This is a genomic window from Alteromonas sp. KUL17 (assembly GCF_006538305.1).
Lineage (GTDB): Bacteria > Pseudomonadota > Gammaproteobacteria > Enterobacterales > Alteromonadaceae > Alteromonas > Alteromonas macleodii.
The window spans coordinates 57,672-115,342 of sequence record NZ_BJKJ01000001.1; the positions used below are offsets into that span (position 1 = coordinate 57,672).

44 protein-coding genes are annotated in these 57,671 nt (G+C 44.4%); 17 read left to right on the forward strand and 27 right to left on the reverse strand.

Annotated features, from left to right (window positions below; genetic code table 11):
• Positions 1–96: 96 nt before the first annotated feature.
• The 3 genes from KUL49_RS00235 to wecA form a co-directional block, all read right to left on the reverse strand.
• Positions 97–993, reverse strand: coding sequence for a glycosyltransferase family 2 protein (locus KUL49_RS00235; protein WP_131135915.1), 897 nt, complete (start codon positions 991–993; stop codon positions 97–99).
• Positions 990–1,877, reverse strand: coding sequence for a glycosyltransferase (locus tag KUL49_RS00240; protein ID WP_061486941.1), 888 nt, complete (start codon positions 1,875–1,877; stop codon positions 990–992). The genes KUL49_RS00235 and KUL49_RS00240 overlap by 4 nt, the downstream gene beginning before the upstream one ends.
• Before the next feature lie 113 nt (positions 1,878–1,990).
• Entirely contained in the window at positions 1,991–3,052 is a 1,062-nt protein-coding gene (gene wecA, locus KUL49_RS00245; protein WP_014948529.1) for a UDP-N-acetylglucosamine--undecaprenyl-phosphate N-acetylglucosaminephosphotransferase, read from the reverse strand.
• A gap of 562 nt (positions 3,053–3,614) precedes the next feature.
• Between wecA and KUL49_RS00250 the strand changes: the two genes are divergently transcribed.
• The 8 genes from KUL49_RS00250 (at position 3,615) to galE (ending at position 11,593) form a co-directional block, all read left to right on the forward strand.
• On the forward strand, positions 3,615–4,013 hold the full coding sequence (locus KUL49_RS00250; RefSeq protein WP_014948528.1) for a hypothetical protein: 399 nt from the start codon (positions 3,615–3,617) through the stop codon (positions 4,011–4,013).
• Positions 4,014–4,017: 4 nt separating this feature from the next.
• On the forward strand, positions 4,018–5,850 hold the full coding sequence (locus KUL49_RS00255; protein WP_131135916.1) for a polysaccharide biosynthesis/export family protein: 1,833 nt from the start codon (positions 4,018–4,020) through the stop codon (positions 5,848–5,850).
• Positions 5,851–5,852: 2 nt separating this feature from the next.
• Entirely contained in the window at positions 5,853–6,632 is a 780-nt protein-coding gene (locus KUL49_RS00260; protein ID WP_131135917.1) for an ABC transporter permease, read from the forward strand.
• Positions 6,629–7,303 (forward strand): ABC transporter ATP-binding protein, encoded by a 675-nt coding sequence (locus KUL49_RS00265; protein ID WP_131135918.1) that lies wholly within the window; start codon positions 6,629–6,631, stop codon positions 7,301–7,303. Before KUL49_RS00260 ends, KUL49_RS00265 begins: the two co-directional genes overlap by 4 nt.
• A 12-nt stretch (positions 7,304–7,315) precedes the next feature.
• Positions 7,316–8,434, forward strand: coding sequence for a capsule biosynthesis protein (locus KUL49_RS00270; protein ID WP_131135919.1), 1,119 nt, complete (start codon positions 7,316–7,318; stop codon positions 8,432–8,434).
• A 216-nt stretch (positions 8,435–8,650) separates the two neighbouring features.
• Positions 8,651–10,171, forward strand: coding sequence for a peptide MFS transporter (locus KUL49_RS00275; protein ID WP_131135920.1), 1,521 nt, complete (start codon positions 8,651–8,653; stop codon positions 10,169–10,171).
• A gap of 100 nt (positions 10,172–10,271) precedes the next feature.
• Positions 10,272–10,574, forward strand: coding sequence for a DUF6170 family protein (locus tag KUL49_RS00280; protein ID WP_131135921.1), 303 nt, complete (start codon positions 10,272–10,274; stop codon positions 10,572–10,574).
• Positions 10,571–11,593 carry a UDP-glucose 4-epimerase GalE gene (gene galE / locus KUL49_RS00285; protein WP_131135922.1) on the forward strand — a complete coding sequence of 341 codons (1,023 nt, stop codon included), beginning with the start codon at positions 10,571–10,573 and terminating at the stop codon, positions 11,591–11,593. Before KUL49_RS00280 ends, galE begins: the two co-directional genes overlap by 4 nt.
• A 185-nt stretch (positions 11,594–11,778) precedes the next feature.
• Here the strand turns inward: galE and KUL49_RS00290 are convergent, their stop codons facing one another.
• The 10 genes from KUL49_RS00290 to ccmA all read right to left on the reverse strand — a co-directional run bounded on the left by KUL49_RS00290 (position 11,779) and on the right by ccmA (position 20,167).
• Positions 11,779–12,723, reverse strand: coding sequence for a VacJ family lipoprotein (locus KUL49_RS00290; RefSeq protein WP_131135923.1), 945 nt, complete (start codon positions 12,721–12,723; stop codon positions 11,779–11,781).
• A 2-nt stretch (positions 12,724–12,725) separates the two neighbouring features.
• Entirely contained in the window at positions 12,726–14,057 is a 1,332-nt protein-coding gene (gene ccmI / locus KUL49_RS00295; protein ID WP_131135924.1) for a c-type cytochrome biogenesis protein CcmI, read from the reverse strand.
• Positions 14,054–14,551, reverse strand: coding sequence for a cytochrome c-type biogenesis protein (locus KUL49_RS00300; RefSeq protein ID WP_131135925.1), 498 nt, complete (start codon positions 14,549–14,551; stop codon positions 14,054–14,056). Before KUL49_RS00300 ends, ccmI begins: the two co-directional genes overlap by 4 nt.
• Positions 14,548–15,249, reverse strand: a complete 702-nt coding sequence (locus tag KUL49_RS00305; protein WP_131135926.1) for a redoxin family protein — start codon at positions 15,247–15,249, stop codon at positions 14,548–14,550. The genes KUL49_RS00300 and KUL49_RS00305 overlap by 4 nt, the downstream gene beginning before the upstream one ends.
• Positions 15,249–17,306: a heme lyase CcmF/NrfE family subunit gene (locus KUL49_RS00310; RefSeq protein ID WP_131135927.1), complete on the reverse strand. Its 2,058-nt coding sequence runs from the start codon at positions 17,304–17,306 to the stop codon at positions 15,249–15,251. Before KUL49_RS00310 ends, KUL49_RS00305 begins: the two co-directional genes overlap by 1 nt.
• 3 nt (positions 17,307–17,309) lie before the next feature.
• Complete coding sequence (gene ccmE / locus KUL49_RS00315) at positions 17,310–17,804, reverse strand: cytochrome c maturation protein CcmE (RefSeq protein WP_039223316.1); 495 nt, start codon at positions 17,802–17,804, stop codon at positions 17,310–17,312.
• 75 nt (positions 17,805–17,879) lie between these two features.
• A complete protein-coding gene (ccmD, locus tag KUL49_RS00320) occupies positions 17,880–18,089 on the reverse strand; it encodes a heme exporter protein CcmD (RefSeq protein ID WP_014975830.1) in 210 nt (69 codons plus the stop codon).
• A 1-nt stretch (position 18,090) separates the two neighbouring features.
• Positions 18,091–18,879 carry a heme ABC transporter permease gene (locus tag KUL49_RS00325; RefSeq protein WP_131135928.1) on the reverse strand — a complete coding sequence of 263 codons (789 nt, stop codon included), beginning with the start codon at positions 18,877–18,879 and terminating at the stop codon, positions 18,091–18,093.
• Positions 18,879–19,544 carry a heme exporter protein CcmB gene (gene ccmB, locus KUL49_RS00330; RefSeq protein ID WP_014948512.1) on the reverse strand — a complete coding sequence of 222 codons (666 nt, stop codon included), beginning with the start codon at positions 19,542–19,544 and terminating at the stop codon, positions 18,879–18,881. Before ccmB ends, KUL49_RS00325 begins: the two co-directional genes overlap by 1 nt.
• Complete coding sequence (gene ccmA, locus KUL49_RS00335; protein ID WP_131135929.1) at positions 19,544–20,167, reverse strand: cytochrome c biogenesis heme-transporting ATPase CcmA; 624 nt, start codon at positions 20,165–20,167, stop codon at positions 19,544–19,546. The genes ccmB and ccmA overlap by 1 nt, the downstream gene beginning before the upstream one ends.
• A gap of 280 nt (positions 20,168–20,447) precedes the next feature.
• On the opposite strand from ccmA, the gene KUL49_RS00340 reads away from it, so the two are divergent.
• Together KUL49_RS00340 and KUL49_RS00345 are read left to right on the forward strand one after the other, a co-directional pair.
• Positions 20,448–23,045: a flagellar hook-length control protein FliK gene (locus KUL49_RS00340; RefSeq protein ID WP_181412758.1), complete on the forward strand. Its 2,598-nt coding sequence runs from the start codon at positions 20,448–20,450 to the stop codon at positions 23,043–23,045.
• An 11-nt stretch (positions 23,046–23,056) separates the two neighbouring features.
• Positions 23,057–23,374: an EscU/YscU/HrcU family type III secretion system export apparatus switch protein gene (locus tag KUL49_RS00345; protein ID WP_014948509.1), complete on the forward strand. Its 318-nt coding sequence runs from the start codon at positions 23,057–23,059 to the stop codon at positions 23,372–23,374.
• A 136-nt stretch (positions 23,375–23,510) separates the two neighbouring features.
• Here KUL49_RS00345 and KUL49_RS00350 read toward each other — a convergent pair whose 3' ends face one another.
• From KUL49_RS00350 to KUL49_RS00365, 4 genes are all read right to left on the reverse strand, one after another.
• A complete protein-coding gene (locus tag KUL49_RS00350; protein ID WP_131135930.1) occupies positions 23,511–24,707 on the reverse strand; it encodes an ABC transporter permease in 1,197 nt (398 codons plus the stop codon).
• Positions 24,691–25,512, reverse strand: a complete 822-nt coding sequence (locus KUL49_RS00355; protein WP_014978519.1) for an ABC transporter ATP-binding protein — start codon at positions 25,510–25,512, stop codon at positions 24,691–24,693. The genes KUL49_RS00350 and KUL49_RS00355 overlap by 17 nt, the downstream gene beginning before the upstream one ends.
• A 316-nt stretch (positions 25,513–25,828) precedes the next feature.
• Positions 25,829–26,875 (reverse strand): recombinase RecA, encoded by a 1,047-nt coding sequence (gene recA, locus KUL49_RS00360; RefSeq protein ID WP_131135931.1) that lies wholly within the window; start codon positions 26,873–26,875, stop codon positions 25,829–25,831.
• A 120-nt stretch (positions 26,876–26,995) separates the two neighbouring features.
• Positions 26,996–27,535: a CinA family protein gene (locus tag KUL49_RS00365; protein ID WP_131135932.1), complete on the reverse strand. Its 540-nt coding sequence runs from the start codon at positions 27,533–27,535 to the stop codon at positions 26,996–26,998.
• A 143-nt stretch (positions 27,536–27,678) separates the two neighbouring features.
• Between KUL49_RS00365 and mutS the strand changes: the two genes are divergently transcribed.
• The 4 genes from mutS to KUL49_RS00385 all read left to right on the forward strand — a co-directional run bounded on the left by mutS (position 27,679) and on the right by KUL49_RS00385 (position 34,824).
• Positions 27,679–30,300, forward strand: coding sequence for a DNA mismatch repair protein MutS (mutS, locus tag KUL49_RS00370; protein WP_131136106.1), 2,622 nt, complete (start codon positions 27,679–27,681; stop codon positions 30,298–30,300).
• A gap of 156 nt (positions 30,301–30,456) precedes the next feature.
• The gene (locus KUL49_RS00375; RefSeq protein WP_131135933.1) at positions 30,457–32,088 is read left to right on the forward strand and encodes a CTP synthase; all 1,632 of its coding nucleotides are present in this window, start codon (positions 30,457–30,459) and stop codon (positions 32,086–32,088) included.
• A 59-nt stretch (positions 32,089–32,147) separates the two neighbouring features.
• Positions 32,148–33,440: a phosphopyruvate hydratase gene (gene eno, locus KUL49_RS00380; RefSeq protein ID WP_131135934.1), complete on the forward strand. Its 1,293-nt coding sequence runs from the start codon at positions 32,148–32,150 to the stop codon at positions 33,438–33,440.
• 292 nt (positions 33,441–33,732) lie between these two features.
• Complete coding sequence (locus KUL49_RS00385) at positions 33,733–34,824, forward strand: polysaccharide lyase family 7 protein (RefSeq protein ID WP_039224727.1); 1,092 nt, start codon at positions 33,733–33,735, stop codon at positions 34,822–34,824.
• Positions 34,825–34,999: 175 nt separating this feature from the next.
• On the opposite strand, the gene KUL49_RS00390 is transcribed toward KUL49_RS00385, so the two are convergent.
• Positions 35,000–37,519, reverse strand: coding sequence for a poly(beta-D-mannuronate) lyase (locus KUL49_RS00390; RefSeq protein ID WP_131135935.1), 2,520 nt, complete (start codon positions 37,517–37,519; stop codon positions 35,000–35,002).
• 476 nt (positions 37,520–37,995) lie between these two features.
• Here KUL49_RS00390 and KUL49_RS00395 point away from each other — a divergent pair, with 476 nt between their 5' ends.
• Positions 37,996–41,100 carry a TonB-dependent receptor gene (locus KUL49_RS00395; RefSeq protein WP_014948499.1) on the forward strand — a complete coding sequence of 1,035 codons (3,105 nt, stop codon included), beginning with the start codon at positions 37,996–37,998 and terminating at the stop codon, positions 41,098–41,100.
• Positions 41,101–41,173: 73 nt separating this feature from the next.
• Complete coding sequence (locus KUL49_RS00400) at positions 41,174–42,607, forward strand: polysaccharide lyase family 7 protein (RefSeq protein ID WP_131135936.1); 1,434 nt, start codon at positions 41,174–41,176, stop codon at positions 42,605–42,607.
• Positions 42,608–42,753: 146 nt separating this feature from the next.
• Here KUL49_RS00400 and KUL49_RS00405 read toward each other — a convergent pair whose 3' ends face one another.
• From KUL49_RS00405 to KUL49_RS00445, 9 genes are all read right to left on the reverse strand, one after another.
• A complete protein-coding gene (locus KUL49_RS00405) occupies positions 42,754–43,494 on the reverse strand; it encodes a FadR/GntR family transcriptional regulator (RefSeq protein ID WP_131135937.1) in 741 nt (246 codons plus the stop codon).
• 362 nt (positions 43,495–43,856) lie between these two features.
• On the reverse strand, positions 43,857–44,474 hold the full coding sequence (eda, locus tag KUL49_RS00410; protein WP_131135938.1) for a bifunctional 4-hydroxy-2-oxoglutarate aldolase/2-dehydro-3-deoxy-phosphogluconate aldolase: 618 nt from the start codon (positions 44,472–44,474) through the stop codon (positions 43,857–43,859).
• Between the two features lie 125 nt (positions 44,475–44,599).
• Positions 44,600–45,535 (reverse strand): sugar kinase, encoded by a 936-nt coding sequence (locus tag KUL49_RS00415; protein ID WP_131135939.1) that lies wholly within the window; start codon positions 45,533–45,535, stop codon positions 44,600–44,602.
• 67 nt (positions 45,536–45,602) lie between these two features.
• Positions 45,603–46,898, reverse strand: a complete 1,296-nt coding sequence (locus KUL49_RS00420) for an MFS transporter (protein ID WP_131135940.1) — start codon at positions 46,896–46,898, stop codon at positions 45,603–45,605.
• Between the two features lie 2 nt (positions 46,899–46,900).
• On the reverse strand, positions 46,901–47,245 hold the full coding sequence (locus KUL49_RS00425; RefSeq protein WP_014948493.1) for a cupin domain-containing protein: 345 nt from the start codon (positions 47,243–47,245) through the stop codon (positions 46,901–46,903).
• Between the two features lie 18 nt (positions 47,246–47,263).
• Entirely contained in the window at positions 47,264–49,468 is a 2,205-nt protein-coding gene (locus KUL49_RS00430; RefSeq protein ID WP_131135941.1) for a heparinase II/III family protein, read from the reverse strand.
• A 6-nt stretch (positions 49,469–49,474) separates the two neighbouring features.
• Positions 49,475–51,763 (reverse strand): polysaccharide lyase 6 family protein, encoded by a 2,289-nt coding sequence (locus tag KUL49_RS00435; RefSeq protein WP_131135942.1) that lies wholly within the window; start codon positions 51,761–51,763, stop codon positions 49,475–49,477.
• 52 nt (positions 51,764–51,815) lie between these two features.
• Positions 51,816–52,694, reverse strand: coding sequence for an NAD(P)-dependent oxidoreductase (locus KUL49_RS00440; protein ID WP_039224712.1), 879 nt, complete (start codon positions 52,692–52,694; stop codon positions 51,816–51,818).
• A 390-nt stretch (positions 52,695–53,084) separates the two neighbouring features.
• Positions 53,085–56,039 (reverse strand): TonB-dependent receptor, encoded by a 2,955-nt coding sequence (locus KUL49_RS00445; protein WP_131135943.1) that lies wholly within the window; start codon positions 56,037–56,039, stop codon positions 53,085–53,087.
• A gap of 491 nt (positions 56,040–56,530) precedes the next feature.
• On the opposite strand from KUL49_RS00445, the gene KUL49_RS00450 reads away from it, so the two are divergent.
• Entirely contained in the window at positions 56,531–57,253 is a 723-nt protein-coding gene (locus tag KUL49_RS00450; protein ID WP_131135944.1) for a hypothetical protein, read from the forward strand.
• Positions 57,254–57,671: the final 418 nt, after the last annotated feature.

The following is a 57,671-nucleotide window of genomic DNA, read 5'->3' on the forward strand; positions in this document are numbered from 1 at the left end:
CAAAACCATCGATAAAAGCACAAAATTAGGGATAAATAATATCTAATGCACCATAATAGTGAAAGCGTTTATGGTTTGTCTTTCCTTTCCTACACATCAAGTGTCGCTTTTTTTCACACTACTTTTTGGAATTAGTGCATGCTCTATGGGGCCGGTTTTGCGTTTTAATCCGTCTTTGAGTCCTGTCCACATGAAAGCGCCTCGTGTTTTGCCTTGCTCAAAGCAATATCTGTTTACAAGATACCTCAGAGGTATTGCACAAACATGACGAAGTTTCCAATAAAGAGGTACGTAATGGCGGCGCGCTAAAATAAGTACGTTACGAAACTGATAGTAGAGCCTTATCGGTGCGCCCTGCTTGAATGTCACACCGCAAACTTTCACTCTATCATCGCCTTGTCGATGAGGCATACATGCACTGAGCGACTGATAGATAACCATGCCCTTGGCTCGTGCACGCCAGCACCATTCGTGATCAACGCCATCGATAAAGAGCTCATTTTCTTTTTCACCCACGCGTTCAAAAGCACGTTTGGAAATTAACATGCCTGAGGCAATGATTTGCTTTACTGTTTTTAACTTTTCGGAAACCTGCTTTCCTTTTTGCAGAACACCCTGATCAACACACTCTGAAAATTGGCAATAGATAGAAGGGCCTATGGCTGCAATTGGGGAACGTTGCTCAAGGTCTTGGAATTGCCTCACTAACTCAACAGCAATATCGGGAGAGAACAAGCTATCTTGATCAAGCAAAAAGGCGTAGTCGCTTCCTTCATTAAAGAGCACTTTCAAGCCGACATTCTGAGCGTGGGCGATACCAATATTTGAGGGGTAATGAAGATAAGTAACATCTGTTGTTAAAAGAGCCTGCTGAGGACTTGGAGAATTATCAACTAAGATGACGTTCCAGTCAGGGGCACAAAACGCATCGATGAGACTACGCACGTGCTCAACATCAGGATTAAATAGTATAACAACAACGCCGACGCTCAATGTTTACCAAACCTTTCCAGTAAATGTCTATCAAGTTTATAGGCAAGTTTAACCACTTTTCCAGGCATTAACCTCAATGCTAAAACACCGCAAGCGTAAAAAAAGTTATAGGGTGAAAGTTGCTTTAATTTACGTATGGCATATAAACGTGCTCTGAACTCGTTGAGCGACTTACTTAAGCCTCGACGTTTATAAAAGTTATTAACTCGTCTGAACTTCAAAAGTCGATCTTTTAAGTTCCTAAAGATATACCCTTTAGACGCTAAGGTTATCCAGAAAAAATAGTCTTGTGTGTTTAACAAGTCACTGTCGTAACGATGCCCATCATTAAATACATTGTAACGAATAACTACTGTTGGATGGTTTAGCGAGCATCGTCTCGGCAAGATACGAACGATCTGCCTGTGCGAAGCGGGCATTACTCGCGCGCCAACTTTAACACCACTTTCGTTAACTTCTGTTAGTGCTGATCCTAGTACAGAAATATTGCTGTGCTTTTTAAGGTAGGTGATTTGACGTAGAAGGCGGTTTTCTTCAGAAATATCATCCGCATCCATTCTTATGAAAAACGATGGGTTAAACTGCATACCGAACTCAGCAACTGAATTCATGCTACTTGCTAGCCCCACATTGTGACTATTCGACGCTATTATCACCCTGTCGTCTTTACTTGCTACATCCTCTAGTACGCGAGTTATTTTTTGAGGTACAGGTCCGTCGGCGACAATAACGAAAAGAAAATCTGTGTAAGACTGCTCAGTCATGCTTTCAATGGCTTCGCGAAGCCACTTCGCATTGTCAGCTTGGTAAACCGCCATAGCAATTATCGATTCGACATGCTGTTTTTTATTGTTATTTTGAAGAATAGAGAATTGATTTATCAAGAAATTTTACCAACGTAAAAAAGTAACAAAGAAAATAAAAGCGCCTTAACTGTGCGCTTTTATTTGTTGGCATGTTACAGAGATTTTACTAAGCCTGCCACGATTTTACACAACTATGCGGTTAATCGCTTCACAAAGCGCAGCACACTCCAAATATGTTGGATAACAAGACTGTACACGACGAGTAGCCCAATAAAGCCCCAGAACATGACGGCTTCAGCTACCTGATAGACTTCTCCTAATATACCGATTAAGCAATAACATGCTCCGAGCAAAAGGATAGCAACAAGTGACTTTCTACTGCTAAGCCCTGCACGCATAAAGATATTGTGAAGGTGCTGACGGTCAGGTTTGAGCATTGATTGCCCCTTCCGCGCACGGCGATACATGATCGCGGCCATGTCCATTAATGGAAGGCCGACTAACCACACCGCAGTAATGGGCCTAAATGCGGCAGCTTCACCTTGAGTGTGATCAACAAGCAACCATACGATAGTGAGCCCAACGAACATACTGCCCGCATCACCCATAAATATCTTATTGCCTTTAAACCCTTTCCAACTCAAATTAAAAGCAAGAAACGGAACAATAGCTGCAACGATGATAAGCGGCTCCATGATGGAGGCTCCGTTACCAGTAAAGATCAAAAAGCCCGCAACTGTTAATAGAATAACAAGGCTCATACCGCCGGCTAATCCATCAATACCGTCTATCATGTTAAACGCATTGATGACACCGACCACACAAATGATCGTAAAGAAATACCCACCTAGGTCGAGAAATACCTCTCCGGTGCCAAAAATGTTGCCCAGAGATGTAATATAGTTTTGCGCGCTCCATGCCATGATCGCTGCAACACCAAATTGGCACATAAGGCGGCCTTTGGCACTCAGGTCAAAACGGTCATCCAACATACCAAGCAAGACTACAAATGCTGATGCGGTGAAAAACAGAGGATTGTTTTTCATCCACACATCTGTCGCGACGCTGGCAACAAGCACGGCCATAAAAATAGCCACACCACCTGTTAGAGGTACAATTCCGGCGTGACGTTTTCGCGCTGATGGTTGGTCAACTAAGCCAAATTGATGCGCTAAAGGCGTCATGACCACCAAAAGGATAAGGGCGACGAAAAATGCAGTAAAAAGCGGGACAAACTGCAAATAAGCTAGCATAAAACACACAACCTCGCGTTACCGACAAAAACACAGCTATTTGTAGTAGTTTCTGTCAATACACATGCAAATTTTGATAAAAAACTAAATGTTGCTTCCATTTATTTACAACTTCCATTTCTTCCAGCGCGATGAGGGCATCTTGTTATGAGTATGCGGATAGAAAACTTCGATATAATATAAAACATTTGTCTAAGTAACCACCCTTCATGCATAAATAACGTATCAAAACGTGTCAAAAACTCATTTGTTGCGAGAATAACCTTAATCACCGCTAAAAAGAGAACCTGTTGTGCGTCTTCTCGCCGCCTCTCTCGAACTATCTCAGCTTCTGTTGTAACGAGTGAATAACTTCTTTATTCCTTTAACCTGTTAACTCACTCGTCTATTTCCAGTCTTTGCAATGCCAAAAACATATCGAGTTACACTATTGATATGAACTTGTCTTCTATATTGCTGTCTTGGTGAAGACTCAGACAATTCAGCAACTGCGATAGCGAACATGCTTTTTTTAAAACTTATGTTATCCTAGCGCGAAATTGCTATATGGATATGAAAGCTAATGTTCAAACAATTATCTCGTCTAATTTTACCTATCGTAGTTACGGTAGGCGTAGCTGGGTGTTCTAACACTCCTACCGCCACTAAGGCTGACATTCCTTTGGTGCATTCTTCTCTTGCTTATTCCCTTGCACCGGACAAAGAGCTTGCAATAAATATTCCAAAAGCCAACATTTATCATGATACGCAGGAATCATTTTCAATACGCTTCAATGGCCACCAATACGAGTCCTTGAAGCACTATATATCCGCCACAGGCAATAAATGTATCCGATTTTCTTTACAAGACGGTGAAACAGCGTCTTCTGATATTCAGCGTAAAATGACGACATGTCAGCGAAACGGTCAATGGCGAGTTATTACTCCCTTAGTAGCTTCGGCAACAGTGCAAGGTGAATAGATAAATGCAGTCAACCAGCATCAAAAAAACTTTAAAGCGCCTGACGCTAGCGGCTTGTGCAGCGTCACTTCTTTTCGCTTATGTGGGCACTGCAAGCGCGCAAAGCGTGGAACAATTGCAGCAATTAAGAGAAAGAGCTCAGCAGAGCCAGAGTAGCGGCATTGCTAATCAGTCCGTATCGCCATTGAGTATTTCAACCCAGCGAACGCTTCCAGGCGCTAGCAGTTCTGCGAATACCATGGGACAGTTTTCAACCCAGCCTCGTAATGGCGTAAACTTACCTGGCGAGCCAACTATTGATACTGTTTTTCCTGCGCAAGCGCCTATGGAAAACCCACCTTTTGCAGCCAACTTATTTATTGGTGGATTTGAGTCGGAACGCAGCACAGGTCTAAATGATAACTATCTCGTTGCGCCAGGCGATAAAATTTCAATATGGCTGTGGGGGGCGGTTAACTTTTCTGACGTAGTAACCGTTGATAATCAAGGCAATATTTTTATTCCTAACATTGGTCCTATCCATGTTGCAAATACACCTGCTGGCAGTGTAAATCAAACCGTTACTGCAAAAATCAGACAGGTTTATACAAACGATGTAAATGTTTACGTTAACCTTCTTACATCAACGCCCGTGTCAATTTTTGTTTCTGGCCCTGTGCTACGACCAGGTCAATATGCAGGCCTCGCCTCAGATAGCGTGCTGTATTACCTAAAACGCGCCGGTGGTATTGATTTTCAGCGCGGAAGTTTTAGACAGATAGACGTAGTGCGCAATGGCAAAGTCGTTGCTACTGCCGATTTATATGCATTTTTCAGAAATGGTAAGTTGCCTCAGATGTCGTTTAAAGATGGCGATACCATATTAGTGCACCCAATTGGCAACACTATTGTCGTTGAAACAGGCGCTCGAAATAGCTTCACCTTTGAGTTTCTTAACGAAGAATTGAACGGCGGCGTGGTGAATTACTTTGCGCGACCAGGTGAGTTTTCCTCCCATGCTTCGGTATCTGGTATTCGAAATAACAAACAGTTTGCTCGCTACTTGAGTTTGGATGAATTTGCTTCACTTGAACTAAGTGCAGGTGACACGGTTGAATACCTTGCTGACCACGAGCCCCAAATCTATCGCATTAATGTGGCTGGCGCATTTGCTGGCGCATCTCAGATTATGGTTGATAAAGGCACACGCCTTATCGATGTACTAGATCACATCGAAGCAGATACAGCCCTTTCTGATACCCAGAATATTTATCTGTTAAGAGAAAGCGTTGCTGTAAAGCAAAAAGAAATCATCGAAGAAGGTCTTCAGCGTCTTGAGCGAAGCATGTATACCGCTCCCATTAGCTCGACGGGTGAAGGAGCCATCCGTGCCCAAGAAGCTCAGCTTGTCGCTGACTTTATCGCACGTGCTCGCCAAATTGAGCCTCAAGGCAGAGTCGTAGTTTCTGAAAATGGTGATATCGCAAATATTCTGCTAGAACCGAATGACACCATTGTCATCCCAGAGGTAACTGACTTAGTGCACGTAGGTGGTGAAGTGTTACTTCCTCAGTCAGTAGTCTTTAACCCAGAAGCCACGACTGAAGATTATGTTGCTTGGGCGGGCGGTTTCACTGAACGTGCTGAAGACGAACGAATCCTTATTGTTCGTAAAAATGGTAATGTTACCTTTACCAGCATCAACAGCTCATTCCTAGCAAGCAACGATAGTAAGTTAGAACCAGGTGATCAGATTATCGTATTGCCTGCTATCGATACCAAGCTATTGCAAGCGGTTAAAGACATTACTCAGATTGTTTATCAAATTGCTATTGCAGCCAACGTAGCTACTAACTAAACATGGTAACGTTTAAAGACCAGCTCTACGCATGGAGAGGCGTGATATTCGCGCTTTTCCTGCGCGAGCTTCAAAGTAAATTTAACGATAAATTTGGCTTAGGCTGGGCATTTTTAGAGCCTTTTGCCTTTATCTTCGCGCTGTCATACCTTCGTGGACTGATCAGCGGCGATGATATCCACTCTATTCCTCTTTTTCTGTTTATGATGATCGGAATGGTCGGGCTGCAGTCTTTGACTACATGCCTCCAGTCAGTATCAACCTCTGTGCGCAGAAATAAGCCGCTCTATGCGTTCAGACAGGTTCAACCTATTTCAGCGATACTCACAGCGGGCTTCCTCGAGTTTTCAGTAAAGGTAGTGGTTGTCGCATTACTATGTCTTGCGCTTTACCTGATGGGCGAGACCTTTACGGTAAATGACCCGTTGCTGCTGATATCTCTGTTTCTTCTTTTGTGGGTATTTTCAATATCCATAGGGATGATTTTTGCTATCGCTGCCGCATTCGTGCCGGAAGTGGATAAGATAAAATCAATGCTAACTCGCCCTTTAATGTTTATCTCGTGCGTATTTTTCAGTCTTCAAGACTTGCCCGAAGAGTATTGGCCGTATCTGACGTGGAACCCGCTTGTACATTTCAATGAACTCGCTCGCTATGCATGCTTCGAGTCTTACGGTACAAAAGGGGTTTCATTAAGTTTTGTCGTTGAAATTACTATTGCGTTCTTGTTTCTCAGCCTTGCGATGTACCACATTACGTGGAAAAAGGTGTTGTCACGATGATAAGAATTGAGAATCTAACAAAGAGTTACCCCAGTAAAATGGGCCCTCAGTATATCTTCAAAAATTTGAATTTTGATTTTCCTACGGAAAATAATGTCGCGATCTTAGGTAAAAATGGGGCGGGTAAGTCCACACTATTTCGGATGCTAGCCAAAAGCGAATACCCTGACAGAGGTCGTGTTTTAACCAACAAATCTATGTCCTGGCCAGTTGCTTTGCAAACAGGTGTGCACCCGCAAATGACGGGGCGTGAAAATACGCGTTTCGTGGGAAGAATTAATAACGTCAAATCGCTTCCAGAGTACGAAGAAAAAGTGCAAGAGTTTGCCGAGTTAGGTAAACGCTTTGATCTTCCCGTGCGCACTTACTCTTCAGGTATGCGCGCCAAACTGGTGTTTGCGTGCTGCATGAATATTAATTTCGATATTTATCTTATTGATGAAGCGACATCAGTAGGCGATCCGCTTTTCAGAAAAAAAGCGCGTTTGTCGCTTAAGGAAAAAAGTGAGCAGGCCGGCGTTATTATGGTTAGTCACGAACTCGACCAAATTCGCGAATTCTGTACGTCTGCCGTTATCATAGATGAAGGCAAGCTTACTTACTATCACGATCTCGAAGAAGGCATCGACGTTTATACGCAGGATGCAGACAATAAGAAATCACTTAAATAGGTTCAAATCACAGTGGAAAAATCTCTTACACAGCTCAATGCCCTTCTCAGCAAACACAAAATGCTGTTGCTTGTTCTTCCATGGGTGCTTTACGCCCTATACCTTGTTTTATGGGCTGCGCCACAATATGAAAGTAAAAGCCAGCTTATTGTAAAATCAAGCGATGGAGGCAGCAGCTTCGACCCCTCATCTCTATTAATGGCAGCTGGTGTATCAGGTGCATCAGGCGGCACGGAAAGTCAGCTTGTAGAAGCGTATATTCAATCTGCCGATATGATTAAGTATCTGGATGAAACTATTGGCCTTAGAGACCATTACATGTCAGACAAAGCCGATATGTTTAGCGGTTTGTCGTCTTCACATAAGCAAGAGGATTTTTATCAGTTTTACCTCAACCATATTGAAGTTAGCGTTGACTCAGCATCTTCTGTGATTAGTTTGCGAACCCGCGCGTTCGACGCTGAATATGCCCAAATAATCAACCAGGCTATTGTTGATAAAGCGGAAGAGTTTATTAACAACATCAATAACAACTTAGCGAAATCAAAGCTTACTTTTGCTAAGGGCGAACACGAGATTGTTGAACAAAAGCTGCAACAAGCAAAGACTGAAATTTTAGGCTTCCAATCCAAATACAACGTGCTCGACCCTACTGCTGAAGGTGCAGCGTTTCAACAGATTGCTTTTTCATTAGAGGCAACCCTTGCCCAGAAAAAAGCTGAGCTAAGCACAATGTCGACCATGATGTCTAACGTCGCACCAGAAGTGATAAACATTAAGCGTGAAATAGCTGCACTACAAAAAGAAGTAGAAAAGCAAAAAGAGCGTATCAGTACCGCTGAAGGAGAAAGCGAAGCCCTGTCAGTCAGTGAATTAATGGCGCAATACAGTAACCTTCAGGTGCAGCTTCAATTGGCCATTCAAGCGTACTCTTCATCGCTGATTACTTTAGAAAATGCGCGAGTAGAGGCATATCAAAAACTACAACATTTGGTAACAGTAGAATCGCCTACCCTTCCAGATGACAATGCTTACCCCACCGTAATTTACAACCTTGTACTGTTTGGTGTTTCATTGTTGCTTATCTATGGGATAGTGCGAATTATAGTAGCTACTATCCGCGAGCTTTAGTGCTTCCATCTCTTTAGCAAATCATTATTCAATCGGCTAAGTCGTACAAGACTTAGCCGATTGACACAGCTTTAATGAAGTTTGTCGCCCAAATCTTGTGTCTTTAAGCAAGCTCTAGTATAAGAAGCTATCCGCCTTACGGACTACTATCAAAGAGCCTATCCTATAAGTGCTCTACAATAACAACCATAAGCAATATGGAATTAAAATATAATTATGAAACCATCTAACGATACTAGCTTTTTCGGCCATCCAGGGGGCCTAAGAACGCTATTCTTTACAGAAATGTGGGAGCGCATGAGTTACTACGGTATGCGCGCGCTACTTGTTCTTTTCATGACCGCGAGCTTACAAACGCAGGGTTTGGGCTTTACCGTTGCAACCGCTGGCGCAATCTACGGCCTATACACAGGTGCGGTATATTTCCTAGGTTTACCGGGCGGGTGGTTAGCGGACCGCTTAATCGGTGGTAAAAACGCCGTATGGTATGGCGGTATTATCATCTTCGCAGGCCACGTGGTACTTGCCATAGACTTGCAAAACCTTTTCTTCGTGGGCCTTATCCTCGTTGCTTCGGGTACTGGCTTACTAAAACCTAATATTTCTGCGATGGTTGGCCAGCAATATGGCGACGACGATGGCCGTCGCGACAGTGGTTATGCGCTGTATTACATGGGCATTAACATCGGTTCACTCATCGCCTACCTAGTTACCGGTTATTTACAGGAAAACTGGGGCTGGCACTATGCATTTGGTGCAGCTGCTATCGGTATGGCAATCGGCCTAATTCAATATTACTTCAGCAACCGTTCGTTATCTGCTGATTCTGTTGCTCCTGCAAACCCATATCAAGGTGCGGCTAAACGGCGCGCATGGATGGGCGTATGGGCAGTGATTGCACTTGCTGTTGTGGTAATTGTGCTTGCACACATGGGCACTATCGTTATTGAGCCAGTTGCCCTTGCTCAACAAGTTGCCATCGTATTTACCGCAATCTTCTTCCTTTACTTCGGGTTCATTTATTTCAAAGGCCAGCTAAGCGACAATGAGAAAAAGCGCATGTGGGCGCTGTTTTTAGTGTGTGTTGCTTCAGCGTGTTTCTGGTCTGGTTTCGAACAAGCTGGCTCTTCACTCAACTTATTCGCTCAGAACTACACCGACCGCGTACTTGAAAGCGGCTCGCTACTTACCTCTTGGTTTGGGATGGACGCTATCCCAACGGTATGGTTTCAGCTTTCAAACTCGCTATTTATAATCATCTTGTCGCCTTTCTTCGCTGCCCTTTGGATTAACCTTGCTAAGAGAATGATTGACCCGTCGTACACGATTAAGTGTGCCGTAGGTATCGTTATTATGGCGTCGGGCTTCTTGGTAATGTTTATGGCGTCTCAATATGCTGCACAAGGCCTTAAAGTTGCGCCTATGTGGTTGGTTACTACCTACTTCTTACACACTGTTGGTGAGCTGTGCCTAAGCCCAGTTGCACTAAGTGCAGTAAGTAAGCTATCGCCTAAGCGTTTCGCAGGGCAAATGATGGGGGTATTCGTACTGACTTACTCTATTGGTAACATCATTGCTGGCTTACTTTCAGGTAACTTCGACCCAGAAAACGTAGAGCAAATGCCAGACCTGTATCTTCAGATTGCCCTATTTAGCATCGCCATTGCCATCGTGATTGGTTTAATGAGCTTTAAATCTCGTTTCTGGGAAAAAGCAGGTATTGAACAAAAAGCGTAATTTATTGTTAGCATGTTTTAAGTGCTGACCAATTACCCTACAATAACCGCCGCAACGTAACGTTCCGGCGGTTTTTTATTAAGGGCATTTGCATAAACCTATGAAGTTTTATTTTTCTACCAGAGACATTCCTGCCTTAAAAGGTCTTCCACTGACAGAGCGCGTTAAGTTGCTTGATCAGGCCGCAAAGGGGCTATCTGTCCCTGAGAAGACTTTACTGAATGTGCTAAAGTTACTCGTCATTGTCCCCGTATTCGCATTTATTCTTCAAACCGCGTCAAATTGGACCTCATTACTGTGGGCTTTTGTGGTATTTTTAATTTATCCATTGGTTGTAAAACCTATTCAATATTCCATCTGCGCTAAATACATTGCGCAACCGTCTAGCAAGGAGAATGCATGAAGACCATCTTAGTCACTGGTGGTGCGGGCTATATAGGTAGTCACACAGTTTTACAGTTACTTGAACAAAACTACGGTGTTGTAGTATTGGATAACCTTGCAAACGCAAGTGCTGAATCACTTCGTCGCGTAGAAGCATTAACAGGCAAGTCGGTTACTTTTGTTCAAGGTGACATTCGCGATACCGCCGTGTTAGACGACATATTCAGCGAGCATAACATTTATGCCGTTATTCACTTTGCCGGTTTAAAAGCCGTCGGCGAGTCTGTGCAAAAGCCACTTTCATACTATGAAAACAACGTGTACGGCACGCTAACGCTATGTAAAGCTATGCAGAAGCACAATGTAAAGAATATTGTGTTTAGCTCATCTGCAACGGTTTACGGCGATCCTGCATCACTACCACTACGCGAAGATATGGCCACAGGGCAACCGACCAATCCTTACGGTATGTCGAAGCTTATGGTTGAGCATATGCTTAGCGATCTTTACGTATCGGACAACGAGTGGAACATTGTATTGCTTCGCTACTTCAATCCCGTTGGCGCACACGAATCTGGCCAGATCGGTGAAGATCCGAACGGTATTCCGAACAACTTAATGCCTTATATCTCTCAGGTTGCTACCGGTAAGCTAGAGCAGCTAAGCGTGTTCGGTGACGACTACGATACCGTTGATGGCACAGGCGTTCGCGACTATATCCATGTTGTTGACCTTGCCAATGGTCACTTGAAAGCACTTGATCGTTTAAACCTTAACATGGGCTTAGACAAATACAATCTGGGTACAGGTCAGGGCTATTCAGTCATCGAAATGATCAAAGCTTTCGAAAAAGGCTCGGGTAAAACCGTATCTTATAAGATTGCACCGCGTAGAAGCGGCGATGTGGCAGCCTGTTATGCCGACCCAACAAAAGCGGCTTCAGAGCTTAACTGGCATGCAGAAAAAGGCTTGGAAGACATGTGTGCCGACACATGGAACTGGCAGTCGCAAAACCCAATGGGCTATCCAAAGGACTAGTTTTGCATTTGAACGCTGCCGATAGGTCTGTTCAACTTTCCAGAACTAAAAAGCCATGCTGTTGAGCATGGCGTTTTTTATGCGGCGCATATATAGCTAGAGTGACGTTGAAGTTGAGGTTAGATAACAATAACTAAACCCTGCTCCGAACTTTATCCAACATCGTTTTAATTATTACTCTTGCTCTATTTGCCGTCTTTCGACTTGGCGTCTTTTTCTTTTAGCTTTGCTTTCTCACTGTCATCAACTGACGAATCTTCTGAACCTGTCGACTCATCAACACCTTCTTCCGACGTTTCTTCATAGCTATCAAAGTCATTGCCTTCCAACATCGCTTCAAAATCAGCAAAGTCATCTAGCTGCTCATCATCAATGGCTTTATCGCCGCTTTTACCGTCAGTAACGCGAAATTCTAGATTCTCAAAATAAGCATTTTTAACGAACGCATAGTCATCAACAGACTGCTCAAGCTGCGCTTCTTGGTCAAGTAATTGGGCTCTTGTTTCAAGTACCGAAATACCAATACGCGCTAAGTTTACAGACCCTTCGAGTAACGACATTGGAAACGCAAAACCGTCAACATAATCACCGGTGAAGCTTCGCGGATCGCTTGGGCCTAAAAAGGGCAACATTAAGAAAGGACCTGTATCTAAACCCCACACGGCCAGTGTCTCGCCAAACTGCTCACGCTTGCGCTCAATACCAATTTTTGACGCGACATCAAAAGTGCCAACTAATCCTACTGTGGTGTTAATTAAAAAACGAGCCAGGCTATCTAAGCCATCATCAACCTTGCCTTGAAACATATTATTCAAAAAGTTCGCAGGTTCTTGTAGGTTGTCCGTGATGTTCACCAAACCAGTTCGCGCAGGCTGAGGCATTACCGTCACGTAGGTAACCGTTATTGGGCGTAAGATGTAGGCATCCAACACATCCCAGTTAAAATCCCAGATTTCACGGTTAACTGGCTCGAACGGGTCACGGGGGTCTGAAGTATCCACTACAGCCTGGTTCGACCCAGCGTCTTGAGAATACGCTTGAGCCTGATCTTGCGTATGGTTACTCGCACAGCCACCTAAAAGACTTGCGGCAATAATCAACCCGGTTGCGAGTGATTTAGACAGTTCCATACTTATAATTCCTTATCAATAATAACGCTTAGTGAAGATATTTCGTTGGCAGTAACGCTTGCACTCACACTACCTTGCCATTCGCCTTTTGAAACTGCCACATTACCATCTTTAGATAGTCTTGCGGTAACCATCACATCAGAAAGCGTGGCCAACGTGAATTGTGGCATCATTGCGTTCTCTGTGGTTAGAGTAACGGAAACAGGGAAGTCTTCTATCGGCAGTTTAACCACAGCAGCAGGCATTTTGTTGTCAGAGTTCGCATCTTGAGCGAACACTACCAAGAAACCGTCTTTAGGCGCTTCTGTGCTAGCGTCGTCAGATAAATTCACCGTAATATTAAAGCCAGTTTGTGCTTCGCTTCTATCACTTTGAGCTTCGCTACTAGTATTTTTCGCTTCACTACTGGCATTTTGCGCTGTTGATGTATCAGTAATTTCAGCGGCTGTATTTTGTAGCGTTGCCATTTCACTGGTATTCCCTTGTAGCTCTTTTATACGCGCAACTAAACGCTGCGCCATGTCGCTATCTGCTGGTAACTTACCTTCAACTTGCTTATAAAAACGCTGAGTATTTTCAAGGTCGCCAAGTTGAGCAGAGACCACCGCCATCATCAGCGCAAGATTATCATTCGCTGGATTGTCGTTAAGCAAGCCTAATAAGATAGATTGCGCACGTTCTAAGTTGTTTACATCCCCTGTGGTCATCAAAGCTTGGGCAAGCGTAATGCGATTAGCAGAGTTAGATGGCGCCAAACTCACCGCTTTATCAATAGCTTCAATGGCCTGTACTTCTCGACCAATACTCAGCATCAATCTGCCAAAATACATCCATCCTGTGTCGTCTTCGGGCTCTTCTCTCAAACGCTGGCGTATAGCAAGAGCAAGGCTAGCAATGTCTTGTTGGGTCAGGTTGTTCGCATTACCGCTGGCAAGCTGTTGACTCAATTCGGGCAACGCTTCAATGGCTTGGCTTGCCTGGGTAACACGACCCATTTGGTTTACCTGCGCATATACAATCACTCCGCAGGCTATCGCAAGCACGGCGCCAATCGCGAGCGGAAGTTTTGCATTACCCGTTTTATGAGATTGAAATGCGCTTTCATCTACCAGCGCTAGTTTTAGTTCGTCAACGGCTTGTCGTTTGTCATGCTCACTAATGAGCCCTTCTTGCACTTCACGATCAAGTTCGGCAAGGCGCTGCTTAACAATTTGCGTATTGCTTAAACTGTCTTGTTTTGCGTGATTTTTATTACGCAGCCATGGGAAAGCGACAATTAGTAAAACAAGCGTAATTAAGCCTGAAACAATGATATAAAACTCAGACCAACTCATTCTTTCTCTCGCTCCAACATTTCATCTGCTTTAGCTAACTTAGCTGCCATATCTTCTGGTGGTGCTACCGATTTGCGGCGAATCACCACAATTAGGGCAATAAAAATAAACAAAACAGGGCCAGCCCAAAGCCACAAGGTCGCAGCTGTAACTGGCGGTTGATAATGCACAAAATCGCCATAGCGTGACTTCATAAAATCAATCACTTCTTGCTCTGTTTTGCCTTGCTTTAGTAACGCGTACACTTTTCGGCGCATGTCATGGGCAATCATGGCGTCGCTATCAGCAATATTCTGGTTTTGACACATAGGACATCGTAATTCTGCGGTAAGCTTTAAAAAGCTTTCACGCTGAGCCGGCGTGTCGAAAGAAAACTTATCTTCAGCCGCACTTACTGAAAAAGCGCTAAGCACAAACAGCAGTGCGAAAACGTTGAGCGCAATGGCTCTAGCGTTTGCGAATCTGTGGATAGAGGTAGTTAATAACATAATCATTTCCCTCCCTGTGCACTTGCGGAGCTCTGATTATTCTTTTCATTAAGCGTGTTCGACAATGTAGGCTCTGAGGCCATCACTGCATCTACATCTACCTTTTTGCCATTGCCTGTTTTGCCAGATGCTTCTGCCACCAACTTGTTATATAGCGGGCCAACTTTGGAGTTCCAAACACGCTCGTTAATATCGCCTATGTGGTGCATACGAATAATGCCTTCAGCGTCGATAACAAAGTGCTCAGGCGCCCCTGTTACTCCAAGGTCGAGCGACGTATCGCGATAGACATCAAAAATATTATACGCGTAAGGGTTACCGTAACGGCTGAGCATGTCGGTAACTTCTTGCTGAACACGGCTCAGTGTTTTTGTGCCAAAGTCTGGGTCTAAGTCCTGATCAAAATACAAACCCACAATGTGAACGTTTTGTTCGTTCTTTAGCTGAGTTAGGTACGGCATCTCAACAGCGCAGGTCACGCACCATACACCCCATACATTTAATATGGTTACCTTGCCTTTTAAATCTTCAGGTGTATAGGTAATGTCTGGCTTCATCAGGTCTGGCAGAGAGAATGCAGGTAAAGTCTTATCCTGAACCTGAGAATCTAACTCTCTGGGGTCAGAAAAAAGCCCTTTAAACAGAAAGATGACCAGCAAAGAAAACAACACTAACGGAATAGCAACAAGTGGTGCTTTTTTCATTATGCGCCTCCTTTCACTGACGCATTTGATGGAGTGGATACTTGACCATGAGATTGCTCAGCGTCGTTCTCACTTTTACCACCAAATACACGTTTGATCTTTTTAACTTTAGCCATACGGTAACGTTTGTCGCTAATAGAGAAGATACCGCCTATAGCCATAACCACTGCGCCCGCCCATAGCCAGATCACAAATGGCTTAATATAAATACGGATGGCCCATGCGCCATTGTCTAAAGGCTCGCCCATAGCGATAAATAAATCTCTTATAGGATTTGAGTGAATAGCGGCTTCAGTCATCGGCATACGCTGTACGATATACAAACGCTTTTCTGGCTCTAGATGCGCGATCAATTCACCGTCTTGATAAACGTCGAATACGCCTTTGTCCGCCTCAAAGTTCGGACCTTGAACTTTGACGACATCTCTAAAGCTAAAGTCATAACCGCCAAGAGAAACGGTATCGCCGATGTCCATGCGAACATCCCGCTCCATTTCGTAGTTTGAAACAAGGGTAATACCGATAATGCAGATAGCAAAACCCACATGGCCCAGCACCATTCCCCAGTGACTTGGCGTAAGCTTGCGAAGTTTAACTAGCACCGATACATTATCACTGTTACCTGATGGCATAGCCGATAAGCGCTGCATCACCTCTTGCACCGTAGTGACTAGGATCCAAAACACTAACACCATACCTAAAACGCCCATATAGGTTGGTTCATCATAGGCAAAGTTCACTAACACGCCTGCACTTAGCGCAATACCGCCAGCGATTATTAGCTGTTTTTGTAATTCACTGGCTTTTTGCTGTTTCCACCGCGTAAGCGGGCCAAGACCTAGCATTAGTACGAATGGCACAATCAATAAGGTGAACATTTGATTGAAGAACGGAGCACCTACCGAAATACTGCCTAGACCTAACTCTTTGTGTACAAGTGGCAGTAGAGTACCCAATAATACAACCAGTGTTGCTGCACACAAAAAGACGTTATTACCCATTAACAACACTTCACGGGAAAACGCTTGATAGCGGCCTGGGCTTTTAAGTGAAGCTGCTCGCATAGCGTAAAGCAGCAAGCCAAAGCCACTAAGTACAATCAAGATTCCCAGTATAAATAAGCCTCGGGTAGGATCGCTTGCAAACGAGTGTACCGAAACAATCACTCCAGAACGTACTAAGAAGGTGCCAAGTAAACTCAAACTAAATGCGGCAATAGCAAGCAGTACGGTCCACGACTTAAACGCCTTTCGCTTTTCGGTTACGGCTAGCGAGTGCATTAGCGCAGTACCGACCAACCAAGGCATGAAAGAGGCGTTTTCTACTGGATCCCAGAACCACCAGCCACCCCAGCCAAGTTCGTAATACGCCCACCAGCTACCTAGCGCAATGCCCACGGTGAGAAACGCCCAGGCAGAAATGACCCAAGGCCTTGACCAGCGTGCCCAGGTTGAGTCTAGCTGCCCTGAAATTAGTGCTGAAATTGCAAAAGCAAACGCGACAGAAAAGCCAACATAACCCATGTAAAGCATAGGCGGGTGAATGATCATGCCAAAATCTTGCAGCAGCGGATTAAGATCTCGCCCATCGACCGGGAAAAATGGCAGCATGCTGTTAAACGGGTTTGAGGTAAGCAGCATGAATAAGTAAAAACCGATGCCCACCATTCCCAATACCGACAGCACCCGTGCGACCATAGCAAGAGGAATACCCTTGCTGAATATCGCCACTGCTACTGTCCATATGGAAAGCATCAACACCCACAGCAGAAATGAGCCTTCGTGGCCGCCCCACACAGCGGTAATTTTATAATAAATGGGAAGTCGACTATTTGAGTGCTGTGCAACATAGGCCACACTAAAGTCGTCGGTAACGAAGGCATAGGTTAAGCATACATAGGCAATAAGCGTGAAGGTAAATAAGCCAATCGCCAACGGCTTGGCCGTTGCCATTAACGCTTCGTGCTGACGGTGAGCCCCCCAAAGCGGATAAACAGCCAATAATATAGAGAGCACTAGCGCAAGCGTCAGCGCAATATTTCCAATTTCGGGCACCATTATTTACTTGCCTCCGCTGCCGGTAGTCGACTCGTAGGATGGCATATTTTCAGGTTTAACGTGCTTAATGCCCTTCATTTTTTCAGCTAGCTCAGGCGGCATGTATTCTTCATCGTGCTTAGCCAGCACTTCCTGCGCTTTAATGTTGCTCGCGCCAGTGAGTACACCCGTCGCTACAATGCCCTGACCTTCGCGGAATAAATCAGGAAGGATGCCGGTGTAAGTCACAGTCACCGTTGGGCCGGTATCGATAAGGTCAAAGCTCACCGCTAAGCTTTCTTGATCCCTTTTCACACTACCAGGTACCACCATACCGCCTATACGAAGACGCTGGCCAACCTGCGGTTTCTGTCCGTTTTTACCTTCAATAATTTCGCTTGGCGTATAAAAAAGATCAATACTGTCGTTAAGCGCGTAAAGCATCAGTCCAATTGCACTTACTATTAAAAAACCGATAATTCCCACTACGGCTAGTCGCTGCTTTCGTCTCGGGTTCATGCAACTCTCACTTCGAAAAAACTAATAAACGATAAAAACGCAAATGAATGCTAAGTTCACTTTTCACATTAACACTTAGGTGTTGTCTTGCTGTTGCTGTCGCGCTTTTTTAATACGCGCTTTGCGTTCTTTTTCCACCACTACCTGCTTCAAAAGGTCGCGATGTTTACTAAAACTCTGAATAGCGATAATGCCCATTGCTAAGAAGGTAACGCCAAACGAAAGCCATACATAAAATGCATAGCCTCCCATATTTAAAAAATCGGCAAAGGATTCAAACTGCATCTTAACTGCCCTCTTTTAAATTACCGTTAGGTGAGCCGCTGGTCTGTTTCGACACATTATCTAATGCCAAGGCTTGCACCCAAGGTCTGTGCATTTCTCTAAGCACAATCTCATTACGTAATCGTACCGTGGTCACAGCCCCAATAAAAAAAGCGAAGCCCAGCAGGTTAATTAACAACGGCCACAGCATTTCAGGGGCAATTGAAGGGTTGTCGAATTTACTAATGGTCGCGCCTTGATGTAACGTGTTCCACCATTCTACCGAGTAGTGAATAATAGGAATATTTACTACGCCCACCAGCGCCATCACGCCTGCGGCTTTACCCGCCTGCTGTTTATCTTCAAAAGCACCGTAAAGAGCAATCACGCCCATGTACAAGAAAAGCAGAATAAGCTCTGAAGTTAGGCGTGCATCCCACACCCACCAAGCGCCCCACATTGGTTTACCCCAAGCGGCGCCGGTGAACAGAGCAATAAACGTCATTACTGCGCCGATAGGCGCCATAGCAATCATGCTCATATAAGCGGTGCGCCACTGCCAAACCATACCCACCAAGGCCGCAATCGCCATGGCCACATAGGTGCCCATAGACAAAATGGCGCTAGGTACATGGATATAGATGATTCTAAATGAATCGCCCTGCTGATAATCTTGAGGCGCAAAGGCCAGCCCCCACACGGAGCCTACGCTTAAACACGCTAGAGCGCCAACCCAAAACCAAGGCTGTAAAGTTAAACAAAGCTGATAGGCTCGCTCTGTTTTTGCGTAGGGGTGTAACCACTTCCACATTAGTTTTGACTCACTTTTAAAGAATATGCGATGGCAAACGGTGCCAATGCCGCAGCCAATAAAAGCATGGCGGCAATAATAGCAAGTTGCGCATGATAAGGTAATTGCAGTGCGGCAGAATCCACAGCCGACGTGGCAAATATCAGTAACGGAATAAAGACAGGGATAAGTAGCAGTGCCAACAGCACTCCACCTTTTTGCAATCCAACGGTAAGCCCTACTGCAATGGCACCAATTAAGGAAAGTAACGGCGTCCCCAATATCAAGGTTAAGACAAGGGCGATATACATATCGACCGTTAAATTCAAAAACATGGCTAGTAGCGGAGACAACAGCAATAATGGTACAAAGCTAACCAGCCAATGTGCAGCCACTTTTACCGCACTCACCGCTGGTAATGGCATACCAGATAACATGTACTGCTCTAGCGACCCGTCTTGAAAGTCATCGCGAAAAAGCCTTTCCATCGCCATGAGCGATGACAAAATTGCCGCAATCCATATTACCCCTGGTCCAATGCGTTGAAGGGTGTCGGGAGACGGACTAACGCCTAAGGGAAATAAGGTCACCACCATCAGCAAAAACATCAGAGGTTGCACTAATTCTGCTTTTTGCTTGAACGCAACCTGCATGTCGCGCTTAAAAATTCCTTGGTAAAGTGACATTAAAAGCGGTACTCCAAATCGAATACACGGTGTTCCCCTGCAGTTTCTGATAGGTGTTGATGCGAAGTAGTAATGATGAGACCGCCGCGACCAACGTGCTCTTTCATACTTTTTTCAAGCATGTGAACCCCTTTTACATCAAGCGCTGTAAACGGTTCGTCCAGTATCCACACCTTTGCTGGCTTTAGCCACAGTCTCGATAGCGCCACACGACGCTGTTGACCGGCCGATAAATACCTTACGGGCACATCTTCAAGTCCAACTAATCCCACTTTCTCTAATACATCAAAAAGCGTGTTAACAGGCACCGATACATTATGTTGAGCTAGCCAGAACGATAGATTGTCTAGGGCAGAGAGACTGCCGTTAGTTCCGCTTTTATGGCCAAGATAAAAAAGGTCTTGGTAATAACCTGTCTTGTCCGCTGAAATGTCCATGCCGTTGTACAATACTGCACCTGAATCAGCTGAACTCAGCCCTGTTAAAATGCGCAGCAAGCTGGTTTTCCCTGCACCGTTAGGACCGCGTAAATACAGCAACTCACCGGGTTCGACAACCAGTGAAAGCCCTTCAAAAAGGGTTCTGTCTCGTTTGCTGCAGGTTAATTCGCGCGCCTCTAACACTACCTGGCTACTCCAACCTTAAAAAGAGGTTCTAAAAAATGGCGCTAGTCTACCACATGAACGCTTTTTCGCAGTCGCGAATTCCAATTAAATATGATTTACTTCAATGACAAAGGCATTTTTCCTGAGAGCCATCCGTCGTGAGTAAGTGCTATCCCTCCGCCTAAAGGATGAATTCTTTTGCTTCATCTTATCAACTGGTTAATAACGAAACTGCCAAACAGAGCTTTGCTATACTCAAATAAGTAAGGAAAAGCGCGACATTGCCGATATCTCAATTATGACAACACCACTATCATCTCTATTGGCAGCCGCTCTAAATCAAACAACTGGCCCTACGTCGCCTGTCTCGGCCGCTTTATCGTCTACAGATGCCGCTACTCAAGGAGCGAGTCGAGGAGCAACGCCTGTGATTGCCAACGCTGCGCTTTCGCAGGCTACCGCTTTAGACAATGCGGCGAAAGTGATAGTTGAACGCTTGCCTGAACGAGTACTATCGATAACGATGACATCGAGTAATGCATCGTCAAATTTAGCGCCGTCGGTCGCCCAAGTATTGCACGTTGTCTTACCCGCAGAAGTTAGCGCTAAACTCTCCAAACACGCTATTCATAATGCGCAAATTGCTCTTCTGCCCCAAACTTCAGACCAGGTTTCAAACCCAGAAACGAAAAGTGTTCAAAATGCTCCTCAGAGTCAGTTAAGCGCTCAGTCTGCAATACTCCTTTCTACAAGTTTGTCTCAACAAGGCGCGTCATTGTCAGCGCCCGATAAAGCTGAATTACTGAAAGCCGTGGCACAAGCTCTGGCTGCAAATAACGCCGCCGTTACGCTTAAAGGCCAGCTTTCTATTTCTACAAAAAGTGAAAACTTTGGGCAACTCTTGCTCACTACGGCTAAAAACGAGGTTGTTCCCCTTACGGACATAAACACTGAAAAGCTGGATAGCACGGCTAAAGCAGCGCTTCAAAAGCTGGTTGGTCAGCAGGTCGTTATCGGGCTAAGCCGAGCTAGCAACGGTGGAATCGCGCTGCAAATCTCTCAAGGTTTGTCCAACGAAAATGCTGCACCAAGAGCCAACCACGACAATCTCGCCGCTATAACCCATAAAAATGTAAGTACCAACTTACAGCAACAGCTTATTTCCAGCGCTCTTAAGCAAGGCGGCGTTGCTGTTGAGCATAATTTGAGTAACCCGCCACAACTTAACGCGCTGTTACAAAGTTCAGGTGCAGACACCAGCGCGTTAAAAGTGCTTTCAGCGTTAACCTTAACGGGTAGCAAACTCTCAATTCGTACTGCGCAACAAAGCGCGTTATTACAAATAAGTTTACCGCAGAGCACGGCCCCTTCCCTTTCGGCTCCAACTTTGAATCTGGAGCAGGTAAATAAACTTGACCTGGCACAATTACCAAAGGTGACGGCGAAAGGGCTCGATGCCGTCACGGGAAATAGCTCGCTCGAAGCCTCTTCATCCATTACAAACCTAAAAGCAGCGGCTCCCACATCGCTTAAAGGAACGGATGTACACAACGCAATTAGTACACTTTCTCGGGTATTATTGAGCCAAACAGGCAGTACCAGCCAAGCATTAAGCCAACTCGTTGCTATTGTTGAGAATGGAAAGTTACCGCCAGGCAGCGGCGCTCCTCAAGCACATGGAGCCCAGCATTTTGATAAAATTTTGCAGCACCTAAAAGGTCTTGATGCACTCAACGCGAAACCTTCGCAAGTCAAAATATCTAATGGAGCGTTTATCGGCCCGCCTAAGCCTTCCAGTGAACAACTGTTAGCAACGGCAAAAGTGTCTCTGACTGACGGAAAAGATATCATGTCACCCGAGACTATTGGCACGCAAGGAAAAGACAGTGGAAGTAAGCCTTCTCTTGTGTCATTTGCCTCTCTCGCACAAGCATTAAGCACACAGGCCAAAGGTTTATCGAATAGCTTACTGAGTAATATTGCTGCGCAACTAGCAGCTACGCAAAGTAAAGGCGCAGAGATATCATCTGTGGTTTCAGATAGTCCCACCAGCCTAACCAGCTCAAAAACAAACGAAAGCGTAGCTGGCGAGAACGTAGGCGCTGTCGGCGATTTAAAAAACGGCGCGAAAAAACTAACGCCCGATATGAACGAGCAAGGATTGTCGCAACGCTTGCAGCAGCTTATATCCTCACAGGCGCTGGTTACCACACCAATAAACTTATCCTCACCCGTAAACGCTTCCAGCTTCGTTCAAGGGCTGGTCGCCTTAGTTCAATTAGCACTAGCGGGGCGTGCCATGCAGCGTCAGCCTGGCTTAAAAACGCAAATAGATGCGCCTGACTCTATCGTTTCAAAAACGTTAGCGAATATGGGGGTAACGACTCAACCAAGTCGCGTTAGCCAAGACATGAACCAGTTAGACGGCAGACAACAGCTGCTTTCTCAACTTAAAACGCTGCTAAGTAGCCACCAGCAAAACAAAATTGCTAATGTAGATAGCCGTATTCAAGGGCAAGATAGTTTCTATTATATATTGCCATCACTTTCACAACATCAAAGTCCACCAGAACTCTTGATAAAACGAGAGCTGGGTGGCCAAGACAATAAGCACGCACAAGCAGGCCAACGTTCTCTTTGGAATATCACGATGAAGCTGGACATTGGTGACAGCGGACAAGTGTTGGCAAAATCAAAAATTGATAAAAGCACCATTACGTTAGACTTATATGCATCCAACGATGAAGTACTTAGGCGCATTGGCGATACCCTACCCTATTTGCAAAAACGTCTTACTTCGCTCGGCCTGGTTATTGAAAACACCAGTTACCAGCGAGGCCACATTCCGGACACATTAAATTCGCGTCCTCATCAAATCTTTGAAACTAGGGTTTAGGTAAAGCGTTTATGACTGATTCGCAAAAGACAAAACGCGCCATCGGACTAAAATATGACGGCGGCGATAAGAAAAACGCACCTAAAGTGGTAGCAAAAGGCTACGGAGATTTGGCGGAAGCCATTATAGCCATGGCTGAAGAAACCGGGATATTAATTCATGAAGACCCTTACTTAAGCGAAGTCCTTGCTACCCTTGATGTGGGGCAAGATATCCCTGAATCGCTGTATTATGTAATTGCCGAGTTGCTGGCCTATTCTTATGTCCTTCAAGGAAAAATCCCTCCTGGTTGGGAGGGAATTATCAAGCGTATCGACTTTGAAGTGTAGTAAACACAAAACTAAAGTGTATTGAACCTTCACTTCGAGTATCAATTTTGTCCACCACATAAAAAAGCCTTGCTTCAATAAAGAATAAGCCCGCGTTTAGCGGGCTTGTTACAAGAATGCTAGATAAGTAGTTTTGTTATCTAAACAGAACCTTTTCTTTATTAAACCAATGGATACAGAAAAAAATCAGTCCGGTTGCAATCACTGCGGTAGACGTAAATATGCCAAAGAGTGCAAAGTAGTCCATGGTACCTTTGAACAGCTCTTTCATCGCTAGGGCAACGTTAGTCAGCGGTACCCAAACCCAGCCGCCTTTAAGCTCTACACCCGGCATCATGGCTATAATTACAGGGAAAATAACCACCATAATTAACGACCCCATGTAGCTTTGCGCCTCTTTAAACGAGCGAGCATAAATTGAAAGTGATAGTAGAATAGCGGCGAAAACTGCCACCACTGGCACCAACATTAGAAAGATCAGCAGGAAGTCCACAAGACCAATCATCGACATGATCTTAACCATAAACTCAACGGCCATGCCTTGCGATAACACCAGTCCCCATATAGCCATGGAAGAAACGGTAATAAGCGCAGTAATTATCCCCGCAGTAGCGATAGTAAAGAATTTACCCAGTACCAGCTTATGACGGTCCATCGGCGATATAAGTAGTGTTTCTAATGTACCCCGCTCTTTCTCACCGGCGCCTAAGTCAGCCGCTGGGGCCATAGCGCCTTGAAGGCACAAGATGAAGATGAAATATGGCAGCATACCGCCTAAGCGTTCACCCCACACTTCGCGATCGTCGGCGACATTTTGCTTTTCTATCTTGATTGGCTTTAGCAAGGCCTCTTGCTGAGTTTCATCTAGATTAAGCTGCGCAAAAGCGGTTTGTTGGAATGCATCGGTATATTCATCAATGATGTCGGATACGCGCCCCATCACCTTATTTAGACCAGCATCGTTGAGATAAAGCTCAATCTTATGCTGACCTGAACGCAAAACATCGCTATCAAAGGTTTCTGGAATAACCAAAACAAAATCCAACGTTTCGTTTTTGATGAGTTTGGCGTAGTCAGTCTCATCGCCAATCGCAACCGGTTCGAATTTATCTGATGCGTCGTTAAAAGACTGTACAATTGCTGGCGCGTAAGCTTCACCAACTATCGCGTATTTCAGTATTTTATTTTCCGCTTTATCCGCCGCTGAACTCATGAAAAAGAACGCGACACCGAAAATAGCTGGGAATAATAAAAGCGGTAGACCAATCATGAATATGATGGTTTTCTTATCCCGTAATAGTTCTTTGAATTCCTTTTTAAAGATTAACCACATTACCCATCTCCTCAGAATCCATTGATAGTGTTTTTAGGAAGCTCTTATGCATTTGCCCGCCAGCCCCGTCATTACCAGACAAAGCGCTAAAGGCGGCTAGCGAATCGTTAAATACCGTTTCACCTTGGTTAATCACGGTCACCTTGTCGCAAAGGGTTTGCACCTCATCAAGGTGGTGAGTAGAGAAAATAACCGGGGTACCTTTATCTTTAAGGCGCTGAATAAATTCCATCACGGTACTCGTTGCCATAATATCAAGGCCGGTAGTAGGTTCATCAAGCACCACTAGTTCAGGCTCGTGTATAACAGCGCGAGCAATAGAAACTTTTTGCTTCATCCCTGATGAGAAATTCTCGGCACGTCTATCAAGGAAGGTTTGCATATCGAGTAAATCAGCTAACTCTTCAATACGCGCGTTAATCACATTTTTTGGAATACCGTGCAACTCACCGAAGTAGCTAATATTCTCTCGGCCACTCAAACGACCATAAAGGCCCGTTGAGCTAGATAAAAAGCCAATTTTTTTACGGGCAATATTAGGGTTAGAAAGCACATCCTCACCACCAATGATAACTTTTCCGCTATCAGGCTTTAGTGCTGTTGAAAGCATGCGAAGTGTGGTTGTTTTGCCAGCTCCATTTGGCCCTAACAGCCCAAGCACCTGTCCTTTTTCGCAAGTAAACGACACATCCCTTACCGACTGGAAATAGCGCCCTTTTAATCGCGGGTCCTTTTTTTCCTGTTCGCTAAGCTTTTTTGGGTTCTCCACCTCAAAACGCTTAGCAAGGCCTGATATTTCAATCATTTCCCTTCCCTCTTCTCACGTGTGAACAGTAGCACCGTTCATTATTGTTGTAGGCTTGCTTTGCTGTAGCCGCAAATTATGCCGTTCTATTCGTTTAAAGTTGTTTTAGCGTACTAACCAGCTTTGGCAGTAATGGCCATTGCACCCTAGTAGTCTGAACTTACAAATATTTATTACAGCATTCCTTGTTTTTATTTGTTGTACAAGTTTCAGCCTTGCATTAAGTGTTAGTAAATATTTCTTAATATACCCTTTGATGAAGCCATAAAAAAACCCACCTAGCGGTGGGTTCTTAATATGCGGTTAAGCGCTAATTTTACTCAGGAAGCACATCGTCTTCTTGCTGAAGTACCGCTTCCTCTGCTTTCATTGTTTTAGAAAGCAAAAGTTCTTGGCGGATCTTGGTTTCAATCTCGTTTGCGATCTCAGGGTTCTCTTTCAAGAACTTCATTACGTTCGCTTTACCTTGACCAATGCGGTCGCCCTTGTAGCTATACCAAGCACCCGCTTTATCAACTAGCTTTTGCTTAACACCAAGGTCGATAAGCTCAGCTTCTTTGCTGATACCTTCGCCGTAGCGGATCATAAATTCAGCTTGCTTAAACGGAGGTGCAACTTTGTTCTTCACTACCTTAACGCGAGTTTCGTTACCAACTACCTCGTCGCCTTCTTTCACTGCACCAATACGGCGAATGTCTAGACGAACAGAAGAGTAGAACTTAAGCGCGTTACCACCGGTTGTAGTTTCTGGGTTACCAAACATAACACCAATCTTCATACGAATTTGGTTAATGAAGATACACAGTGTATTTGAACGCTTGATGTTTGCAGTTAGCTTACGCAACGCTTGCGACATTAGGCGCGCCTGAAGACCAACGTGAGAATCACCCATGTCACCTTCAATTTCAGCTTTAGGTGTAAGCGCCGCTACCGAGTCAACAATAACAACATCTACCGCACCTGAACGTACAAGCATGTCGCAAATTTCTAGCGCTTGCTCACCAGTATCAGGCTGAGATACCAATAGTTCGTCGATGTTTACGCCTAGTTTTTCAGCATATACCGGGTCTAGTGCGTGTTCAGCATCAACGAAAGCACAGGTTTTACCCTTGCGCTGCGCTTCAGCAATAACTTGAAGTGTTAGCGTGGTTTTACCTGATGATTCTGGCCCGTAGATTTCAACAACACGTCCACATGGCAAACCGCCTATACCTAGAGCGATATCAATGGTAAGAGAGCCAGTAGAAATCGCTTCAATATCCATGGCTTGGTTATCGCCTAAGCGCATGATTGCGCCTTTACCAAATTGCTTTTCAATTTGGCCAACTGCGGCGGTTAAAGCTTTTGATTTGTTATCGTCCACGTATGTATCCTCTAGGATTTGCGGTTAAATTCCGTATTGGTGTTTTCCATATCTTGTATGAAATTACCAAATAATGATCACATTCTATACTGTACAAGCATACAGTTTCAACCAGTGTTTTTAATTTTCACTCAACATTTTAACTAAGTGAGTAATCGCAAAGCTAATAGCGTGTTGACGTACTTCGTCGCGATTGCCGCTAAACACCTGTTTAATTTGCGCTTCGTGTTCTCCACATAAAAAGCCGAACCATACCGTGCCCACTGGTTTTTCTTTGCTACCACCGCCAGGACCGGCAATGCCACTAACCGTTACAACAAGTTGCGCTCCGCTATTACGGCGCACGCCGTCTGCCATTTCAATTACCGTTTGCTTCGACACCGCGCCGTACTCTTTTAGCGTCTGCTCTGTTACGCCCAGTATGCTTTGCTTTGCGTCGTTTGAGTACGTCACCCAGGATTGGTTAAACCAATCAGAACTGCCAGCCACACTGGTAAAAGTAAAAGCGACTCCTCCGCCTGTACACGACTCAGCGCTTGATACAGTCCAACCTTTTTCCCTTAGTGCGTCGCCTAACACCTGAACTTGCGCAGATAATGCGCTATCAAGCGTTAAAGGGGTGGCGTTTGCTGTCGAATCAGTTGAAAATGTTGTGCTCATTTGGATATACCTAATTACACCTGTTGTGCTTTATCAGATCTTCGCTTGATCTTAGTGGGCGTGAGTTTATCATTTATTCCCCTCAACAGGCATTAAACCCAGCAACAAATTCGCAGAGGCATTTTTTGGAATCACATACTCCTATGATGCGCCAATATCTGACTATTAAGGCGCAGCATCCGAATATTTTACTGTTTTATCGCATGGGCGACTTTTATGAGTTGTTTTACGACGATGCCAAAAAAGCTGCTGAATTACTGGATATTTCATTAACAGCCAGAGGAAAATCTGGTGGTGAACCTATTCCTATGGCTGGTGTGCCTTATCATGCGGTAGAAAGTTATCTGTCACGCTTAGTGAAAATGGGCGAGTCAGTAGCCATTTGTGAACAGGTAGGCGATCCAGCCACCAGTAAAGGCCCTGTTGAACGCGCGGTACAACGCATTGTTACGCCTGGTACAGTCACTGACGAAGCGCTGTTAGAAGAACGTCGCGACAATATTCTGGCCGCCGTTTGTGGTCACAGTATGCACTATGGTCTGGCAACCCTAGATGTTACAAGCGGTCGTTTTGTTGTGTTTGAATGCGACAGCGATGAAAGCCTACTTGCTGAAATTCAGCGCATTAACCCAGCAGAACTTCTCTATCCTGAAGGATTTGAAAGCTTAGCATTGGTTGAAAACCGCAAAGGACTTAGACGCCGTCCTGAATGGGAATTCGACATTGATACCGCCACAGAACAATTAAATGCACAGTTTGAAACCAAAACATTAGATGGCTTTGGAATAAAAGGCGTCACTAAAGGCTTAGGCGCAGCGGGCTGCGTTTTACAATATGTAAAAGATACCCAGCGCACTGCTCTGCCTCACATTCGCCGCATTCAGACCGAACAGCAAGACAGCCGCGTTCAGCTTGATGCTGCCACCCGCAGAAACCTAGAACTTACCCATAATTTGTCGGGCGGACAGGAAAATACGCTGTTCAGCGTGATGGACACCACCACTACAGCTATGGGTAGCCGCATGTTACAGCGGGTTATTCATTCGCCTTTGACTGATCAACATGAACTGCACAGCCGCTTAGATGCTGTTGAGACGTTTATTAATGATGACCCTGAAGATATTCGCACCGCGTTAAAGCACATTGGTGATATAGAACGTATTATGGCGCGCTTAGCCCTTCGTTCAGCGAGACCACGCGACTTCGCTCGCCTAAAAAATGCCTTTAACGCCCTGCCTGACTTACAAGATGCTCTAGCTCGGTTCGACACAGGGCAAATCCGAAGTATTAGCGAAACCATTGGCACTTACCCTGAACTTCAAGCCCTGTTAAATGATGCCATTATCGATAACCCACCAGTGGTAATACGGGATGGCGGCGTAATTGCCGAGGGCTACAACGCCGAACTTGATGAATTGCGCAAGCTATCGCAAGGAGCTACCGACTACTTAGACGCTATGGAACAACGTGAGCGCGAGCGCACCGGCATTTCTACGCTAAAAGTGGGCTATAACAAAGTTCATGGCTTCTTTATTGAAATTAGCCGGGCCAACAGTGCATTAGCGCCTGCTGAATATATTCGAAGACAAACCCTTAAAAACACTGAACGTTATATAACGCCAGAACTTAAAGAGCACGAAGATAAAGTGCTAAGCAGTCAGGGTGCTGCACTTGCTCTTGAAAAGCAGCTTTACGAAGCCTTATTCGACAACTTTGCGCCGCACTTAAACAACTTAATTGAAACCGCCGCGGCGCTAGCCAAATTAGATGTGCTATGCTGTTTTGCCGAACGCGCAGTCTCCCTTGATTGGTATCGACCTCATTTGAGTCAAGAATGTGCGCTTACTTATGATGCCGGTCGCCACCCTGTGGTTGAGAATGTAATGAAAGACCCCTTCATTGCCAACCCGCTTCAGCTAGACACCGAGCGCCGTATGCTGATTATTACTGGCCCCAACATGGGCGGTAAATCAACTTATATGCGCCAAACCGCGCTCATTGCATTATTGGCCTGTATCGGCAGTTTTGTGCCTGCAGAAAACGCCCACATAGGAAAACTTGATCGCATCTTTACCCGTATTGGTGCATCAGATGATTTAGCCTCAGGTCGCTCTACCTTTATGGTTGAGATGACAGAAACGGCGAACATTCTCAACAATGCCACAGAAAACTCTCTGGTATTAATGGATGAAATAGGCCGAGGTACCAGTACCTATGACGGATTGTCACTGGCGTGGGCATGCGCGAGTTATTTGGCAAAACAGTTAAATGCTTATACGCTTTTTGCCACGCATTACTTTGAACTAACTGAACTTCCAGAAACGCAAAGCGGCGTAGTGAATGTGCACTTAGATGCGATGGAGTTTGAAGATACTATACGCTTCATGCATACCGTATCAGAAGGTGCGGCGAGCAAAAGCTTTGGTTTACAAGTCGCCCAACTTGCAGGCGTACCGAAGGCGGTAATAAAAGCGGCGCAACAGAAGCTTGCGGTGTTGGAATCATCACACCTTATGACCAGCACGGAAGATGGATCAGAGAACGCCAACGATGAGGCTTTTGTAGCGAAGAGCTCGGTAAAAGGTGCAAATAAAACAAGCGCATCAGGTAAAGTTACATCAAATACCAAAGGCCAAGCTGAAATGCTGTTCCCTGATAAGCCGCACCCAGTAGTAGAAGCCCTTGAAAACTTGTCACCCGATGAGCTATCACCGCGCCAAGCGCTAGACCTTATCTACACACTTAAGCGCCTGAGCCAATCTTAAAGCAAGCTTAAGCGCGTATAAATTGCGCATCATGTGGGCAAATTGATTGTCTGCCCACATGAATTTGCGTATACTATCGCCCCGTCCAAAGTGTAGCTGGTTTTGTTCTAAACTCAGCCTATATTTACCATACAACCCAAACGTTCTAGGTTTCGCATGACAAATTATATTTTCGTCACCGGTGGTGTAGTTTCATCGCTAGGTAAAGGTATTGCTGCAGCATCGTTGGCCGCAATTCTGGAAGCTCGCGGTCTCACCGTAACCATGTTAAAACTCGACCCTTACATCAATGTCGACCCGGGCACTATGAGCCCTATCCAGCATGGTGAAGTATTTGTTACCGATGACGGCGCTGAGACCGACCTTGATCTTGGTCACTATGAGCGTTTTATTCGCACCCGCATGACCAAGCGCAACAACTTCACTACCGGCCGTGTATATGAGGAAGTGTTAAAGCGCGAGCGTCGCGGTGATTACCTTGGTGCAACTATTCAGGTTATCCCTCATATCACCAATGAAATTAAGCGCCGCGTAATTGAAGGTGCTGAAGGTCATGATGTAGCTATTGTTGAAGTGGGCGGAACCGTAGGTGACATCGAGTCACAACCTTTCTTGGAAGCAATTCGTCAGCTAGGTACCGAAGTAGGCCGTGAACGCGCTATGTTCATGCACTTAACGCTAGTACCTTATATGCCAGCATCAGGCGAAGTAAAAACTAAGCCTACGCAGCACTCGGTAAAAGAGCTTCGCTCGATTGGTATTCAACCAGACATTCTCGTTTGTCGTTCAGTAGGTGCATTGCCGGCTAGTGAGCGCTCGAAAATCGCCCTATTCACAAACGTTGCTGACAAAGCCGTTATCTCTTTGAAAGACGTAGACAGCATTTACCGCATCCCTGCTGCACTTAAAGCACAAGGCATGGACCAGCTAGTAGTAGATCGCTTCGGTCTTGAGTGTGACGAAGCCGACTTATCTGAGTGGGAACAAGTGCTTTACGCTGAGTCTAACCCTACTGCTGAAGTTAACATTGGCATGGTAGGCAAGTATGTTGAATTACCTGACGCTTATAAGTCTGTTAATGAAGCGCTTAAGCATGCTGGCCTTAAAAACCGTCTGACTGTAAACATCCACCACATTGACTCACAAGACGTGGAAAGCAAAGGTACCCAAATTCTAGAACAACTTGATGCTATCTTAGTACCTGGTGGCTTTGGTGAGCGCGGTATAGAAGGCAAAATTGCTGCTGCGCGTTATGCTCGTGAAAACAAAGTCCCTTATCTTGGCATTTGCTTAGGTATGCAGGTAGCACTTATCGAATTCGCTCGTAATGTTGCGGGTATGGAAAACGCGAACAGCACAGAGTTCGACTCTGAAACCCCTTACCCTGTAGTCGGCCTAATCACTGAGTGGTTAGATGCTGCAGGAACAACTGAAACTCGCACAGAAAACTCAGATCTTGGCGGTACCATGCGTCTAGGTAGTCAGCTATGTCACCTTATAGACGGTACAAGAGTTCATGAGATGTATGGTAATGCCGAAATTTATGAGCGTCACCGTCACCGTTACGAAGTGAACAACAACCTGCGTGACCAAATAGAAGCCGCTGGATTAAAGGTAAGTGGTTTGTCCACTGACAAGCGACTTGTAGAAGTGGTGGAAATCCCTGATCATCCTTGGTTCATTGCGGGCCAATTCCACCCTGAGTTCACATCAACTCCTCGGGATGGACACCCATTATTCACTGGTTTCGTTGCTGCGGCAGGAAAATACCAGAAAGAAAATCACTAATTTCTAATAAAAGGGGTGCTCTCTCCCGTTGCACCCCATTCAATTGTTGAGGAAAAAACATGGCGAAAATTAGTCGCATTATCGGACGCGAAATCTTAGATTCACGCGGAAACCCTACCGTAGAAGCAGATGTATACTTAGAATCAGGCGTAATGGGCCGTGCTGCAGCACCATCTGGTGCATCTACTGGTAGCCGCGAAGCACTAGAGCTACGCGACGGCGACAAGTCTCGTTACCTAGGTAAAGGTGTAACAAAGGCAGTTGCAGCAGTTAACGATACCATCGCGCCAGCGCTTATCGGCAAAGACGCACTAGCGCAAGCTGATATCGACGGCATCATGATTGACCTTGATGGCACAGAAAACAAAGAAACCCTTGGTGCGAACGCAATTCTTGCAGTTTCTCTTGCTGTAGCTAAAGCGGCTGCGGCGGAAAAAGGCGTAGCGCTTTACGAGCACATTGCAGACCTAAACGGTACATCTGGCCAATACTCTATGCCAGTACCTATGATGAACATCATCAACGGTGGTGAGCACGCTGACAACAACGTAGACATTCAAGAGTTCATGGTACAGCCAGTTGGCGCGAAGAGCTTCAAAGAAGCGCTACGTATGGGTGCAGAAATCTTCCACGCTCTTAAGAAAGTACTGTCTGCTAAAGGTCTTAATACAGCAGTTGGTGACGAAGGTGGTTTTGCGCCTAACCTAAGTTCAAACGCTGAAGCGCTTGCTGTAATCGTAGAAGCCGTTGAAAACGCTGGCTACAAAATGAATGAAGACATCACCCTTGCACTAGACTGCGCGGCGTCTGAATTCTATAAAGAAGGCAAATACGTACTATCTGGTGAAGACAAGAGCTTCGCTTCAGAAGCGTTTGGCGATTATCTTGCTGACCTTTCTTCACAATACCCAATTGTATCTATTGAAGACGGCCTGGACGAAAGCGACTGGGACGGCTGGGCAAGCCTAACTAAGAAGATTGGCGACAAAGTACAGCTAGTTGGTGACGACTTGTTTGTAACTAACACTAAAATTCTTAAGCGCGGTATTGATAACGGTATTGGTAACTCAATCCTTATCAAGTTCAACCAAATCGGTTCACTAACTGAAACCCTTAACGCTATTAAGATGGCGAAAGATGCGGGCTTTACGGCAGTTATCTCTCACCGTTCAGGTGAAACTGAAGACGCCACTATTGCCGACCTAGCAGTAGGTACAGCAGCGGGCCAAATCAAAACGGGTTCACTATGCCGTTCTGACCGTGTTGCTAAGTACAACCAGTTACTTCGTATTGAAGAAGCACTAGGTGACGCTGCTACTTACAAAGGCCGTAGCGAAATCAAAGGTCAATAAAAAAGGTTCATTGAAAAGCCTTTATTGTGGACTGTTAACAGAACATTGTTGTTAACCATCGTTTTTTTAAAAGCCAGTTAGCATTGCTATCTGGCTTTTTTATTACCCCTTAATCTAAATCTACTAGCAAACCCACCGCAAAACTTACCAATAACCATAAAATGTAAAACCAAATTGAACACATTGGTAAACCAATAGTAATATTGTTACTATGAAGTTGCGGAAACATTAACCTATGCTATGCGACCGCAGCCCTACGTATACAGCATTAATTACATAATAAGGCCTGTTTATGAAAGCAATTTTGCCAACCCAAAAGCGCTGGCTTGTTATCTCTAGTACATTCTCTACTGTACTCGCCACTGCATTAGCAACCACAAGTCCAGTATGGGCAGAAGACCTCGCGCTGCCTGCACAAAAGTACGATTTAAGTGAGTGGTATTTAACGTTACCTGCAGACGGTAACAACGATGGAAAAGCTGACAACATTTCTGTTGAAGACCTTCAATCTTTTACGCATCCTTCGTTTTTCTATTTGAATAACGAAGGTGGATTAGTGTTCACCAGCCCTAACAAAGCATTAACTACAAAGAACTCTACAAATACGCGAAGCGAACTGCGCCACATGCTGCGTGGCAACAATAAGTCAGTTAAAACACAGTCAGCAGAAAATAGCTTTACCGTTGCCAGTAACCCCATAGCGCGACGCTTTGCCCGTGTGGGTGGAAAAATGCAGGCCACATTGAAAGTGAATCACGTAGCGCTAAGAGCTAAGTATCCCGAGAAACCACCAGCATATTCTGTGGTTGTAGGCCAAATTCACGCAACTAAATGGAAAAAGAAAGTAAAAGGCTTTGGCTGGGGCAATGAACCGCTAAAAATATATTTTAAAAAATGGCCTGAACACGAAACCGGATCGGTATTTTGGACCTATGAGCGAAACCTTCCTAAAAGCGACCCAAAACGCAAAGACATTGCCTATCCTGTTTGGGGTAACCTGTGGACTGACAGTACCGACCCTGGCGCTCAAGGCATTAAGCTTGATGAGACGTTCAGCTACACCGTGAACGTTCATGGCGATATCATGCACCTTAGGTTCGAGTCAGAAAATCATGAAACCATTGAGTATTCCATTAACCTTGCCAATGCCGTTGATGCGTATGGACAGGTAGATAAATACGATCATCCCTACGGTTATACCCTTGATTGGAACTACTTCAAAGCTGGCGCCTATAACCAGTGCAGCACAAAAGACGACCCCGCATTCTGGTATCCGGCCTGTTTAGGCACGGGTAATTGGGAAGAAGATGAAAAAAATGGTGACTACACGCGAGTAACCTTTACTGAACTTACGGTGACAGAAAGTACACCAGAAGAGAACTAGAAAAGCCTTTGTTATTCACTACGATTGTGAATACATAAAAAATGCCCCATTTATTGGGGCATTTTTGTTTATCTTACCGACAAAAATACTTGTTGGCGAAAAGGCTACAGCTTCAATACTCGCTTAACTGATATACCAAACTGCTTTGCATAGTTAATTTGTTTAGTTGATTTTTTTAGTTACTCTGAGCCGGTGCTTCCCACGTTGAATAAGGCCCAACCATATTTTCTTCAATAAAGATAAGGTCGTCCAGCGCTGCACCAATACCGGCATTGCTACCCGTACCTTCCACTAAGTTATTCGCAGTGGGTTCACTTAGGCTTGCACCATCTTCTGAGTTGTCAGCCAATATGTTGCCATCTACCCCATCAACCAACGCAGTGTTATCACGTTTTGGCATAATCGGTGTTAAATCAGCAATGGTTTGAGCATAAATATGGTTATTGTCATAGTCAGAGTCGTTATCTAATGCACAACCATGAGCAGGATATTCATCTTGCTTAATAGCGGTAGCACCAGCACCAGAAGTCGTGCCGAATATGTTGTTGTCTGCGCTTTGATTAGCGATAAGGTTACTGTCGAAGTCCAGTGTGTAATCAAGATTGGTACAATTTTCTAAGCCATCGCGAGATGAACTATCTTCAAACTGAATGGCATTAGTTGTATTTAATATCGTGTTGCGAGCAATTACTGTATTTAAATCAAGACCTGCATCAATTAGCGTTTGCGTAGATGAGTTACCGCTGTCGATATAATCGGAATCAATATGTAGCGCAGCACGGTCTGAAGAATTGGTTATCACATTAGCCACAAAGTTGTCAGTAATTGCATGGCCGAGCGGTGTGAAAGCAATACCCCCATCCTTGTTATTTGTACCTTCTACGCCACCAACGCTTGCCGTGTAAGGCTCGCCACTTGAGATGATAATGTTTTGCGACACGGTATTACCATAGCCATTTCGCAACTCGACATTACCCCAGGAGTTTACAATTGTGTTGGCATGAATACTATTACCACCACCTTGAACAATAATAAGGCCTCGATCAACAAGTACGCGATCGAAACGGTTATATTGAACCACATGTTCGCCGCGACCCGCGCCATCGCCACTACCAGAGCGACCAACCTGAACAGCGTGGCTACCTGAGTCCGTGTCGAACTCTCCGTCACCGTCAATAGTGGTAGGTAGGAAGTCTTTGAACAGATTGTATTGAACAATGTTACGCTGATGATCGCCCAATGAGTTAGGCGTGTCACCGACACCTAGGAACATGCTAATAGCAGAGCCTTCTTCAGCTTCGTTGACGCTTTTACCAGTAAATAAGTTACGTTCAATAACATTGTCTGTACCACTAACCGTGATGTAGTGAGACTCGTCACTTGAACCTAAATTAGGTCGCGTAGCGCCTGAATCACTTAAAAAACTAGAGTTTTTAATAGTATTGCCAGAGCCGTTTAGGTCAATTGAACCACGACCTTCGCCGCAGCTACCCGCAACCGGAATCACTAACTCTTCAAACACAAGACCGTCTAATACCACGCCGCTAACTGACGAACTGAATGCAATACACGTAGTGCCTGAAATGACCGCGTTAGTTTCTGCTACCCGTTTAATAAGGAGATTATTTTGTGCGATAGAAAGCTCCGCCATATCTTCATAATCATCTGCAGTATCACTTGTATTTAATACATCCGCGATCCCAATTGAGTCGCCTTCTTGCGCGTTAGCTAGCGCTGCAGTGAGCGACACTTCACCTTGCACATAAAACGTGAATATCTGGTCATCTGCACTTTTCGACAGGTTTTCTTCATAGTTTGCATCATCGGTATAAGATACGTTAACTGATAGCACTTTGCCTAAATCAGCGTCTGTTACTACTAATGTTGATTCTGTCGCACCATCAATGTTGACCGCTGCAGATAAATCTTCGCCAACGTTACGCGATTGCCACTGGTAACTAATTTCACCTGAAACACCATTAGCATCAACAGGGCTAGGAGCCGTCAACGTGCCACCTACCGTAAGCTCACCAGTAATAGGGTCTTCAAGCGAGCCCGTTTCATTGTCCGCCGGCACTGGTGCAATAGCTTCAGTGGGTTCAGAAGTAATTGATTCGTCAAATCCACCATCATCAACATACGTGGCCATGGCGGTAATAACGGTGCCTTCGTAAGCTTCAATAAGCTCAAGCGAATTAGATACGGCTCCTTCGATAACAACACCATCAGAAGCCCAACTGTAGGTTACTGTGCCAGACAAACCATTATCGTCTGTTATGTCTGCCGTTAACGTTTGCCCTACCGTTGTAGAGCCTGAAACGGTAATAACACCCTCAAAGTTAACAGGCAGCGCTTCTACTACCTCGGTTTCTTCTGTAGTAAAGCCTTCACGCGTGTTGCCCAGGTCGACGTACGTAACCGCTACACGAATACGTGTACCAGCTTCATTTACCGTAAGCGTGTAAGAAGCATCGGTTGCATCTGCTATTGGTGTACCATCTGCAAACCACGTAAACACCACTGTGTTTTGATCAATACCGTCAGGGTCACTGACTGATGCAGTTAACGTCTCTCCTTCCTTAGCCGTTCCAGAAAGAGATAAGGCACCAGGCTGGTTTGTAGCACCATCATCACCACCGCAACCCGCAAGCCCTAGGCTTAAGGCGCTAAGCGTTAAAATACTTATTTTTTTCATTATTACTCTCGCTGCTTATTTTCTTTGATGCTGATAAACCCCACTGCCAGAAACTTACCAATAGAGAAAACCAACCTTACCAATATATACAACCAAAATAGTTATTGGTATGTAACCACAAAGAATTTATTATTACCACCAGAAAAACAAACTGATAACATTTTTTTGACATCGAGAACCAGTAACCACTGAACACCAAAACATTAATGGATTGATTTATATATATTTAATAGCCTTTTAGCAGATAAAAGCACGATCTACATCTTTTGGCTATCCGTCTCATAGATAAGCGAAATAATGACAATTTTAATTATTTTCTTGTAAATTTGTTGCCAATACGTAAACAAACCCTTAGCATTGGCTTTACACCATGAAACAAATTGGTAATAACAGATATGCGTTTTGGTTAGATTTAATAACCAAATAAATTGCTGAAAGCCCTACAAAACAAAAGACACAGCATTATGGAAGCCACGATGATAAATCAGAGAAAACCAAATCCGTTCGTACACGCCATTCGCGCCAAATACTTCAGCCCAGCTCTGGTTTATGCTGCGTGCTCTGCAGGTCTGCTTATGAGCGCCCCAGTTTCAGCGCAAGAAGCAGATGCTGCCGATGAAGAAACAACCGAAATTATCGAAGTTAAAGGTATTCGAGGTACTATTCAAAGCTCTATCTCGATAAAGCGTGAATCAACTGAAATTGTTGATGGTATCTCTGCTGACGACATTGGCGACCTGCCTGCTTTGTCTATTGGTGAGGCATTAGAAACCCTTACTGGCGCGTCTTCTCACAGAGAGCAAGGCGGTGCAACGGAAATTTCAATTCGAGGCCTTGGCCCTTATTTAGGCAGTACGGTAATGAACGGTCGTGAAGCAGCGAACGGCAGTGGTGACCGCTCTGTAAACTTCTCTCAATTTCCATCAGAGCTTTTTAATAAAGTTGCGATTTATAAAACACAGTCTGCTGAGCTGATTGAAGGCGGTGTTTCAGGTCAAATACATTTAGATACCATCAAACCATTAGATTTCGGTAAACGCCGCTTTCAGTTTGAATATAAAGGTAACTGGAATCCAGACAATACAGATTTAGAAGACCCTATTCGCGACTTTGGCCAGCGTATTACCAGTAGCTTTGTGGACCAATTTGAAACTGATCGATTCGGCGACATAGGTATATCTGTAGGCTATCAAAAGAATGTAACGACCAACCCCGAACAGGAAGCTCGAACAGGAACGAGTTGGGATGCATGCAGAGTTTCACCGGCATTTGGTGACGGAATTAACAGCAGCCGCACAGACTGTGAAGATAACGGCGGCGCGCTAAATTTAATTACTGATGGTACCGGCGCAGCGCCTGATGCTTCGGAGCCGTTTATCTTTTCTCGCTCGCAAAACTCGTTTAGACAAAACGTTACCGACGATGATAGAGAATCATTCTTCGGTGCTATCCAGTGGCGCCCTAATAACAAGCTAGAGGTAAATGCCGACGTACAGCTTTCAGATAGAACCTTTAGTGAAGTAAGAAACGACCTCGTCTTTGCCGAAGTCAACCACATTGATGGCTATACCACACCAGCGTCAGAAAGACTGCCCTTTGACCTTGTGGCTACCTCTAACGGTGCACTAAGACAATTTACAGCTACGCAAAATATTGAAACAAACAGCCAATTTGCAGAACGCCTTGAAGAGTACACTGGAGGAGGCTTACGTTTCGACTATACGGTAAACGATAGACTAAGCATATCTCTGGACCTATCTACCTCTGAAACTGAACGACGCGAGAATATTATTCAAACCAGACTGCAGTCGGAAGATGTAGACATCTACGGTAATGATGTACTAGGAGCGGATGGTAACGGTGAAGTAAGAACTGCAGCACAGATATTTGCCAACGGTTCTCTTGTACCTACATGGACTCTTCAAGACTTCGACGTTAACTACCACGGTGCTTTTGCTGATGAAGCAAGAACACGCCTAGATCTAAACCAATTTAGAAATAACAAGATTTCAGCGGTACGCGCTGACTTCGACTACATACCAGACTCTGAATTTATCATTGGTGTAAAAGGTGGTGTTAGGCTATCTAAGTTAGAATACGACAGCGTACCTGGTGGCAGTGGTACCAACAACCGAACAGAGGTAACATTCAGTGATGAAGCGGCAGCTATGGCTAATGATGCTTGCCGAAACAACGCATTTCCTGAATCAGGCTTCTTTGACGATGAGACTGGAGGCGCGCCGCTTTTCACCAACGTTGATAGCGAAGGTAACGTAATTAGCGCAGGAACAGGTAACTCTTTCGCTACGTTCGATCCAATCTGTTTAGCAGAGACATTACTAGGCACAGTGACTAATGATGCGGGAGAGGTGCTAACAATCGCTAACGCCTTCCCAACGGTTGATGATTCAGATAGACAAGATATTGCAGCTGTTGACGTAGAAGAGAAAACCATCGCGGCCTATCTGCAGGCAGACTACGACACTTTCATAAATGATTATGGTGTACGCGGCAACTTTGGTCTTCGCATTGTAAGAACAGAAGTATCGTCTCTGTCATATCGAGGACCCTTACAGGCTACACGCGATGAAAACGGCCTAATTACAGGCATTGCCCCTATTACTGACGAACTCATTCAAGTAGAAGGCGGCGGTGATTACACTGAGTTACTTCCAAGCTTCAATTTAATCGTTGACCTCTCGGATGAGGTTATGTTTCGCGGCGCTATTTATCGCGGCCTGTCACGCCCAGATCCATCAGACCTAGGCTTTGGCAGAAACTTCTTAGGCCTAGACGAAGACAGCGACACTGGCGAGATATCAGATGCGCTTGCGCGCGCAGTGGCAGTAGGTAACCCGGTACTTGAACCTTTCCTATCTTGGAATGTAGACACCGCTATTGAGTGGTATCCAAACGAAGATACTATTCTTGCGCTTGGTTTGTATTACAAAAGCTTTGAAGGTGGCTTCTCAAACACGTCTCAAACCGAAATTTTTGAAGTTGATGGTGAAGAATTAGAAACCATCGTTACTGCGCCTCAAACTAGCGACGATACCAGCACTATCTATGGTGCTGAAATTACCGCTACACACTCATTTTCATACCTAGATAGCTGGTTAAGTGGTTTTGGTATAAAGCTTAGCTACAACTACGCAGACTCGAATTTTGAATTTCAAGATGAGAGCTTCGGCGAATCAACAGTTATCGACCCTAGCTCGGGTGATTTAATTTCGCGTACGGGCATTGTTGCACCAGCTAACCTGTTCGGTTTTTCAGAGCACGTTATTTCTACGCAGCTCTATTATCAATGGGAAGACTTAAGCGCATCTATTAACTACAAGTACAGAAGCAACTACTTCCAGCAGTTTGTTAATACGCCTGGCGCTATTCGATTCATAGACGATACGGAAGTATTTGAGGCGCGTGTGTCTTATCGCCTGAATAAGAATTGGAAGTTTAGTCTAGAGGCTATCAATATCTTTGATGAGCCCAGACGCCAGTATCGCCCAACCCAAGACAACTTTGCAGAAATTAATGTGTACGGTCAAAGAGTCTTCGCTGGCGTGCAATTCCGCTATTAACCAAGGTTTCACTGTGAGTAATTGGGGCCCGAACATGGGCCCTTTTTTTCTTCAACGCCAGTAAGGAATGCATATGTTTCGCTTATTGCTTGTTTTACTAACGCTTACTTCGCTAAATGGCTGTGGCTCTTCTTCATCGTCCACAACCTCGCAAACGCCTTTACCAGACGATAGCTCTGCGCCAACACCGTCTCCCACTCCTCCAACAAATGAGACGGAAGCATGTAGCGCGTTACCATTAACAGGGTTAAGCGCATCGGCGACAGAAGAAAAAACGCCTTTTAATGCATCTAAAGCTATCGACGGCAACACCTCAAACGCCTCTCGCTGGCAATCAACAGGCACTAATTCTGCGCTCGTGCTTTCATTTGATAGCGACCAACAACTAGGTGCTCTTCAAATTAAGTGGTATGACAGCGAAGCTCGCGCTTATCGCTTTTCTATTGAAACCTCACTAGATGGTGAAAGCTGGGATACACAGCGATCAAATATCAACTCAAATACACAGCTTGCGGGTTTCGAGCTTTATTCATTACCAGCGCTTGTAACGTCTCGCTATATACGTGTTACCCCGTTTGGAAACTCTGTTAATGACGATAACGCAATAGTTGAGCTTCAGGTATTCAACTGCACTGAAGGCGACGGTGAAATTTCATCTGCACTTACTTCAACTACGGGTATCGATTTACAAGACTGGTATTTAAGCGTTCCAACAGACAATGATGACTCAGGTACGGCTGATAACATAGGCGAAACTAGGCTTCAGCAGGGGTACACCAACTCCGAATATTTCTATGTAGGTAACGATGGCGCGTTAGTGATGCGCTCTCCTACACGCGGTTTTAAAACCTCTGTAAACACCAATTATGTTCGCGTTGAGTTACGTGAAATGTTGCGACGCGGAGATACCAGTATTAAAACCCAAGGCGTTAATAAAAACAACTGGGTACTCTCCTCTGCCTCTCAGGCAAATCAAGATGCTGCAGGTGGCGTGAATGGTCGTTTACGGGTTGAGATGGCGGTAAACGAAGTTACCACTACAGGCGAGAATTTCCAAATAGGCCGCGTGATCATAGGTCAAATACATGCTAACGATGACGAGCCAATACGCCTGTACTACCGCAAGTTGCCTAGTAATAACTTAGGCGCTATTTACTTTGCCCACGAGCGCAGAGCAGTAGCAACAGCGAATGGTGAGAAAGAAGAAATATGGGTAGAAATGATCGGCTCGCGAGACAGTGATGCAAACAACCCCACTGATGGCATAGCACTTAATGAGCGTTTCACCTACGTTATTGACGTTGAAGGTGACACGCTCACCGCAACGATTTCAAGAGAAGGAAAGTCTGACGTCACCCGTTCTTTAAATATTGGAAATAGTGGTTACGATGAAGATGATCAATATCTGTATTTCAAGGTAGGTGTATATCACGTAAACAATTCTGCAAATGAAGCAGAACGTGCAGTTGCCAGCTTTTATTCAATTGAGAATGAACATGGTAGCTAGCAACCACCGATATGAGGTGGAACGGAGAAGTCCGTTCCCAAATAGCATATTTTGTACGCCTATGGCTTTGTTCGTGCGCTAATGGCTTATTTTGTGCGCTGATGGCTCATTTTGCGTGCTAATGGCTTATTTTGTGCGCTGATGGCTTAGTTAGTACGCAAATGGCTTAATGAATAAAGATCGCGAGTTTGACTGCTTTTCTTTCTCACTTCTTCTAGCGCCTGCGCCTCGCTCGCCGCAAACAGCGCGTCGATTAAGCGATTGAAGTGAGCATGCATAGCAGCTCTCGCGGCCTGTGAATTTCTAGCCTTTAAGCTTTCGAAGATTTCATAGTGCTCTTCCAGTCTATCTTGGTCAGACTGACTACAAACCGTGCTGTAAGCTTGAATGATTTGAGGCTGTGAGTCTCGTAACGACCAGAACTTATTTACTGCCAACAGTATGGCTTTATTGCGCGTGGCACGTGAGATAATGATATGAAAATCACGGTCAGCTTCTTCCGCATTTACCCCGGTTTTCATTGCTTCTAATGTCTTCTCAAGGGCAGAAAGCTCTTCATCAGTAATCGACAATGCAGCTAAAGCAGCCGCTTCACCTTCTACAAGTGCTCTTGCTTGAGTCAGCTCGAATGCACTTATTTGTTCTGTGGTAGCGTCTTCTTTGTCTTTTGGCTTATCGAGTACGTAAACGCCAGACCCCGTCTTCACTTCAACATGCTGAAGAACTTCAAGGGCAATGATAGCCTCTCGGATCGTCGGACGGCTTACATCGAATGTCTCAGCTAACTCACGCTCAGCGGGTAAACGCGTTCCTGGTGGGTAAAGACCTGATGCAATTAACGTCTTTATTTTTTCTGCAATTTGCCAGAACATTCGACGACTTTTCATGTTCGAAACCTTTTCAATTAAACGTAGTGCGCATTACGCGCCCACTGTGCAACTTTCTCTAGCTCTGGCGGTATATTTATTTTTCTGCCGTTGCAGACTACCCGTCGAACTAAATTGCTATTCTTAACTTTATATAGCGTCAATATACACGCAATTGGTAATATTTCAATTCAAGCTCTAAAGCAAACAAAACCAAAACATTAGCATTTATTATCAACAACTTAATTATAATCGCCTTTTGGCGATTGCACAAAATTAAAACAAAAAATCGAAAAAAAAGTGCATCAAACTACAATTTGGTCATACAAGTAGGTTAGTTAATGAGAAGAAGGGGCTGATATACGCCCCTTATAAGCAACAAATTATGCGTTTGCCTCTTGGCAAGACTGCGTTATTGCTTCCCAATTTTCTTCGCTTACCCACTCATTTTTCGCGACCCACGTTCCACCCACTGCAAATACGTTTGGTAGCGAAAGGTAATCAGTTTTGTTCAATTGATTCACGCCCCCTGTAGGGCAAAACGTAACATCACGAAATACCGATGACACAGCTTTCAAAAAAGGCGCTCCACCTGATAAAGATGCTGGAAAAAGCTTTTGCTCTGTAAAACCAGCTTCAAGGGTCATAAGAATATCTGCGGTATTCGACACTCCAGGCAATACCGGTATCTGACATGCCTCTAACGCATTTAACAGTGAATTAGATACCGCAGGCGTCACGATAAAGTCACTGCCCACTTCAATAGCGGCAGATAATACCTCTTCGTTTATCACTGTGCCTGCCCCCACAATGAGTGAAGGTACTTCTGACTTAATGGCGCTAAGTGCTTCAAGTGAGGCCTCTGTTCTAAGCACAACCTCCACAAGGTTTAAGCCTGCCTTCGACATTGCTTTCGCAATCTTCACACCTTGTTCAGGGGAATCTGCCTGAATAATTGGCAACAGGGTTTGGCCTGACATAAGTTCAGAAAAGCGTGTCATAAAATGGTCTCTCTATTTGTTGAATGTTAATAGGCCTTAACCTGAAAGGTGTTTTGCCAATAGTGTGATGGATGTGTCACCGTTTACACCTAACTAAAAATAAGCATCGGTTGCTCAGTCATTATTTAGCGTTGTTCAGCTAATGCCGTTTCAACGATTCCTCGTGGGATGATTGCTCCGCGATGCTGAATCACAGTGCCTGCTGCTTTTGCTGCAAGTTCAACCGAACGAGAAATAGGCACATCATTAAGCCTGCTGCCTAAATACACACCGTTAAATGCATCGCCGGCCGATGTGGTATCGACTACGTTGGCAACTGGCACAATAGCGTGCTCCAAACGCTCACTGTCTAACACGGTGAGCACTGATAAAGGTCCATTCTTGATAACGATTTCACTGACGCCAAATGATTCGCAAAGGGCTAAGGCATCGTTTGCACTTTCAATATCAAAAAGCTCAATAATGTCTTCCACGCCAACGAGTGCTACATCACAAAGCGAAAGTGCCTGCTTGAAGTTCTTACTTGCTTCATCAGGTGTTTTCCAAAGTCGTGCACGATAGTTAGGGTCGAACACAATTTTTACGCCACTCTCTTTTAACGCCTCAATAAAACGGAAGAACGACGGCCGTTCGTCGCGTGGGATAATGGCGATGGAAATACCAGAGAACATAAACATATCGTTTTCAGACAATGTGCTTAACGCTTCTGGTTTAAGGAATGACATGATGGTTTTAGCGGCAGATTGTGATCGCCAATAGGTAAAGCTGCGCTCTCCCGAAGCATCAGTATCAATTAAATAAAGACCTGCAGAGCGATTTTCATTTGAAAACACGAATGAGGTGTCTAGCCCTTCCACTTCAAAGTTGTCCTTCATGCGAGAGCTAAAGGTGTCGTTTCCGACGACAGTAACAAACCCAACCTGTATATCAGAAAAACATCGCTTTAAGTAAACGGCAGAATTGTACACATCGCCTGCGAACGATTGATGTAGCGATGTATCAGAGCCTTCATTTGAGCGCAGTTCAACCATGCATTCGCCCATAAAGCTTAGCTTTTTCATTTGGTACGCCTTGTTTGGTAATTCATAGAGACTGTGGGCTGATAAAATCGAGCCCACAGTAAAAACACTATTGCTTTATTGGTTCGATTTTAGGAATGAGAAGCCACACCGCAGCAGCGGCAATAATGGCAAGCGATGCACCAATAATAAAAGCAGGAGTATAGTTGCCATCGGTGGTTAACATGGGTACCAATGAAGTTAACCCCACAGCGCCTAATTTCGCGGCCATTCCGGAAAACCCAGACAAGGTTCCCACCGACTTTTTCCCCAGCAAGTCGCTGGGTAGTGTTTGAACATTTCCGATAGCCGTTTGAAAACCAAATAAAATGACAGCCATAATCAACACCGCTGTAATTGCAGACCCCGGATTTGCCATCGCCAGTAGCGAAGGAAGCATAATCACACAGCCCAGCGTGATAACGAGTTTTCGGGTTTTATCGGTATTCCATCCTGCCTTTATGCGGTTCTGCGCGAGTAAGCCGCCGAACCATGCGCCCAGCATGGCGCCAACATACGGAACCCATCCATACAGACCAATAGACTTAACATCCATCCCATACACTTCGTTCAGGTAAATTGGGATCCAGAATACAAATAGCCACCAAATAGGGTCGATAGCAGCGGAAGCGATAATTACGCCCCAACTTTGCTTTTTCGACAGTAGCTCCTTTGTGGAGGGATTGTATTCGCTCTCACAATCAGCGGCGTCATCACTCGAAACCATGCGCTGGCCAGTGAGTATGTACTGCTTTTCTTCATCAGTTATCCACGGGTGTGAGCCAGGCGGAGCTTTAACAAGAACAAGCCACGGCACCAGCCACAAAAAGCCCAAAGACCCCACAACAATAAAAATAAGCTGCCAACTAAAGTAAATGGTCATCATAGCGATAGCTGGGATAGCAATTATTCCACCTATCGCAGCGCCAGAATTAAAAATACCCTGTGCCAACGCACGCTCTTTAGTTGGAAACCACTCGGCATTGCCTTTCGCTGCGCCTGGCCAGTTACCCGCTTCTGCTACACCAAGAATGGCGCGAAAAATAGCAAAACTTAGAAAGCCTTGTGCAAATGCGTGAAGCAAGGTAGCAAGAGACCACACGCCTATTGATAATACAAACCCAATACGGGTACCTATCCAATCGAAGATTTTTCCGAAAATAGCTTGCCCAAAGGCGTAAGCGAAAACGAAGACAATAGAAATATTCGCATAAATTTGTTTGCGCTCTAATGCAGATTCGTCGGGAAATAGATCTTCAACAATGTCTGGCCAAAGCACACTGAGTGCCTGTCTATCGATGTAGTTAATTATGGTTGCTAGCGCGATAAGGGCAATTACCCACCATCGCAAGCCATTAATTTTCATTATTATTCTCCCACAAAATCTTCGCGAGCTGGGCTAAAAGTATCTATTAGAATGCCGCCTGTAGGGCAAACTGCACCATGCTCTACGTGAGGTGGGATAAGACAGCTATCCCCTTTCCTCAAAATCTTCATTTCACCACCAATGCTGAAATGAAACTCACCTTCTTCAACATAAGTCACCTGAGAATGGCGATGTGCATGGGTATACCCTTCTGCACCTTTATCAAAAAATACCTTTACTGCCATAAGTTCATGATTAAACCCCAACATTTGACGCTTTAAGCCATTGCCTAAGTCTTCAATCTCTGTCTCGTTGCCAAATAAAAAATGTTCGCTTTGCTTATTCATAACGTAAATCCTAAAAAATTACAGCGCATACACAGCGAAACGGCTTGAAAGCGTGTAACGGTTTTTATCAAAATCAAAAGAAACAGACTCGGTCGACTCGCTACCGTCTGTGGTATTTATGGCTATTAGAAACTGCTGTTCAGCTGCTTTTATTACAAGTAAAAGCAATGTGTCGTTTTTTACTGTCTGAACTGATGTAATAATGCTTTCTGCACCCAAGGTATATTCCTTACTAGGGTTGTATTCACCGTGAGGCTCTAGAACGGAAACGAATTGGTGATGCGCCTTACCTTCTACCCTGCGTATCACGCTGCTCTCGTTGCGAAGATTGAAATTTGGGTCACCGGCACCTAGCTGGGTAAATAGAAAGGTTTCGTTGCCTTTTGCAACGCTGTGTTGTGAATAGAAACGGCCATTACTATTTAGCCAAGTCACTCTAGCCATATCAGCTTTCGGAATACCCTTCGCCCTTAGCCACAAGTGCTGATATCCACTTACGCTTCCTAGTGCAGATAACGTATTGGTATAACCCTGATATTCAAAGTTAGTATCAATTAAATGGCCGCTATAATGCAGTGGTAAATCGTAGGTGTGCGGCTTGTCACTAGATACATCAAATACATCAACAACAATGCGCTTGTTTAAAGTAGGCAAGGAAAGTAATGCTATGGTTCTATCAAGTACAACGTCATTATAGGCAGTGTCGATGCTTGCGCGAGCAACTGTGCCGTGCTCGTTGCTTTCAAAGAAATGTAACGTAGGCGCATTTGCATTTGCTTTATCTAGGTTAAAAGAAAAATGACTTTGCTCATCAACCACTACCGTATTGTGCGCAACAGTTTGTTTAGCATAACTATTATTTTCTGGAAGGTAACGACCACCAAATTTGGCTTCTACATTTAAGAATCGTGCCGCACCATAGTCGGTTACAATCTCACTGCCTTTATCGTAAAGCTGCCATGTTAGTTTATCGAAATGCCCATGTCCTAAACCTTGGGCTGCAGGTTTAAATAACACTGTTTCACCCTGAGGTTCTTCAGTGCGCATAATTACTAATGCACCTTCATCGCCATCTTTACCGTCACCCAAGGCCATCGATTCGAAAATATAAGGCGTTGCTTTGTTCTCATCCAGCGCCTTCGCTACGTCAACACCATCGCCTGTGAGTACAATTCGCCCTTGCTGCTTGGCAATATCCAGTAAGCCTTTATCTTTTGTTTGCTGATACGCCACAGCAACACCATACACTAACTCAATAGTATCTATGCCTTTGCTTTTAATTGCGTCATTGATTGGGAAGAACAATCCATTGTAGCTAAGCTGAATGGTGGTATTTATTGCTTTAAGCAAAACCTTATCGCGGTAGTCGAAAATATTGCGTTGAGGCTCATTATTTTCAATTGCTTTAGCGAACGTAACGAACGGCATTAGCGCGTAGCGTTGGTAGTACGGCCCTTCCTTATAGTAGCCTTGAGGGGAAAATAGCGTATCGAGCTGTTTTAAAAAGCCACCTTTGCCCGACTTTTCAAGGTCGTAAAGTGCTTTTTCAACCCATTCTGGTTCGTTTAACACATACCCTGCCATACCTACGCCAGCGGTAGCCCACGTTCCGTGGTTGTGTACTTTATTAAACGTAGACGGTTGACCCTCAGACAAGAACAACGCGACAGGACGCAACAGTTGGTTCTCAATTAAGCTTCGCTCTTCTTCATCAAGCGCGTTGTATATCAAGTCGTAAGCTTGAATAGTATTCACAAGCCATACGGCTTCATTTAGGCTTTGCCAGAAGAAAACACCAGGGTTTTGGGCGTTCACTTTACGCTGTGGGTGTAACCCTAATGTAGGATAAAGTGCGGCATAATCTAACAAGAGACTTTTTACATAATCCGCATACTTTTCGTTATCACTAATTTGGTACACCACGCCAGCGTTATACATAAGCTGATAGTTCTTTTTATGACGTTCGTGAGTGTAACCACCGCCGCCGTCTTTTGGCACAGGAACAACGTTTGGCATTGCTAAATGCAAATCTACCTCTTGCTTAACTTGCAAATAAGCATCTTGGAAACGCCCTTCTTGCATTATGGCGTTGCGCATTTTTACAACGTCGTCTTGCGTGATCACCAAGTTAGGGTGAGCGGCTAGAGAAGAAAAAGAAAGCGAACAAAAAATGAAAAGTAAAAGCGCAGATTTTTGTTGTAGGGAACAGAGGTTTTTAATCATTGCCCATTACCTCTTGTTCGCTTTCGTGGAAACATTGTCATTCAAGACCGCAGTATGCGGACCAGGTGCAAACAGCTCTTTAATCATTGGCATAGGTGTATTTAGGAATGTATTGTTTGTTATTGCGGTAATTGGCTCACCAACGGTGTGATTAACCACAACAGGCTCAGACTCATTAAAGTTGTTATTTTTTAGCGTTGAAACTTGCACGCCATGAAGATAAACACTGGCACTTTGCTTGTTGCGTTTACCACTGCCTACGTTAGTTAGCACGTTGCCCTGCATGTCTAAGTGCGGTCCAAAGGTACTTTCATCGGTACCGCCTCGGTAGAGATTTACAACGCTACCACTTATGTTGCTAAACGTGTTGTTGGTTATGCTGACATACTCAGCGTTATAAATACCGTAGTCCTCTATCTCTTTATCAAGACTTAAAACATGGCCCGTAATGCCGTTAAAACTATTTTTCGAGAGTGATATGTCATCGGCAAACGCGCCTTTGCCAGACGTAAAGAAGTTAAAAGAGTGGTTGATATCGAGACGTTCGATATCACAGTTTTCTACGTTCAAAACATAGTTGTGAAGCATGCCCCACTTTTTCGTTCTTACAACGCTATTGCCAAAAGCGTCTGGGCTGTCTTTCCCTGAAAGCACCAAACCTTCAAGCTTCAAATTTCCATTGTCATGTATTTCGAACAAGGCGGAGCGTTCGAACGACAGTGTTGTAGCTTTGGGAGTCTGTGCAGTTACCGTTACTGTCTTATCGATAATAAGAACACTGGGCACAACGATAGTGCCAGGTGCGATTGTAATAACATCTCCGTCACTGGCATTTTCAAGTGCTGTCATAAGTTCAGCAGCATCGGCACTTATGCTAATTGTTTTACCTGCAGCGAAGTTCACTTCAGGTACTATTTTGGGGTACCAGCTTACGCCGACGTCACTTTTTGATACGACGTTCATGTTAGAAGCAACACCAACATCTTTTGTTTCTGCGCCTTTTACCTCAGGCTCGTTTAGCTTAGCGACGTTAAGCCCATTCTCACCCTTAACAAGGGGTAGCGATGCAGTAGTAAAGCCTTCGCTAAGTTCTTTTATCATTTTGGTATTAGCGACATTGTTAGCGAATTTAATGCCGCTCACATCATCAAATGATGTAAAAGGTTGGTTTAGCGAAGCATTGTAAATAAGGTTATTGGCAAACAATGAATTTATAGGTGTCGCGCTTCTCTCTTCATCGCTTCCAGCACCAAGTTGGATATGTGACACGTTAATGAATGAGTTATTTGTGATTTGCGCGTTATTAACCTGATGATAACGATTGATAGGCGAGTCAGGCACACCATTCATAACCGTAAAGCCACTACCAAAGCGATAGCCCGTTAGCCCCTCCAAGTAGTTATTGGTTATCACTTGGCCTTCATTGATAACGCGAATTCCACCGGTATGGTCCACGCCATTGCCTAAAAACACATTATCTTCAACGCGATTATTATTACCGTGTCTAAGGGTTAGGGTGCCTTTAGCGGATAGAAAAACGTTTCCTTTCAGCAGGTTTTCACCAGACTTAACAGAAATAATTTCAACTTCGCCATTAGTTTGTTCGAATATGTTATTGATAACCTGAGTATTCGAATTACTCAGTGAGTAATGACTTGTACCTATCCTTAACGTCTCTCCTCCATTTGAACCGAATACAGGGCGATAACCGAAGTAGTTGTGATCGATACTGTGATGGTTCTCTTGATGTGCCTCGCCGTTAAGCCGAACAGCGACAGTAACCCCCTTGTTACGCTTACCCGTCAGGTGGTTATGGTCAAACCGGTTGTGCTTACCATAAAGTGCAACCCAATAATCTGATTCTTGGCGGTCCGGATTACTGTACTCATCAATGACTACTTCACTTACTCGTGAATAATTAGCTGGCGTTTGTGCATCTTTCCTAAACGCGATAACAGCGCTGCTAGGGGTATATCCGTCTTTGAATACCAAACCCGATACTTCTAAATACTGCCCAGCTAACTTTAAGTTAGAACGACCAGACAGAATAACCTTACCTTTAGTTTGCGCAGTCAGCGTAATAGGCTTTTCAGCGCTACCCTGCCCTACTAGTAAAATTTCAAAGTCTCGATAAACACCGTTTTGTAAAATTACGTCGTCACCCGCCTTAAGAGACGATGCTATTGCGTTGTATTCATCTGGTGAGCTAACGGTATATTGTTTAGCGCCCGCGTTTGACGACATAGCGCTAATAACAATAAACACAACTAACCACTTAATAAATTGCACTTGCATAAAATACCTGCCTTTTGATCACTTTAAGGGCGATGACGACGTAGTCGATACGTTACTTAGTCAGCGTTTTAAAGTACTCGAAAATCTCAGGTACATTACCTTGGCTTAAACCCGCATCAACCGCAGCGTTCAAATTAGCAGACGAGCCTTCCGCTATTTTTGATTCGGTACCTAGGTCTTCAACCATCTTCAAAAAGTAGCCCAGGTCTTTGTTAGCGTTAGCAATTGAAAAGCCTAAATCACTAACGTTATCAACCGCATAATTTTTACAGAATTGCATGAAAGGGGAACTTGAAGGCCCTGTAGACATAATGTCGAACAGCTGCTGCTTATCTACACCTGCCTTCTCTGCTACAGCGAAGGCTTGTGACATGGCACAGACTGTGGTCATTCCCATGAAGTTGTTAATTAGCTTAGTTGTGTGGCCGGAACCTAAAGCGCCTAAATAAAAGACATTTTCACCTTGGTCTTCCAGCACACCTTTTACCTTGTTAAAGGTATCGATATCACCTGCTGCCATAATGTTTAACAGGCCATCTTTTGCGTGTGCAGGTGTTCTTCCAAGAGGCGCGTCAATCATACCTACGCCCTTCTTCGCCAAGTCTGCGCCAATTTTCTTAGTAGATGCTGGGATTGATGTACCAAAATCTACTAATACAGACCCCTCCTGCAAACCTTCTAACACGCCATTTTCAGCATAGATAACTTTTTCTACTATTTCTGAGGTGGTTAGACACAACATCACGATGTCTGAAGCTTCAGCAAGTGCCTTACCAGTTTTCGCTGTTTTTGCGCCGCGTTCTACACATTTATCCACAGCAGCTTTATTTAAGTCCATTACGGTAACGGCGTAACCTTTGTTCTGAAGGTTTTCTACCATATTGCCGCCCATAAGGCCTAAACCGATAAAACCAATGGTTGGTTTGGACATGACTGTCTCCTAATGACGATATTCGTTGCATTGTCCGAAGTTGCTTTTCGAACTAAAAATAAAATGAATAGTGCTTTGTAATGGCATTTCGCTTTCAGATCTTGCCAATTCAAGCCTACCCTTACGTTATTATTTACTTACCAATTTGTCAACCAATTTATAGAAATAAATAAAACCTGTAATACCAATAACAATAAAAGTTAAACCGTATAGATTCAGGAAACTTCGCCCACTAATTTGAGCGGTCTGAATGTGGTACATGTGACGACTGTGGTTTACCCAAATAGCTATCAGATTTGACTTAATATCTTGATTGGCAAAACCAAATTGATTGGCCGTGAGAGCATCTGAAAAATTAACGTCCAGACACCTCACCACCATATTGCGATGTTAGAAGCGATAGTTCGCACCAAGAGTGATTCTTCGGTCAGTCAGACCTTGGAAGCACAGAAGCGCACCTTCGTTAACACAGTACTGCTCTACCTCAGACTCAGTGATGTTTACGGCCTCTACACCAATATTAAGGTTTTCGTTAACATCGTAAGTCACACTTGCATTCAACTGACCACGGTCAGCCTGAACCGCTGGAAAGCCCCACGGGAAACTAGAAGTACTTCCGAAGTCATCGGTACGGTAGGCTTCACGCCACGTGTAGCGCATGCGAGCAGATAGACCAAACTTCTCGTAATAAAGCGTAATGTTGTAGGCATTTTCAGAAAGATTTAACAGACCCTGAACCGCACTAACCTCTTGATCGCTTCCTGTGGTTGCTGCGAAAACTTGGCCAGCTCGGCTTGTCGCGATGTTTTCAGCTTCACCACCGTCGAACTCCTGAATAGTATAGTTAGCAAGCACGCCAAAACCTGAAGCCCAACCTAGCTCGCTTTCAAAACCAGATAGGTCATATTGAACAGCAAATTCAATACCTTTCTGGGTTGTTTCACCTGTATCGTTAATTTTAGTTTCTGTGCCCACACAAACGCCTGTGCCAAGATTTGGACCAAACACGTTGATATCTGCTATTGGATTGAAGATACCACCACCTTCACAAGGGTCTGTTAGGTCTCGATACCCTGTTACTGGATCTTCTGCTGCACTCACAATTTGATCTACGAATAGATCTTTTCGAGTTTTGTGGAAAATCCCTACACTAATAACGCTGGCTTCAGCAAAGTACCACTCAGCTGCTAGGTCATAAGAAATTACTTCTTCAGGCGTTAGGTTAGGGTTTCCAATAGCCACATTTGGGTTAGGACTTGTGCTGAAGGTTACCGACGTCGAAAGGTCGTTAAAATTAGGGCGACGAATGTCTTTGCCAGCACCAAACCTTAGTACAATGTCATCCGTAACATCTGCAACTAGATTGAAACGAGGAAGGATAAAGTCGTAATCGCCGTTGTTAGTAACGCGTGAAACAAGCTCATCACCATTTTCATCAACCGTTACTGAGTTGCCTACAGAGGTTACGTCTGTTTGTAAGTAGCGAACACCGAAGTTACCGCGGAACATTTCGTATTCAAAATTTGCTTGTGCGTATAAAGCGTGAGTTTCCTCTTCAATATCAAAGAAGCCCGTTGAACTTGATGTTGGTTCATCTAATGTTTCGCCAGAACCATGAGTTTCTAGCGCTTGTTGAAGTGCAGCTAAAACAGCATCGGGGTTAGACGATACTTGTTCGGGGTCTATCAGGAGAAAGTCAGCCACATAGAGCTCACGCCCATCAGCATCGTTAAAGTTGTCAGGACCAGCGACTAATAGCTCGCTAAATAAACTACCTCTCGGGCTATCTTCCATAGACCAAAGATTTACATTATTTCCTATCTCTTCACGCTTACTACCTGATTTGTTGTAGCGATAACCAAAATCAACGGACGTAATCATAGTGTCGACGTAATACGTGAAATCGACGCGGAAAGCATCTTCGAAGTTTTCAGTAGTGTCACGACCAATGTTTACATCACGCAGTACAACGTTGTTTGGGTCAAGTAATTGCTCTGCCGTTGGCGCGTATTCTGCCCCATCAGCAATACCGAACGTTAATGCACCACCAGATAAGTCATATGCGAAAGGCACTGCATTATCGTTTGCGCCACCAGCATCTAAAGGCGCATTTGGGTTGATAAAGTTAAGTGTTGTATTAAAACTCGGTGTGGTAGTATCTGATGATGTTGAGGCAACCTCCGCAAACACGCTCCACTTTTCGCCCTGCCACTCTCCCCCTAAGCGGAAAATCTCGCTTTTCGTTACACGAGAGTTAGTATCACTAGAAAAGCGTAAGTTAGGATCGTCATCGTCATTTTCCAGATCAACTGGAATAACTCCACGAAGCGCCGCTTGAATTGAGCCCAAGTTTGTACCACCCAATGAACCAAAGTTAATGGTTTCAAATTCATCAGGCACTGACACATCGTTAAGCGCACTCACCCCAGACGCTTGCACCCGCGAACTTTCTTGTAAACGCTCTTGGTCGTTAATGATTGCGTCAAAAAAGAACTTAGTATTATCGTTCGGGGCCCACTCTATAGTGCCCACTAGATTTTTAGTTTCGTACTCGAAGTTGTCGTAGTCTTGAACAAAAAACTGAATTGGCAAAAAGTCAAAAGACTGAGCGCTCGCTACGCCACTATCCGACGTAATGATATTATCTCTATCAGCACGAGGTCGAAACGCGGTTACGTCTTGTTCAGCATAGCTTCCGCTTATAACAATACCAATGGTGCCGTGATCGGTATCCCAGTTATCACCAAACGTACCCGAGATACGAGGTTGAAAGTTGCTATCAGTGGTTAAACTACTGTTCTCGCCTTGCACACGAAACGCTGCTAACTGCTCATTAAGCTGTAAAGGACGAATAGTTTTAAGGTTAATCGTACCGCCTACAGAGCCTTCAATCGTTTTCGCGTCTGGCGATTTAGTCACTTCTAAGCCAGCAATAATAGCCGCTGAAACATCTTCAAAATCGATACCGCTTCGACCTGCGCCTGAACCGACAGTTGAAACCCCGTTTATTTCGGTGCGGTTGGCATCAGTACCACGAATCTGCACGCCTGTCCCCACGCCAGCTTCACGGGTAATCTGGATACCAGTAATATTTTCCAATACTTCCGCTAAGTTTTGGTCAGGTAGCTTACCAATATCTTCAGCTTCGATAACTTCAACAAGATTATTCTTGAAGCGTTTTTCATTCATCGCGCTAGCGAGTGACGCTCGAATACCAGATACCTCAATTACCTCTACATCTTCATTTAACTCTTGCTGAGATTCCTGCGCGTTTGTAGTTGCGGTAAGGCTTAGTGTCGTAGCCGAAAGTACCGCAAGCGTTATTTTAGATAATTTGTGTGCCATGTGTGTTTTCCTCTTAAGGATTGAGGAATGTCTAATCACTCATTCCTTACCGCTTAATTGATCTGCAACTTACCTGCCTTGTAAATTTACCTCACACCTACTTTACAAGGATGTTACAAACAGTAGATCAATTTCACACATTGGTCAACAACAAAAACAACAATTGGTCTTAACATTTCCACTATAACACCTTACCAATATAAAATTAATTTTTAATAATTTGATATTTAAAAGGTTAAAAAATTAAGTAAATCATTATTTAACAGAGACTTGAGGATTTATCACTGATATGAAAATTGGTAATTAAAATTTTTCACCTTCACCTTTACGCATAAAAAAATTGGTAATATAAATCATCATAAAATGAGTAATCGCTAAAGCCTCACACTTGCTAAACAAAAAGCAATACCAGCTTTTAAAGCGCCTATATGGCACTTATAACCGTTTCTTGATACGGTTATTCAATAATCAAAAATTTGTGCAGATAAGTGATGACAGCAGAGAAACCTTCTTCTCGATCTCAGGCAGGCTTTTTTAGCGAATCGGGAGAGTTAGGCGGAAGCCACCCTCAATTCAATGAAATATGTACTGCTCTGTATGAAAGAGAAATCGTCTCTCTAGCTCATAGCGAGATAAAAAACCTATCGCTGCTAAAGCGTCGAATGGGCGGGCTTCCTTATCACGTGAAAGCTATTGCTCGATATATGATTAGTAATGGCATCGCAAACAATCCATCCCCGCTAAAAACAGATACCCATAATGGAAGTTGGTATGCCAAGCAATCTGCAAAGTGCCCCGGCATTAATCATTTAGACGATTTAGAAAAGCGAGAAGCGTGGTATAGAAAAAACGCTAGGTATGGTCTTGTTGTACCTGTTTTAATTTTAAATATGGAAGGCTCTCACATTGAGCTTGATTCCATCGATATGGTAAACCAAGATAATACCCAGCTCCATCTGAACAAAAATGGATGGTTTGCCAATTCAGGGGAGTGCATTTCTTCAACTCCACTACACGATGAAAAGGAAGCGGCCACGGCACTTTCAGTTCAAAACAAAATACTGCTGCGGCCTTCAAAGGCGATAATGACCACTGCATGCTGTGGCCATGCATGGAGCTTTAAATCCAAGCGTTCACCACGTGCCTTATCCCTTCGCGAAATGCGCTTATCTACTCAAATCAACTGGAAGAACTTTACGCTGCTTAATAGATAACAAAGCCTCATCAAGAATAAAAACCCAGTATATTCGCATAAAAAACCACAATATCTTTTGCACCTCCACCGCCAAATTTAGTACAAACATCCTAACCAACATCATATATAGTAAATCAAACCCCTCATAAATGACTGTAGTTACTGGTCACGTTGCTCTCAGACCAAGATCGTTAGGACACATATCCTAAATAATTAAAAGAAAGTATTTATACACGAAAAATATACTCATTATTGTAAACAATGGTTGACCTCTTCATGCCACATGGGTACATTGTCGCTATCAACTTGGTCAGCAAAGAAACAACAAATGCGTATTCGTTTCCTTCTTCTATCTCTACTCCTTATGGCAGCCAGACTGCACGGGTAGATTGCGACCAGCGATTTAATTTCACAAAAACCCGTGCCAAGCACGGGTT

What these genes read in the sequence shown, in the direction of transcription:
- wecA (WP_014948529.1), bottom strand. Translation starts at nt 3,052, where the DNA reads ATGCTAGCTTATTTGCAGTTTGTCCCGCTTTTTACTGCATTTTTCGTC.
- KUL49_RS00250 (WP_014948528.1), top strand. Translation starts at nt 3,615, where the DNA reads ATGTTCAAACAATTATCTCGTCTAATTTTACCTATCGTAGTTACGGTA.
- KUL49_RS00255 (WP_131135916.1), top strand. Translation starts at nt 4,018, where the DNA reads ATGCAGTCAACCAGCATCAAAAAAACTTTAAAGCGCCTGACGCTAGCG.
- KUL49_RS00260 (WP_131135917.1), top strand. Translation starts at nt 5,853, where the DNA reads ATGGTAACGTTTAAAGACCAGCTCTACGCATGGAGAGGCGTGATATTC.
- KUL49_RS00265 (WP_131135918.1), top strand. Translation starts at nt 6,629, where the DNA reads ATGATAAGAATTGAGAATCTAACAAAGAGTTACCCCAGTAAAATGGGC.
- KUL49_RS00275 (WP_131135920.1), top strand. Translation starts at nt 8,651, where the DNA reads ATGAAACCATCTAACGATACTAGCTTTTTCGGCCATCCAGGGGGCCTA.
- KUL49_RS00280 (WP_131135921.1), top strand. Translation starts at nt 10,272, where the DNA reads ATGAAGTTTTATTTTTCTACCAGAGACATTCCTGCCTTAAAAGGTCTT.
- galE (WP_131135922.1), top strand. Translation starts at nt 10,571, where the DNA reads ATGAAGACCATCTTAGTCACTGGTGGTGCGGGCTATATAGGTAGTCAC.
- KUL49_RS00290 (WP_131135923.1), bottom strand. Translation starts at nt 12,723, where the DNA reads ATGGAACTGTCTAAATCACTCGCAACCGGGTTGATTATTGCCGCAAGT.
- ccmI (WP_131135924.1), bottom strand. Translation starts at nt 14,057, where the DNA reads ATGAGTTGGTCTGAGTTTTATATCATTGTTTCAGGCTTAATTACGCTT.
- KUL49_RS00300 (WP_131135925.1), bottom strand. Translation starts at nt 14,551, where the DNA reads ATGATTATGTTATTAACTACCTCTATCCACAGATTCGCAAACGCTAGA.
- KUL49_RS00305 (WP_131135926.1), bottom strand. Translation starts at nt 15,249, where the DNA reads ATGAAAAAAGCACCACTTGTTGCTATTCCGTTAGTGTTGTTTTCTTTG.
- KUL49_RS00310 (WP_131135927.1), bottom strand. Translation starts at nt 17,306, where the DNA reads ATGGTGCCCGAAATTGGAAATATTGCGCTGACGCTTGCGCTAGTGCTC.
- ccmE (WP_039223316.1), bottom strand. Translation starts at nt 17,804, where the DNA reads ATGAACCCGAGACGAAAGCAGCGACTAGCCGTAGTGGGAATTATCGGT.
- ccmD (WP_014975830.1), bottom strand. Translation starts at nt 18,089, where the DNA reads ATGCAGTTTGAATCCTTTGCCGATTTTTTAAATATGGGAGGCTATGCA.
- KUL49_RS00325 (WP_131135928.1), bottom strand. Translation starts at nt 18,879, where the DNA reads ATGTGGAAGTGGTTACACCCCTACGCAAAAACAGAGCGAGCCTATCAG.
- ccmB (WP_014948512.1), bottom strand. Translation starts at nt 19,544, where the DNA reads ATGTCACTTTACCAAGGAATTTTTAAGCGCGACATGCAGGTTGCGTTC.
- KUL49_RS00340 (WP_181412758.1), top strand. Translation starts at nt 20,448, where the DNA reads ATGACAACACCACTATCATCTCTATTGGCAGCCGCTCTAAATCAAACA.
- KUL49_RS00345 (WP_014948509.1), top strand. Translation starts at nt 23,057, where the DNA reads ATGACTGATTCGCAAAAGACAAAACGCGCCATCGGACTAAAATATGAC.
- KUL49_RS00350 (WP_131135930.1), bottom strand. Translation starts at nt 24,707, where the DNA reads ATGTGGTTAATCTTTAAAAAGGAATTCAAAGAACTATTACGGGATAAG.
- KUL49_RS00355 (WP_014978519.1), bottom strand. Translation starts at nt 25,512, where the DNA reads ATGATTGAAATATCAGGCCTTGCTAAGCGTTTTGAGGTGGAGAACCCA.
- KUL49_RS00365 (WP_131135932.1), bottom strand. Translation starts at nt 27,535, where the DNA reads ATGAGCACAACATTTTCAACTGATTCGACAGCAAACGCCACCCCTTTA.
- mutS (WP_131136106.1), top strand. Translation starts at nt 27,679, where the DNA reads ATGATGCGCCAATATCTGACTATTAAGGCGCAGCATCCGAATATTTTA.
- KUL49_RS00375 (WP_131135933.1), top strand. Translation starts at nt 30,457, where the DNA reads ATGACAAATTATATTTTCGTCACCGGTGGTGTAGTTTCATCGCTAGGT.
- eno (WP_131135934.1), top strand. Translation starts at nt 32,148, where the DNA reads ATGGCGAAAATTAGTCGCATTATCGGACGCGAAATCTTAGATTCACGC.
- KUL49_RS00385 (WP_039224727.1), top strand. Translation starts at nt 33,733, where the DNA reads ATGAAAGCAATTTTGCCAACCCAAAAGCGCTGGCTTGTTATCTCTAGT.
- KUL49_RS00390 (WP_131135935.1), bottom strand. Translation starts at nt 37,519, where the DNA reads ATGAAAAAAATAAGTATTTTAACGCTTAGCGCCTTAAGCCTAGGGCTT.
- KUL49_RS00395 (WP_014948499.1), top strand. Translation starts at nt 37,996, where the DNA reads ATGATAAATCAGAGAAAACCAAATCCGTTCGTACACGCCATTCGCGCC.
- KUL49_RS00400 (WP_131135936.1), top strand. Translation starts at nt 41,174, where the DNA reads ATGTTTCGCTTATTGCTTGTTTTACTAACGCTTACTTCGCTAAATGGC.
- KUL49_RS00405 (WP_131135937.1), bottom strand. Translation starts at nt 43,494, where the DNA reads ATGAAAAGTCGTCGAATGTTCTGGCAAATTGCAGAAAAAATAAAGACG.
- eda (WP_131135938.1), bottom strand. Translation starts at nt 44,474, where the DNA reads ATGACACGCTTTTCTGAACTTATGTCAGGCCAAACCCTGTTGCCAATT.
- KUL49_RS00415 (WP_131135939.1), bottom strand. Translation starts at nt 45,535, where the DNA reads ATGAAAAAGCTAAGCTTTATGGGCGAATGCATGGTTGAACTGCGCTCA.
- KUL49_RS00420 (WP_131135940.1), bottom strand. Translation starts at nt 46,898, where the DNA reads ATGAAAATTAATGGCTTGCGATGGTGGGTAATTGCCCTTATCGCGCTA.
- KUL49_RS00425 (WP_014948493.1), bottom strand. Translation starts at nt 47,245, where the DNA reads ATGAATAAGCAAAGCGAACATTTTTTATTTGGCAACGAGACAGAGATT.
- KUL49_RS00430 (WP_131135941.1), bottom strand. Translation starts at nt 49,468, where the DNA reads ATGATTAAAAACCTCTGTTCCCTACAACAAAAATCTGCGCTTTTACTT.
- KUL49_RS00435 (WP_131135942.1), bottom strand. Translation starts at nt 51,763, where the DNA reads ATGCAAGTGCAATTTATTAAGTGGTTAGTTGTGTTTATTGTTATTAGC.
- KUL49_RS00440 (WP_039224712.1), bottom strand. Translation starts at nt 52,694, where the DNA reads ATGTCCAAACCAACCATTGGTTTTATCGGTTTAGGCCTTATGGGCGGC.
- KUL49_RS00445 (WP_131135943.1), bottom strand. Translation starts at nt 56,039, where the DNA reads ATGGCACACAAATTATCTAAAATAACGCTTGCGGTACTTTCGGCTACG.
- KUL49_RS00450 (WP_131135944.1), top strand. Translation starts at nt 56,531, where the DNA reads ATGACAGCAGAGAAACCTTCTTCTCGATCTCAGGCAGGCTTTTTTAGC.